We start from the raw sequence: 56641 nt of genomic DNA on the forward strand, positions 1-56641 counted from the left end.
TGGCGGCAAGGCCCATGCAGGCCGCTTCTGCCGCCGCGCCCATCGGCACGATGGCCACGTCGGCGGCGGGTTCCTTCACCTCACGAGCGTCGGCCACCAGCATCGCCAGCCGCTCGATCCCGGCTGCCCAGCCGACCGCCGGGGTGGCTGCGCCGCCAAGCGCTTCCATCAGTCCGTCATAGCGCCCGCCGCCGAGCACGGTGCCCTGCGCACCCAAGCGGTCGGTGACGAATTCGAACGCGGTGTGGCGATAGTAATCGAGGCCGCGCACCAGCGCCGGCGCGCGCGTCCATGCGACGCCCGCCGCATCGAGGCCGCCCGTCACCTTGGCAAAGAAGTCCTGCGCCTCGTCGGACAGGAACGCGTCGATCTTCGGCGCCTCGGCGGTGAACGGCTTGTCGCGCGGGTCCTTGGAATCGAGGATGCGCAGCGGGTTGCGCTCCAGCCGGTCCTGCGAATCTTCGGACAGCGCGGCCTTGTGGGTGCGGAAATAGTCGATCAGCGCGGCGCGCCAGGCTTCGCGGCTGGCGGCATCGCCCAGCGTGTTGAGCTGGAGTGTCACGCCGTCCGCGATGCCCAGTTCCTTGAGCAACTGGTCGGCCATCACCAGCAGCTCGACGTCGGCCTGCGGCTCGCCCGCGCCGATCACTTCGGCGTCGATCTGGTGGAACTGGCGATAGCGGCCCTTCTGCGGGCGTTCATAACGGAACAGCGGCCCGTGCGTCGCGATCTTCAGCGGGGCGTGCTGCTGCCAGCCGTTGGTCAGGAACGCGCGCGCGAGGCCCGCGGTGAACTCCGGGCGCAGCGTCAGCGATTCGCCGCCGCGGTCCTCGAACGAATACATTTCCTTGGAAACGACGTCGGTCGTCTCGCCCAGCGAGCGGCTGAACACGGCGGTCTTTTCGAACACCGGCATTTCCACCCGGCGAAAGCGGTAGAGCTTGCGCACGCGTTCGAAGGTTTCGACGACGAAGCCGAAAGCCTCGGCATCGGCGCCGAAGATGTCCTGCGTGCCACGGATGGCCTGGGGTGTTTCCTTGCTCATGACGCGCGCCGATAGCGCCAAAGCGGGTTCGGGGAAAGAGCGGGCCAAGGCACGGCTGCGGGCCATGAAACCTGCATGTCAGATTGTTTTTCGCGCGGGGGCCTGCAAATCGCATTGACGCCCCGCGATTTCAGAACGTATCACACGGACTACATTTCAGGGAGAGTCCGATGACGGCCATGGAAAACCCGGATATCGCCCGCGTGATGCGGCACAGCGTGCAGCACGCCCGCGACAACACCTATGAGCTGGTCGACGAGATCCTCAAGGTGCCTGCCTCCAACTACACCGACCCTGCGCGTTTCAAGCTGGAGGTCGACCGCATCTTCCGCCGTCTGCCGCTGATGCTCGCCCCTTCGTGCGAGATTCCCAATCCCGGCGATTTCAAGACGATGGACGTCTGCGGCGTGCCTGTGCTGCTGACGCGCGGGCAGGATGGCAAGGTCCGCTCGTTCATCAACAGCTGCACGCATCGCGGCACCAACGTCGCCACCGCGCCCACCGGCAATGCCCGTCGCTTCACCTGTCCCTACCACGGCTGGACCTTCGGGCAGGACGGCGCGCTGCTCGCGGTGGCCGCCGCCGCGGATTTCGGCGAAGTGGACAAGTCGTGCCTCAGCCTGAAGGCGCTGCCCGTGGCCGAGCGCGCCGGGCTGATCTTCGGCAGCATAGATCCCAAGTCTACGCTCGACATCGACGATTTCCTGTGCGGCTACGATGCGCTGCTCGAAGCCTTCAACTTCAAGGACTGGCACTTCTTTTCGAGCCGCACGCTGCGCGGGCCGAACTGGAAGATCGCCTATGACGGCTATCTCGATTTCTACCACCTGCCGGTGCTGCACAAGGACACGCTGAACGCGACCGGCATGCTGGGCAACCGAGCGCACTATCACGCCTGGGGGCCGCACCAGCGGCTGGTGGCACCCGATCGCGCTGCGCGCGAACTGGGAACCAGGCCCGAAAGCGAGTGGACCGACGACCTCGTGCTCAACGGGGTGTGGACGATCTTCCCTTCAATCTCGATCGCCAGCTTCAACGGCGGCGGGCGCGGGGTGATGATCTCGCAGCTGCTGCCGGGCGAGGCCGTGGGCGAATCCTGGACACGGCAGATCTACATCATGGAAAAGAAGCCGAGCGAGGACCAGGAAGCCGCCGCGCACGAACAGTTCGCGTTCCTCGAAGTGGTGGTCCGCGACGAGGACTACGACACGGGCCTGCGCCAGCAGCGCGCGCTCGATCACGGCACGCTCGATGTCGTGCTGTTCGGCCGCAACGAAGGGGGGGCGCAAGCCTTCCACAAGTGGACCGACAAGCTGATCGCCGCTGCGGACGAGGAGCTGCCCGCGCTGTTCCCGCCCTTGGCCGCCGAATAAGCGACAGCAGGAGAGAACGACCGTGGACCAGGCCGAAGTCGCGAAAATCCGCGCGTTGATGGAATACGAGGCGGCCCGCACCGCCCCGCCGCGCGCATTCCCCAAGCTGCCCGACCTTCCCGGCGGGCGCTACACCGACCCGCGCTTTGCCGAGCTGGAGCGCGATCACCTGTGGCGCAAGTCGTGGCTGCTGGCCGCGCACATGGACGAGATTCCGCGGGCCGGTTCGTTCAAGCTGTGGGAGATGGCGGGGCAACCCATCGTGCTGGTCCACGCCCGCTCCGGCGAGGTCAACGCCTTCTACAACACCTGCAGCCATCGCGGCGCGCCGGTCGTGACGAAGGAAAGCGGGCGCAGCGCACGGCTGACCTGCAAGTACCACGGCTGGGTCTATGACGACGAGGGCAAGCTCTGCTCGATCCGCGATGCGGAAGACTTCGACGATCTCGACTTCTCGTGCCGTTCGCTGCGCAAGGTGCGCTGCGAACGCTTCGGGCAGCTGGTCTTCGTCAATTTCTCGCAGGAAGGGCCGAGCCTTGCCGAATGGATCGGCGACATCGCGGAGGAATGGGCCGAGTTCCGCTTCGACGCGATCCGGCTGGTCGATCACCAGGTCTGGGATCTCGACTGCAACTGGAAGATCGCGATGGAGGCGAACATGGAAGTCTACCATGTTCCCAACATCCATCCGACCACGGTGGCGGTGGGGCTGGACCATCGCCGCAACGTCAATTCGTTCTACCCGCACGGCCACGGCCGGATGATCGCGCCGGGCTGGGACAAGAGCGAGGGATCGAGCTATCGCGCGGCGAAAGTCGATGGCGTCGACCGGCTGATGTTCGATGGCGTGGGCGAGATCGGGCGCACGTGTACGCAATCGTACAACCTGTTCCCCAACTGGGTCTCGCCGCTCGCGCCGCAGGGCTATTTCGTGCTGAACTTCTGGCCCAACGGCCTGAACAAATCGAAGATGGAGGTCTGGTGGTTCGGCCCGGACTGGGGCGAGGGGCCGCGACCGGCCTATTGGGACACGACCATCACGTATCTCGACAGCGTGCTGCGCGAAGATACCGAATTTGGCGTGTGGATCCAGAAGAGCCAGGAATCCTATGGCTTTGCCGGTGTTCCGCTGAGCTATCAGGAAGCGCGCATCTATCACTGGCACCAGGCGGCCGACGCCTTGATCGGCGCGGACCATATTCCGCCCGAATTGCGCGTCGCGCCGGTCATGGGGCCGGAATGGGTCGTACCCAACGATCCGCGTCTGGATGAAATGGCGCTGCAACAGGCGGCCGAATAGACCGCGATCCGAAAAGCGGACGCCGCAAGACTGGACCGGCGGGCGGGCTGCGCCCGGGGGAGAGAGACATGGCTGAATGGGATGAAACCGTCGATGTCGTGATCGTCGGACAAGGTGTCGCGGGCACTTGCGCCGCGCTGGAAGCGCACCGCGCGGGCGCCGACGTGCTCGTGATCGAGCGCGCTTCGGCCGGCGGCGGTGCCAGTGCATTGTCCGAAGGCATCTTCTACCTTGGCGGAGGCACCCCGGTGCAGCAGACCTGCGGTTACGAGGACAGCGCAGAGGATATGTTCCGCTTCCTGCGCGCCAGCACCTCGCATCCCGACGATGTCGTCGTGCGTACGTTCGCGGACGGCGCGCTGGAGCACTTTGCGTGGCTCGAGGCGCAGGGCGTGCCCTTCACCCGTACCGGCTTTTCCGGCAAGGCCGTCTCGCTCAAGACCGCCGATTGCCTGCTGACCACCGGCAACGAGAAGATCTGGCCGTACAAGGATCAGGCCCGCCCCGTCGCGCGCGGCCACCAGGCGCGCAGCGACGAGGTCAACGGCGGCCTCTCCGCCATGCGCGCGCTGCTGGCGCGCAGCGAACAGGAAGGTATCCGTGTGCGCTGCGACACGGCAGTGACCGAACTGGTCACCGACGCCGATGGCGCAGTCGTTGGCGTGGTCGCGCGGACCGCCGGAGAGCCCGAGCGTCGTATTGCCGCGCGGCGGGGCGTGATCATCGCAACGGGCAGCTTCACCAACAATGCCGATCTGGTGCGTCGCTGGCTGCCTCTGCTCAGCCCCACCAGCCAACCGCTGGGCATTCCATCGAACGACGGTGCGGGGCTGGCACTGGCGGAACAGGCCGGCGGTGTGCTTGCCGCGATGGACGGGGTGATCGCCACGGCGTCGCTCTACCCGCCCGAAGACCTGATCAAGGGCATCGTCGTGAACGCGCGCGGCGAACGTTTCGTGGCAGAGGATGTCTACCATGGACGCCTCGCCGGATTCATCATGGAGCAGCCGGGACAGAAGGCCTGGCTGATCGTCGACAGCGAGATCTTCGCTTATCCCGGAACGGGGCACGCGCTGGTCGACGGGTTCGAACGCGTCGACGAGATCGGCCCGGCACTGGGCCTGCCCGAAGGCGTGTTGGAAGCGACACTTGCGCGCTACAATACCGATGCCGCCAATGGCGAGGACACGGCGTTCCACAAGCAGCCACCGTGGATCAAGGCGCTCGACAAGCCGCCCTATGCCGCGTTCGACATCTCGTTCGATCGTTCGTCCTATCACTACATCACGCTGGGCGGGATCGACACCGATGCGCGCGCGCATCCTCGATGCGGCGGGCAAGGCAATCCCGGGCCTTTACGCCGCGGGGGCCTGCGCCGCGCATATTCCGCGTTCCGGCAAGGAATACGCCAGCGGACTCAGTCTCGGACCCGGCTCGTTCTTCGGCCGTGTCGCAGGACGCGAGGCCGCGGCGCATGAGGCAAGGAAGGCCGCCGATGCAACTGCGTAACCGACAGTGGAAGATTGCGGGACGCCCGGTCGGGCGCGACGTGACCGAGGCCGATTTCGCCAGCGACGAAGTGCCCGCCCGCGCGCCTGAAGAGGGCGAGGTGCTGGTGCGCGTCGATCTGCTCGCCTTCGAACCCGCCATGAAGGGCTGGATGGAGAACATCGGCGGCTATGTCGCGCGCACCGAGATCGGCGACGTGATGCGCGGCAGCGGCGTGGGTACGGTGATCGAAAGCCGTGCGCCGGGCTTCACGCCGGGGATGCAGGTGACCGGGCCGATGGGCTGGCAGGATTATGCCACGGTCGCGGCGGGCGAGTTGCGTGGCGTCGCCAATCCGGCGCGGCCATCGGATGATCTGGGCGTGCTCGGCATCGTCGGGCTGACCGCCTATTGCGGGTTCAAGGCGATCGGGCAGCCCTTTCCCGGCGACACGGTGATGATCACCGGCGCGGCGGGCGCGGTGGGCTCGATCGTCGGGCAGATCGCGCGGATCGGCGGGTGCCGGGTGATCGGCGTTGCGGGCGGGCCGGACAAGTGCCGGATGCTGGTCGAAGAGTACGGCCTCGACGCCGCGATCGACTATCGCGCGGACGATTTCGCGGCGCAAGTCGCGGCCCATGCGCCCACCGGCATCGACGTGGTGTGGGACAATGTCGGCGGCACGATCCTCAACACGCTGCTCGGCAACCTTGCCATGAACGCGCGCGTGGTGATCTGCGGCGGCATCTCGCGCTCCAAGACCGGCGGGATGCCGGTGGGGCCGGAGAACTACTTCAACCTGGTGTTCAAGCGCGCGACGATGCGCGGCTTCATCCTCAACGATCACGAAGCGCTGTTCGATGAAGCGCGTCGCCGCATGGGCCAGTGGCTGGCCGATGGCCGGCTGGTCGCGCGCGAGGACATCCAGCACGGCTTCGACAATGCCCCGCGCACGCTCATGCGGCTGTTTTCGGGCGCCAACACCGGCAAGCAACTGCTGCGCTTCGAGGAGGACCGCTGATGACCGTCTACATGCAATCGACGCTCGAACTGCGCGCGGGCGACATGACCGAGTTCGAGGCGGTGATGAAGGAGCTGGTCGCCGTGGTCGAAGCCGAAGGCTGGCGGCTGATCACCGCGATCTCGCAGATCAGCGGCCGCCTCCATACCGCCATCGACGTGTGGTCGATGCCGGACCTGTCCGCCTACGAGCGCGGCCTTGGTGCGTTGCGCGGCAACCCGCGCTTCCCCGCGATGGCGCAGGCACTAGCCGCCGCGATCGAGCGCGAGACGGTGGTGTTCGGCGTGCGCGCGCCCTGGGTGCCGGAAGGCCGCGAATGAGCGCGCCTGCGCCCAAGGACAGTCTCGCCGGGCTCGGCCCGGTGATGCAGCTGTCGTTCTGCCCGGCGGACTACGACGCGGCGCTGGAGCACTGGATTTCGCTGGGCGCGGGGCCGTTCTTCGAGATGCACCACGTCGCGCTCGAAAACGTGAAGTTCCGGGGCCAGCCCAGCGGAATCGATTTCTCGATGGCGCTGGGATATCTGGGCGACATCCAGATCGAGCTGATCCGCCAGCACAACGATGCCCCGTCGATGTACACCGAATGGCGCGCGCAAGGGCGCGAAGGGTTGCAGCACATGTGCGTGCTGGTCGACGACATTGCCGAGGCGCGGCGGCGCGTGGCGGCGCAGGGCGGCACGGTGCTGCAGGAAGGCGAGCTTCCCGGCGGTGCGGGGGCGGTGATCTATGTCGATACGGGGGGTGGCCCCGGCACGGTGATGGAATATCTCCAGATCGGCGAGGCGGGGCGGCAGGGCTTCGCCATGATGCGCGAGGCGCACCGCACGTGGGATGGCAGCGATCCCGTCAGGGGGCGCTGACACTCTCGGCCGCCGCTCGGCGCGGTTCGACGCGCGGCACCGACATGTCCGCGACCGAGGCGATGGTGCCGGTAGCGCCCAGTTCTCCCAGCAGGGCGGCGGCTTCCTCGGCCAGTGGGCCCTGCACCGCGCCGATCAGGATCATCAGCATGTTCTCGACCAGCGTCGGCAGGTAGCGCGCATCGGGCAGGCGGCCCAGGCACCAGTCGTTGATCGTGGCGTATTGCACGTCGGCCAGCGAGCGCGCGAAATGGCCGATGTCGATCCAGTCGCCGATATCCGACTTGCGCTGGTCGAGCCACAGCAGGTTGCCGCGCAGCGACATGTCGAGCAGCGTTTCCCACACGTCCTGCGGCGTGCCCGGCGCGAAGTACAGCGCGCAGACCGCCGCGGTGTAGTTGCGGACGTGGAAGTTGCGGCGGTTGATGGCGACCGTGCGCGACAGCCAGCCGGTCAACGCCACCGGGTCGCTGGTCTGGCGCACGAAGGTCGAATATTCGTCGAAGGCTTCGCGGATCGCCAGCGCGATCAGCCGGTCCTTGTTGTGGAAGGCGTTGTAGAGCGTGCGCTGCGCCACCTCGGCGCGCTGGCACAGCTTGCGGATGCTGAACCCGTCGATACCGTCCTCGGCCAGCATTCGCCGCGCTTCCTTCAGCATTCGCCGCCTGCGGGCAAGGATCTGCGGGCTGGCGTAGAGCAGCGGGCGATCGGGATGCGGCGCCAGCGGCGCGGGCGCCAGTTCGCGGGTCATGTCGATCGTCTTCCCTTTCCGTCCGTGCCTATCATTTTCGGCAGATGCGCGCGCAATGCAAGAGGCTTGCGATTCAAAAGTATCTCGCGCACTATCTTTTAGGCAGGCGCACAACGCGCGAATCCTCGGGAGAGACGGCAATGCGGACAGTCGCGGTGATCGGCGCCAGCGGGCGCCAGGGCGGAGCGCAAGTGCGCCAACTGGTGAAGGCCGGGTTCAACGTGCGGGCGATCTCGCGTTCGCCCGATCCCTTCTATGGCGAAGCGCAGCCCGAGACGGTCACGGTCGTTCCGGCCGACCTCTATGACGAGGGCTCGCTGGTCGCCGCGTTCGAAGGCGCGGACGCGGTGTTCCACACGCATCCCCTGCGTGCGCGCGCCGACCGCGCGACGATTGCGGGCTCCGTGGGCCGCGCGGCCAAGCAGGCGGGCGTCAGCCGAGTCGTCTGGAATACCTCGAGCTGGATCCCCGATCGTCCGGGCGATCCGCACACGTACGCGGGCAATACGGCGGGCATCAACGCGCTGTTCCGCAGCGGCGTGGGCGCCACGGTGTTCGGTTCGGTGCTGTTCATGGACAACCTGCTGACCAACTGGGCGCGCCCCTTCATCGTCAACGAAGGCCGCTTCGTCTATGCCCACAAGCCCGAGACCGAGGCCAACTGGATCAGCCTCGACGACGTCGCCCGGATCATGATCCATTCGCTCGACCGGCCCGACATGGAAGGCGCCTGGATGAACATCGGTGGCCCTGAACGCCTGCGTCCGCCGCAACTGGCCGAGGCGCTTTCCACCGCCGTCGGCCGCGAAGTGCGCTATGACGCGTGCAGCCCCCACGAATTCGCGCGCTACCTCGCCAACGCCTATGGCGATGCCATGAGCAAGGAGGAGCAGGACGCCACGATCGACCAGATCGGCAAGTTCTACGAATACAACATCAGCGCCCCGACGCGCCCGTTCGAGGTCGACAGCGAGGAAATGCAGCGTCGCATTCCGGTGGAGCTGGAAACCTTCGCCGACTGGGCGAAGCGGCAGGACTGGCGCAACACCAACGCGCCCCGTCCGCCCGCGGGCTGATCGATCAGGCCGCCGCGTCGTCCTCGCGCGGCGGCAGCCACGTCGGCAGGGGAAAGCTCGGCACGTCGCCGGTCCGCTTGATGTCGAGCAGATAGGCGCGCGCGTCCTCGCGCACGGGGCCGCACAGCGCGCCGATCAGCAGCAGCAGCATCCGCTCGATCAACTGCGGCAGGTATTCCTCGTCGCTGATCCGGCCCAGCGTCCAGTTGTTGATCGTGGCGTACTGGAGGTTCGCCATCGTCGTGGCGAGGTGCTCCGGGCTGACCCAGGGCTGCAGTTCCCCGCGCGCGGCAGCCGCCTCCAGCCACTCGGTCAGCCAGCCCACCGACATCGCCCGCAGCGTTTCCCACACGTCGCGCGGCGTGCTGGGGCCAAAGTAGATCGCCACCACCGCGCGCGTGTAGTTGCGGACCCTCAGGTTGCGGCGGTTGATGGCGATGGTGCGGTCGAGCATTCCGGCCAGCGTGTCGGCCTCGGTGCGATAGCGCACGTGGTCGTTGAAGGCGTCGTAGGCCTCGCGGATGGCCAGCGCGATCACCCGGTCCTTGGTGTGGAACGCGTTGTAGAGCGTGCGCTGCGCCACTTCGGCGCGGCGGCAGAGCTGGCGCACGCTGAAGTTTTCCAGCCCGCTTTCGGCAATCATGTGCCGGGCCTCGCGCAGCAGCCGCCGTCGCCGCTCCAGGATGAGCGGGCTGACATAGAGCAGCGGCTTCTCGGGATGGGCGTCGAGCAGGTCGCGTGACGCCGTTTCGCGAGCCGTTGCCAGGGGGCGTGCGGCTTTCGACATGGAACCTCCCGTTTCGTCCATCGGGACGGCGTTGTCCAGATCCTATCAAAATGCGCACGCTCTGCATAATGTGTTTGTGCAGGGCATGAAAATTGATACACGTATTCCACCGGCGGCACGCCGGAACCGGACTCGGATACTCAAACCGGGCCGCAAGGAAACAAAGGAGGGGAGGCCCATGCGGCACTCGGATCGTTTTCGACTCTCGTTTCTGACCACCACGGCCAGCGGCACCATCGCTGCTGCGGCCCTGGGCTTCGCGGCCCCGGCTTTCGCCGAAGATCAGCGCCCCGCCGATGCGGCGGCAGAAGCCTCGAACGTCGGCGTGGAAGACATCATCGTCACCGCCCGCCGCCGCAGCGAAAGCGTGCAGGACATTCCGGTCGCGGTGCAGGCGATCAGCGCGCAAACCGTGCAGGCGCGCGACCTGACGAGCCTTGAAAAGATCGCCGCCGCCACCCCGCAATTCACGGTCGCGCGCGCCTCGAACGGCGCGGGCGCACAGCTCACCATGCGCGGTATCGGCTCGTCGGCCACCTCGATCGGCATCGAACAGTCGGTCGCGATCGTGGTCGACAACGTCTATTACGGCCAGGGCCGCGTCATCAACGAAGGCTTCTTCGACCTCGCCCGCGTAGAAATCCTCAAGGGTCCGCAGGCGCTGTTCTTCGGCAAGAATGCCACCGCGGGCGTGATCAGCCTGACCACCGCCGATCCCGGCAAGGAGCGCGAGATCATCGCGCGCGCCGGATACGAACTGAACGCGCAGCAGCTTTACGGCGAACTCGTCTATTCCACCCCGCTCAGCGATTCGCTGGGCCTGCGCCTTGCCGTGCGCGGCTCGAAGATGTTCGGCGGTTACTATCGCAACGCGGCGGGCGTGCAGTCCTACCCCACGTTCGATGTCGCCACGCTGACCAGCAACCCGCACACGGCCGCGCCTTCCGCCAAGGACCAGCCGGCCGAGCGCGAGCTGATCGGGCGCATGACACTGAAGTACGATCCGGGCAACCGCCTGACCATGACGCTCAAGGCCTCGGGTTCGTACAACGAGACCGACGGCAACGGCTGGAACTATTCCGCCGTGCGCTGCCCCACGGGTGCCACCGCGCTCAACCCCGCCTACAAGTGCGAGGGCGGCTTCCGGCTTTACCAGAACAACATGCCGACCGACATCGCGCAGGCCACGCCCTATGCGCGCGACAACGGCGAGCTGTACAACCTCTACAAATCGTGGGCCGTCACCGGCACGGTCAACTACGACCTCGACAACGTGACGCTCAACTCGGTCACCAACTACAACTGGAACAACAACAAGTTCACCTGCGACTGCGACTTCCTCGGCGGCGGCGTTTGGGCGACCGAGAACGCCACCTACCACGCCTTCAGCCAGGAAATCCGCGCGCTGACCAAGTTCGATTCGCCGGTCAACGTGATGGTTGGCGGCCTCTACCAGAAGACCAAGCGCGAGTTCTTCCAGGCGGTGCTGTTCGCCAATATCGAAAACTCGGCTGCGCCCACCGGCATGCGCTATGTCGCCTATGCCAAGGATTCGCAGACCGATGGCGAGACCTGGTCAGCCTATGGTCAGGCGATCTGGAAGGTCCTGCCCGATGTCGAAGCGACCGCGGGCGTGCGCTACACCCACGAAACCAAGACGAGCTATTTCACCCAGCCTTACGTCAACCCGGCGCTGACCGGGATCTTCCGCCCGCAGAGCGCGGCGACGAACGGCACGCTCTATGGGGACCAGAAGTTCGACGACTGGTCGCCGGACGTTACCATCAGCTGGAAGCCGACAACCGGCGTAATGCTCTATGGCGCGTACAAGACCGCGTACAAGTCGGGCGGCTTCTCCAACAGCGCGATCAACTCCTCGCTGGTGACCAACAACCCGTCGGGCGACCTTGCGTTCAATCCCGAACGCGGGCGTGGCTTCGAAGCGGGGATCAAGACCACGCTGTTCGACCGCCAGCTGCGCGCCAACCTGACGCTGTACAACTTCAAGTACACCGACCTGCAGATCGATTACTTCAACGCGCAGGTCTTTTCCTATGTGACCTACAACGCCGGCGCTGCGCGGTCGAAGGGTGTGGAGCTTGAGCTGGAATATGCGCCGAGCCAGGCGCCCGGTCTCTCGCTCCATGGCACGCTCAACTACAACAAGGCGCGCTATGAAAACTTCATCGCGCCGTGCTGGTCGGGCCAGAGCATCGCCGCAGGCTGTTCGCTTACCACCACCGATGGCCAGCCGCGTCAGGACCTGAGCGGCAAGCCCACCGCCGCCGCGCCGGAGTGGACCGCCACGGCGGGCATTTCCTACGAAACCGAGGTTGGCAGCGGGCTGAAGATCGGCGGTAACGTCGATACCCGCACGACCAGCTCCTACCTCGGCTCCAGCTTCGGCGATCCCTATACCCGGCAGAAGGCCTATGCCGTGCTCGATGCCGGGTTCCACATCGGCGCGGCGGACGATCGCTGGCAACTGGCCGTGCTGGGCAAGAACCTGACGAACAAGTTCTACTTCATCGGTGGCGGCACCGCGCCGCTGACCGGGGCAGGCACCGGCACCGATCACGCCAAGCTGGGCGATATCATCGGCTACGGCTCGATGCCGCGCACGGTCAGGGTGCAGGCGACCTTCCGATACTGACGCAAACCGGGGAGGGGCAGACACGAGCGAAGGACCAGACGGCGATGAACCTCGAAACCAGCCTGCCTCTTCCCGGATCAGCTCGCTGCCCCGGACCCAGCACGCGCGACATCATCCTGGCCGATGGGCAGGAGGTGCCGCCCGCGCTGGTGGCCGAGGCCTATACCTTCGCGGGCGATGCCGACATTCCCTACGATCGCTACACCTCGCCGCAGTTCATGGCGCGCGAGTTCGAACGGATGTGGGCGCGCACCTGGCAATGGGCGTGCCGCGAGGAGCACATTCCCGACGCGGGCGACTATATCACCTACGACATCGGCCCCTTCTCGATCCTCATCGTGCGCGGCGATGACCGCGCGATCCGCGCCTATCGCAACGCCTGCCTCCATCGCGGCACGCAGCTCAAGCGGTCGGACACCAGCGGCCATGCCAGCGAATTGCGCTGCCCGTTCCACGGCTGGAGCTGGACACTGCACGGCCAGCTTTCGAACCTCCCGTGCCGCTGGGACTTCCCACACGTTTCCGACGACGAATTCCGCCTGCCACAGGTGAAAGTGGAGACCTGGGGCGGCTTCGTCTTCGTCAATCTCGATCCGCAAGCGCGTCCGCTCGCCGACCAGCTGGGGCCGCTGGCGGAGCATTTCACCGGGCGCTGGGATCTGGCCGACCGGCGCATCGCGCTGCACCTGCAAAAGGAACTGCCGACCAACTGGAAGGCGGCGCAGGAAGCGTTCCTCGAAGCCTACCACGTCTATGAAACCCACGCGCAGGGGCTGGCCACCGCGGGCGACGCCAATGCGCAGTACGACCTGTTCAGCGACCATGTGACGCGCTTCGTCCACACCATCGGCACGCCCAGCCCGCATTACACGCAAGTCCAGACCCAGCAGGAAATCTACGACAAGATGCGCGTCGAACCCGGTGTGCCCTTGCCGGAAGGCCGCACCGCGCGCTCGTTCGCGGCGGAAAAGCTGCGCGCGCGGATTTCCGCCCAGACCGGCGTGCCGCTCGATGCCTATTCCGACAGCGAGATGCTCGATTCGATCGAGTACCACCTGTTTCCCAACATGTGCCTGTTCCCCGGCGTGTCGTTGCCGATGATCTATCGCTTTCGCCCGATCGGCAGCGATCCTTCGCGCTGCCTGTTCGACCTCGTGTTCCTCAGGCTGGTGCCACAGGGCACCCCGCTCGATCATCCGCCCGAGCCGGTCCGCCTTGGCGTGGACCAGTCCTATACGCAAGCGCCGGGCATGGATCCGGGGCTTGGCGCGGTCTACGATCAGGACACCGACAACCTCGCCATGCAGTACCGCGGCTTTCAGGGCTCGGCCAAGCGCGGGCAGACGCTCGGCCACTATCAGGAAGCGCGCATCCGCCAGTTCCACCAGACGCTCGACCACTATCTGGCGCAGGATTGACGCGATGGACCCGCTCGACCGTCTCGTTTCGTGGCAGGCCATCTATGACCTGAGCTGCGACTACATGCGCGCGCAGGACCGGCTCGATCCGGTGCTGCACCGCTCGGTGTTCCATGACGACGCCACCACCGATTACGGCGCGGGCTGGCAGGGCGATGCGGCGGGCTTCGTCGCCTTCGCGCAAGGCGTGCTCGCGCCGCACAAGGCCAACCATCACATGATCGGGCAGGTGCGGATCGACTTCGAAAGTGAGACCCTCGCCTTCGGCGAAGTCTACTATCAGGCGCACCACCGCATCGTGGGCGAGGACGGCGCGGAGTACGACCTGTTCGTCGCCGGGCGCTATGTCGATCGCTACGAACGCCGCGCGGGCGTGTGGAAGATCGCCCACCGTACCGAACTCGCCGACTGGATGCGCAACGAACCGGCCGCCGATGTCGAAGGCGGAGCCACGATGCTGCCGTGGGGGGCGCGCAGTCCGCACGACCTGTCCTGCCGCCGCGAGGAGATGCGCGTCCGATGAGCAAGGTCCACCCCGAACAGGTCGCCGATCGCCTCGCGATCATGGATCTTCTCAATCGCTATGCGCGTGGCATCGACCGCTGCGATCCCGACGTGCTGCGCGCGGTCTGGTGGCCCGGTGCCAAGGCCGACTACGGCAGTGGCGAGGTCGATGCGCTCGCATGGTCGGACGGCGTGATCCCCGCGCTGTCCTCGATGCGCCGCACCCAGCACTTTCTCGGCAACATGCTGATCGACATCGGCAACGGCGTCGCCACGGCGGAAACCTACTGCCGTGCCTGGCACGAGGTCGATGGTCCCGATGGGCCGCAGGAGATGGAAGTGGGCGGACGCTACCTCGACCGGCTCCAGCGCCGCGGCGACGAATGGCGGCTGCTGCACCGCCGCTACGTGCTCGACTGGAGCCGCAACGGCCCCTCCACCGCACGCTGGGACGGCCCGCTCTACGACGGTTTGACCCGCCACGGAAAGCGCACCCCGCACGATCCCCTCTATACCGGAGAATGACGCGATGAGCACCGAAGCTCGTATCGCCCGCCTGCTGGACAAACAGGATTGCGTCGAACTCGTCCACAAGCTGGCCCGCGCTATCGACCGTTGCGATGCCGATCTGGTCCGCAGCGTGTTCCACCCCGACGCCACCGACGATCACGGCATGTACAAGGGCAGCGCCGCCGACTTCGTGCCGTGGGTGATGGAGGTGCTGGCCGGCATGCGCCGCACGCAGCACGTGATCGGCAACGTGCTGGTCGAGGTCGATGGCGACAGGGCGCACGGCGAGGCCTACTTCATCGCGCACCACTGCCTGCCGGGCGCGGACGGCGCGGGCGACACCTTCATGGTCGCCGCCGGGCGCTATCTCGACAGGTTCGAACGGCGCGACGGGGAATGGCGCATCGCCCATCGCGGCGCGGTCTACGACTGGAGCACCACTGCGCCGTCCACCGACATGTGGGACCGCGCCGCCATGCCCACCCATGCCTTCGGCGAACGGGGAACCGCCGATCCATCCTATCGCCACTTCGCGGGGGCCTGAGACAAGAGAACCGAGGAGAGATGCCATGACCGCTTCCACCGATCTTCCGCGCGCGCGCGCCAAGTCGCTCGCCGACATCTCCAAGCTGGCCGACCCGCCGCTCGGCAACGCCCCGATCACACCGGAACGCTATTTCTCGAAGGAATGGGCGGACCGCGAATGGGACAAGGTGTGGACCCGCACCTGGCAGATCGCGGGCACGCAGGCGCAGATCCCCAATTCGGGCGACTGGCTGACCGCCGACTTCGGCCCCGAAACCATCGTCTGCGTGCGCGGTGACGATGGGCAGGTGCGCGCGTTCTACAACGTCTGCCAGCATCGCGGGATGCCCGTGGTTTCGGGCGAGCAGGGCAATTCCAAGCGGCTCGTCTGCCCCTACCACGGTTGGGCCTACGACCTGGCGGGCAAGCTCAAGGTCGTGCCCGACGAATCCGACTTCGTGCAGGGCTCGCCCTGTGGCAAGCTCAACATGGTGGCCGTGCAGTGCGAGCTGTGGGCCGGCTTCGTGTGGATCAACGTGGATCTGGACGCGGCGCCCTTGCGCGATTTCATGGGGCCGATCGCCGACCAGATCGACACCTACCCGATGGATCGCATGGTCCGCACGCACTGGGTGACGATCGAAGGCAACTTCAACTGGAAGCTGGTGCAGGACAACTTCAACGAAAGCTACCACGTCCCCTTCGTCCATCCGCAGACCAAGTTCGTGATGGAGTATGCCTACAACCAGTGCCAGTTCGACCTTTACCCAGAAGGCCACGCGCGGATGCTGATGCCGGGCGCCGCGCCGACCAAGCAGTTGCGCGGGGGCGAGAACGAGACGCTGGAAATGATGGCCAACGAACTGGCGTTCTGGGGCCTCGATCCCGATCAGTTCCGTGGCGGCAAGACCGGCGAGATCCGCAAGGCGCTGCAGAAGGCCAAGCGCGAGAAGGGCGCGGAGAAGGGCTTCGATTTCTCCACCTACCACGACGACCAGCTGACCGATCACTGGCACTACACGATCTTCCCGAACCTCTCGTTCAGCCTCAAGCCCGATGGCAACATCTGGCTGCGGGCCCGTCCGCACGAGAGCGACCCGGAAAAGTGCTACTTCGACATGTGGTACATGACGTTGTTCCCGGCGGGGACCGAGCGCTACTATTCGCAGTCGATGTCCGAATGGGTCGATGTCTCGGTGCCGGGGCCGCACATCCAGGGCAAGGTTCACGAGGTTTCCGCAGGACCGGGCATCGACCAGGATGTCTCTGTGTGGGAGCACCAGCAGCGGGGCCTTCATTCGCGCGGCTACAAGCGCGATTACCTCGCGTTTCAGGAGCGCCGCGTGCGCTACTTCCACCAGAACCTCGAAAAGTGGATGGCCGACTGACCATGGTGATGACGGCCCGCGCCGACCAGCGGCGCATCGTGGCGCTGATGGCGCTGGTCAAGCTGGTGACGACGGCGGACTTCGCGATCGTGAGCATCGCGATTCCGTCGATCGGACGCAGCTTCGGCGCAGGCCCGGCCATGCTGTCGTGGATCGTCACCGCCAACACGCTGGTGCTGGCGGGCACGCTGATCCTTGGCGGCAAGCTGGTCGATCGCATCGGCCAGCGCCGTGCGTTGGTGGCGGGCATCCTGCTGTTCGCGGCGGGGTCCGCGGCGGCAGGCGCCGCGCCATCGCTGGCGCTGGTCCTGGCCGCACGCGTGGCGCAGGCCTTTGCCGTCGCGCTGCTCTCGCCCGCCGCGTTCTCGCTGATTACCGTGCTGCTGCCCGAAGGCGCACCGCGCCACCGCGCCATGGGGGTGTTCGGGGTGACGCAGGGGTTCTCGCTGATCCTCGGCCTGCTCGCAGGCGGGGCGCTGGTCACCGCGTTCGGCTGGCGTGCGGCGTTTTTCGTCAACCTGCCGCTGCTGGCCCTGGCGCTGGCGATGACCTTGCGCTGGATTCCGCAAGGCCTGGCCCCTGCTGCGGCCGAGGCGCTCGATCACATGGGCGCGGCGCTGCTGACCACGGCGCTGGTGCTGTTCGTCGGCGCGGTCGTGCTGTTCGGAAAAGGCGTGGCGGTCGGACTCACGCTCTCCATGGTCGCGGGCGCGGTGGCTGCCGCTGTCGCCTTCGCACTGGTCGAACGGCGCGTGCCAGCCCCGCTGGTGCCGCCTGTGCTGTTCGCCAGCCCGCTCTATGCGCTGTCGGTCTGGTTGCTGCTGCTCGTGCTGGCGGGCGTGGGCGGGCTGATGTTGCTGACCCAGCTCTATCTCCAGCGCGTGGCGGGGTTCTCGGCGGCCCAGGCCGGGCTGGGCGCGATGCCCTATGCCGTCGCGGTGATCGCGGCGGGACAGGCAGCCCCGGCGCTGCTTGCCCGTTTCCGCCCCATTGCGATCGCGCGCGGGGCAGCCTTGTTCAACCTTGCGGGCCTCGTCTGGCTCGCGCTGTCGATCGGCCAGCCTTACGCGCTGGGCATCGCGCCCGGCATGGCCGTGGCCGCCACGGGCAGCGTTACCTGCTTCATCGCGCTGATGCACGGCGCGCTCGCCACTTTGCCGCCCGAGCGGCAGGGGCTGGGCAGCGCGGTGCTGTTCACCGCGCAACAGGTCGGCACCGGCCTTGGCGCGACGCTGGTGATGATGCTGCTCGAAAGCGCCGGGCCTGCGCCCGATGCCGCCGCGTTCCGCGCGCCGTTCCTGCTGCTGGCGGGCGGCATGGCGCTGGCCCTGCTGACCCTGCTCGCTTTCGCGCGGTCCCCGCGCCTGTCCCCCGCCTGACCCGAAAGGCCCTTTGCCGATGCCTATCCTGATTGCCGGAACCATCGACTTCGATCCCGCCCGCGCCGAAGCCGCGATCCGCGAAGGCGAGCCCTATATCGAGGCCTCGCGTCGCGAGAAGGGCTGCGTCGCCTATAACTGGGCGCTCGATCCGCTCGTGCCGGGGCGCGTCCACGTCTACGAGGAATGGGACGACGAAGCCGCGCTTGCCGGGCATTTCCGCGACGAAAGCTATCTCTCGATGCGCAATCACCTCGGCCAGTACGGCCTGATCGGATCGAGCGTGCGCAAGTATCGCTGCGATGCCGTCGCCAGCGTCTATGACAGCCAGGGCGTGCCCCGTCTCGATTTCCAGGGCGAGGGCGAATGATGCGCGATTTCACCGGCGACCTTGCCGACCGCATCGCCATCCGCGAACGGATCGAGGCCTACAACGACGCGGTGTTCCGCAAGAACGCCGACGACTGGGCCGAATGCTGGGCGGAAGATGCGCAGTGGAAGGTGGGCGACAACGCCGCTTCGGGCCGCGCGGCGATCCGCGAGCTATGGGTACGCCTGATGGCCGGGTTCGATGCCGCCGCCATGTATGTCAACCACGGCGCGCTGGCGGTCGATGGCGATCGGGCCGACAGCCGCAGCTACATGCTCGAACTGCTCAAGGGGGCGGACGGCAGCGAGCGCATGATCTCGGGCCGTTATGACGACACGCTGCGCCGCGATGCCGATGGCGTCTGGCGCTTTACCAGCCGCAGCTACACCGTGTTGCAGGTTCGCTGACGCGGACGTGCAGCACGGCCGGTCGGGCCGGACCGCAGGCCTTCCTCCCGCCTTGCGGTCCGGCCCGGTTCGGTTCAAGGTTCCGGCGATGCGTTTGCCGCTTTGCGCCGTGCTGGCGTCCCTTGTCCTGACGGTGGCCGTGCCTGTTGCGCCTGCGTCTGCTGCGTCCGCGCAGGTCGGTCCGCTTGCCGCCCCGCCCCCTTCGCGCCCCGTGGCGACGCCATTGCCGCCTGCGCTGCCTGCGCCGCAGGACGTGCCCTATCCCGGCGCGATCGCGCTCGATGTCGATGCCAGCGCCACCGGCACCGGCGTCTATCGGGTGACCGAGACGATCCCCGTCGCCCCCGGGACAACCACGCTGACGCTGCTCTACCCGCGCTGGCTGCCCGGCAACCACGCGCCGCGCGGGCCGCTGGCCGAACTGGTGGGGCTGAGCTTCACCGCTGGCGATGCCATGCTCGAATGGACGCGCGATCCGGTCGAGCCCAACGCCTTTCACATCACCTTGCCGCCCGCCACGCGCGAGGTGGTGGCCCGCTTCGTCCATACCTCGCCCCTGCGCGACGTCGAAGGGCGGATCAGCATGACCCGCCAGTTGCTCGACCTGCAATGGGAAAAGATGAGCCTCTACCCGGCAGGATACTACGTGCGGCAGGTGCGCGTGCGCCCTTCGTTGACACTGCCGACCGGCTGGGCTGCGTTCACCGCGCTCGATGGTGCGCGGCAGGGTTCGGGGCAGGCTGGCGCGCGGCTGGCCTGGAGCGAAACCGACTACGAAACGCTGGTCGATTCCCCGGTCATGGCGGGCGCGTTCATCCGCCGCCATCCGCTGGGCGATGGCGTGTTCCTCGATCTCGTGGCCGATCGGCCCGAACTGCTGAACTTCCCCGCCGCGCGGCTGGAACCCTTCGCCGCGCTGGTGCGCGAAGGGCGCGCGCTGTTCGGCGGGCGGCACTTCGACCACTACGATTTCCTCGTCGCGCTGTCCGAACGGCTGGGCGACATCGGGCTCGAACATCACCGTTCCACCGAGATCCAGCTTGAACCCACGGCGCTGGCCGACTGGGCGGCGATGGACTGGGACCGCAACGTCCTGCCGCACGAATACGTGCACAGCTGGAACGGCAAGTTCCTGCGGCCCGAAGGCCTGTGGACGCCCGACTACCAGACACCGATGCAGGACCGCCTGCTGTGGGTCTATGAAGGGCAGACCAAGTTCTGGGGCTGGGTGCTGGCCGCGCGCACGGGCATCCAGACGCGCGAGACGGTGCTGGGCGCCATCGCCACCGACGCCGCTGCGCTGGTCGAACAGCCGGGCCGGGCGTGGCGCTCGCTGGAAGATACGACCTACGATCCCGTCATCGCCGCGCGCAAGCCCAAGCCCTTTCCCTCGCTGGCGCGGGGCGAGGATTACTATTCCGAAGGCGCACTGGTCTGGCTCGAAGTCGACCAGACCTTGCGCGAAGGCACCGGCGGCAAGCGCGGGCTGGATGATTTCGCGCGCGCCTTCTTCGGCCAGCGCGATGGTGATCTGGGCGTCGTCACGTATACCCGCGCCGATGTGATCGCGGGGTTGCAGGCGTTGCTGCCTTATGACTGGGCGGGCTTCTTCCACGATCGCATCGACCGTCCGGGCGCGCCTTCGCCGCTCGCCGGGATCGAGCGGGGCGGCTACCGGCTGGTGTGGAAGGACGAGCCCAACCCCTACGACCGCGCGCGCATGGCCTATTCCAAGGCCCTGTTGCTCACGCATTCGCTGGGCCTCTCGCTTGATCGCGAAGGGCGCGTCGCCGCCGCCGTGTGGGATGGCCCGGCGATGAAGGCGGGGATCGTGCCGGGGATGCAGGTGATGGCTGTCAATGGCACAGCCTACGCGCCGGACGTGCTGACCCGCGCCATCGCCGCGGCCAGGGGCGGGACCGCGCCGCTGCAACTGCAGGTGCGACGCGACGATACGTTTGCGACGATCGACGTCGCCTGGCAGGGCGGCTTGCGCTATCCGTGGCTCGAACCTGTCGTGGTGGCGGGCGACGGCAAGGCAGGCAGCGCGCCCGAACCCGGGCTGGACCGTCTGCTCGCCGCGCGGACCACAGGGGGAGCGAGAGGCAAATGACCACGCGCCTGCATCTCGGCCAGCGGATCGCCCCGCCGCGCTTCATCCTGTTTCTCGTGCTGCTGGTGGCAGGAACGCTCGGCTGGCGCAGCTTTGCCGGGACGCAGGGCTGGGCCGAGCCGCTGGCGATGGGGTTCGATTTCGGCGCGATTGCCTTCCTCGTCTCGCTCTGGCCGCTGCTGCGCGATTGCGACATCGCCACGATGCGCCGCCATTCGGAAGAGAACGACGCCAACCGCGTGGTCGTGCTGCTGATCACTTCGGTGCTGACGGTGGTGGTCATGGCCGCCATTGCGGGCGAACTGCCGCAGGCCAGCGCGGGCAACCACCTTGCCATGGCGCGGCTGATCGGCACGCTGGCGCTGACCTGGGCCTTTGCCAACACGGTCTATGCGCTGCACTATGCGCATCTCTACTACACCGCCGGGGGCGGGGCGGGGCAGGATCAGCCCAAGGACCGGGGCGGCCTCGACATTCCTGGCACGAAGACACCCGACTACCTCGACTTCGCCTATTTCGCCTTCACGCTGGGCATGACCTTCCAGACCAGCGACATCCAGATCACATCGTCGGCGGTCCGCCGCATCGCGACGCTGCATTCCTTCGCCGCGTTCGTCTTCAACATCGGGGTGATCGCGTTCACCATCAACGCTTTGGGCGGCAGTTGAGAAAAGCGCATCGGCCCTACGCAATAAGTATTGTTGCGGCGCACAAGGGCCTTCGCTAGAGGCCCGGCAAACCCAAGCGAACCCGGCCTTGGAACACAGGGCCAAGCAGCAAAGGCAGACCCATGCGCATCGACAAGATCCCGACCGGCGAGAACCCGCCCGAAAGCCTCAACGTGATCATCGAGGTTCCCGTCGGCGGCGAGCCGGTGAAGTACGAGTTCGACAAGGAATCGGGCGCGCTGTTCGTCGATCGCATCCTGCACACGCCGATGCGCTATCCCGCGAACTATGGCTTCGTGCCGCACACGCTTTCGCCCGATGGCGACCCGCTCGATGCGCTGGTCATCGCGCGATCGCCCTTCGTTCCCGGCTCGGTCGTGCGCGCGCGCCCGATCGCGGTGCTGAACCTCGAAGACGAACACGGCGGCGACGAAAAGCTGGTCTGCGTCCCCGACGACAAGACCTTCCCCTACTACAGCGACGTCGCCGAAAAGAGCGATCTGCCCGAGATCGTGCTCCAGCAGATCGAGCACTTCTTCACCCACTACAAGGACCTGGAAAAGGAAAAGTGGGTGCGCGTCGGCAAGTGGGGCGGGGCGGATGACGCCAAGCGCATCACGCTCGAAGCGATCGAACGCTACGAAGCGGACAAGGCGGCCAAGTAAGGCCAGCACGTTGGTTGATGGCCCGACAAAGGCCATCTGCCAGCATGCACTTCATCAACAAAACCCCCGCCGCCCGGCATCGGACGGCGGGGGTTTTGATTCAGTCGCCCGCGATGCAGTGCCTTCGCGTCAATCGCCCGCGATGCTCAGGCCGTCGATGCGGATCGTGGGCACGTCGATGCCGCGCTCGATCACCAGATCGTCGGCCACGATCATCGCGGCGAACATGTCGATCAGGTTGCCTGCCACGGTAAATTCGGCAATCGGCCCGGCGATCTGCCCATCGACGATGCGGAAGCCCGACGCGCCGCGGCTGTAATCGCCGGTCACGCCGTTGACGCCCTGCCCGATCAGCTCGGTGACATAGATCCCGTCCTTGATATCGGCCATCAGCGCCGCGGGCGTCACGCTGCCGGGCTGCAGCACGAGGTTGCTCGCGGTAACGTGCGGCGCGCCCGAGCCCGAGCGCGAGGCATGGCCGGTCGGCTGGCGGCCCAGCTGGCGCGCGGCGGCGGCGTCCATCAGCCAGCCGGTCAGCCTGCCCGCCTCGACCAGATTGCGCGGCGCAGTGGGCAGGCCTTCGCCATCGAACGGGCGCGAGCGCAGCCCGCGCAGGCGGTGCGGATCATCGGTCAGGGTGATGGAGCTGTCGAACAGTTGCGCGCCGTCCTTTTCCAGCAGGAAGCTGGCGCGCCGCGCGATCGACGCGCCCGAGATCGCGCCGAGCAGGTGGCCAACGAACGACCCGCCCACGCGCGGGTCGAACACCACCGGCATCGTCCCGCTTTTCACCTTGGCCGGATTGAGCCGCTTGACCGTACGCTCCCCAGCCAGCGCCCCGATTTCGGCGGCCGAGGGCAGGTCGGCGAAGTGACGCGCGCTGCGCCAGGCATGGTCGCGCTGCATCGCTCCGCCTTCGCCCGCCAGTACGCTGGCCGAAAGGCCGTGGTTGCTGGCGCGATAAGCTCCGGCAAAGCCATGGCTGGTGACGAGCGAGACCACGCCCGCGCCTGTGCTGGCACCACCGCCTTCGCTGTTGGTCACACCCGGCACTGCACGCGCGGCGTCCTCGGCCTCTTCGGCGAGACGGCGCAGTTCGGCGGGGCCGATCTCGCGCGGGTCGTCGAGGTCCAGCGCCAGCGGCGCGGCCTTCAGCAGCATGTCTTCGGGGGCAAGACCCGCGTACTGGTCGACCGGCGCGGCCTTCGCCATCGCCACCGCCCGCGCGGCCAGTTCATCGAGCGCGGCATCGCCAAGATCGGTCGATCCGATCGAGGCCGAAGCCCCGCCCACGAACACGCGCAGGCCGATGTGTTCGCTTTCCGAACGTTCGACGTCTTCCAGCTTGCCGAGGCGGACCTGCACCGATTCCGAGGCATTGGCGAGGTACACCGCATCGCCCGCATCCGCGCCCGCCTTGCGCGCCCTGGCGATCAGCGCGTGGCAGCGCTCCTGGGCCTGTTCGGTGGAAAGCATGGGAAAACCTCTCGTCGGGCATGGAGCAAAGGCGGGGGACTGGCTCTAACGGCTACCCCGCCCCGCTACAATCCGCGAGTGGCGTCAGAAGACTTCGCCCAGCGCCTTGAACAGGCCCGTAACCAGAAACGGCAGTCCCACCGCGCAGGCCCAGACCGCGATCTGATCGCGCCGACAGGCACTGCGCAAGTCCGGATCGTGCGCCGCCGCATCGTCGAGATGCTCCCACCGCCGCTCGAAACGCCGGAACAGCGGGATGATCCCCGCCACCAGCACCACCAGCGCGAGCATAGGCAGCATCGAGGCGGAATCGCCGCCTTCGATCGCCTGCATCGTCACGAAAATCTGAAGGGCCGTATAGACCAGCAGGCCGTAAGCGACCGTGTCGCTCATCCGCTTGCGCCAATCGACATTGCGCGCCGTAAAGGCCGATGTCCGCATCATCTGCCACCCCGCTTTCTGCACTCTCCCAAGCGGATTAGAACACCCTTCGCGGCATGTTTCAAGCGTGTCTTGTTCGCCCGGGACGACGCGCGTGGGGCGCATTCCATGCACAAATCCTGCCAGATCGATGCACGCAGGCTTTGCCGGAAACGCCCGGGCGGCTATGGCCGTAAACGTACACCATGATTCAACAGCCAACGGTCCCCCCGATCCGATGACTTCAGACCTTGCCACCGCCACTGCGGCCACCGCATCGCCGCCGATCCCGCAGGGTGGGCTCGAAGTCGTTTCGATCGCCAAGAGCTACGACAAGCGCGCGGTCCTCACCGACATCTCGCTGTCGGTGGGCAAGGGCGAAGTGCTCGGCCTACTCGGCCCCAACGGCGCGGGCAAGACCACCTGCTTCTATTCGATCATGGGGCTGGTGCGGCCAGATTCGGGGCGCATCCTGCTCGATGGCGTCGATATCACCAAGCTGCCGATGTACCGCCGTGCGATCCTGGGGCTGGGTTATCTGCCGCAGGAAACCTCGATCTTCCGCGGCATGACGGTCGAACAGAACATCGCCACCGTGCTCGAACTGATCGAGCCCGACAAGGCGACGCGCGCCGCCGAACTCGATCGCCTGCTCGATGAATTCGGCCTCACGCGCCTGCGCACCAGCCCGGCGATGGCGCTGTCCGGCGGTGAGCGCCGCCGTTGCGAAATCGCGCGCGCGCTGGCAGCGCGGCCTTCGATCATCCTGCTCGACGAACCCTTCGCGGGGATCGACCCGCTGTCGATCAGCGACATCCGCCACCTCGTCACCGATCTCAAGCGGCGGGGCATCGGGGTGCTGATCACCGATCACAACGTGCGCGAAACGCTCGACATCGTCGATCGCGCCTGCATCATCTATGGCGGGCAGGTGCTGTTCGCGGGAAGTCCCGAAGCGCTCGTCGCCGATCCCAACGTGCGCCGCCTTTATCTCGGCGAAGGCTTCACGCTGTAAGGCGGAAGGCCGGAGGGGGGATGTAATGGCGCTCGGACCAAGGCTGGATCTTCGCCAGAGCCAGTCGCTGGTGATGACGCCGCAGCTGCAGCAGGCGATCAAGCTGCTGGCGCTGTCGAACCTCGAGATCGAGACCTTCATCGGCGAGGCGCTCGATGCCAATCCCCTGCTCGAAATGGGCGAGGCCGCGCCAGTCGAGGCGCCCGAAGCGCCCGAGGAGCTGCGCCGCACCCACCTCGAAAGCTCGCCGGTCGACCAGCTTGTCGGCGAAGGTCGCGCCGCCGAGGACCGCCCGCTCGACATCGATCCCACCGCGCTCGACCGCGACCGCGATACGGGCGATGGCGGCACGTCGTTCGAGGGCGAACAGCGCATCGCCGCGGGCGGCGAAGGCCCGGACATCGAAGAACGCGGCCGCTCCGACGAGACGCTGGCTGAACACCTCCACGCCCAGGTCGGTGCCGCAGCGCACGATCCGCAGGTGCTGTTCGTCGCGCGCTGGCTGATCGACCAGCTGGACGAGACCGGCTATCTCTCGCTGCCGCTGTCCGAAGCCGCGACGGCGCTCGGTCTGCCGCTCGCCACGATCGAGGCCGCGCTGGCGCTGGTCCAGTCGCTCGATCCCACGGGCGTCGGCGCGCGCAACCTCGGCGAATGCCTCGCGCTGCAGGCGCAGGAAGCGGACCGCTACGATCCGTGCATGGCGCGCCTGCTCGACAATCTCGATCTGCTGGCGCGCGGCGAACTCGCACGGCTGAAGCGCATGTGCGGCGTCGATGACGAGGATTTCGCCGACATGATGGCGGAACTGCGCGGCTACGATCCCAAGCCCGGGCTGCGCTTCGGCGGCGGCGTGGCCGAAGCGGTCACGCCCGACATCCTCGTGCGCGCTGGCACGGATGGCGGCTGGGACATCGCGCTCAACCAGGCGACGCTGCCGCGCCTGATCGTCAATCGCCGCTACTATGTCGAGATGCGCGGCGCCTGCGTGGGCAAGGACGCCAAGGCGTGGCTGGGTGAAAAGCTGGCCGACGCCAACTGGCTGATGAAGGCGCTCGACCAGCGGCAGAAGACGATCCTGAAGGTCGCCGCGGAAATCGTGAAGCAGCAGGACGGCTTCTTCCGCCACGGCGTCGCGCAGCTGAAGCCGCTGACCCTGCGCGCCGTGGCCGAAGCGATCGAGATGCACGAATCGACCGTCAGCCGCGTCACCTCGAACAAGTACCTCAACTGCGAACGCGGCACGTTCGAGCTGAAGTACTTCTTCACCTCGGGCGTCGCCTCGGCGGACGGGGAAGGGGCGGTCTCGGCCGAGGCGGTCAAGGCCGCGATCCGCCAGCTGATCGATGCGGAGGACCCCAAGGCGGTGCTTTCCGACGACGCGCTGGTCGATCTGCTGAAAGGGCGCGGTTTCGACCTCGCCCGTCGCACCGTGGCCAAGTACCGCGAGGCGATCGGGCTCGGCAGTTCGGTGCAGCGTCGCCGCCAGAAGACGCTCGCCGGGGTCCGCTGACGGCACTTGCGACGAAGCGTTTCGTCGCATCGCTTCGTCCACCCCCGGAACCCATCGAAAGACGCTCCGTTTCCCAGCCGCGACCGGACAGGTCGGGGCCTTCCACCCGACCTGTCCGGCCAACACCACCGGGTCAGCTTGGCGGCCTTTCCGGCAGGGGGTTGGTTGAAGGAGTGCTATGATGAAAGGGACCTTCGTTATCCTCGTGAGCGCGGCTTCGCTCTCGCTCGGCGCCTGCGCCTCCACCCCTGGCAACAACACCATGGCCTATACCGCCGGCGGTGCCGCTGCGGGCGCTGCTGCAGGTGCGGGCCTCGGCGCGGTGGCGGGCTTCGATCCCATCGCTGGGGCCGTCGTCGGCGGCGCGATCGGCGGCGTGGCCGGGGCGGTCTGGGCAGATCGCAACGGCGATGGCCAGGCCGATGGCTATTACACCAACGGCCAGTACTACCCCGGCACGCCTGCCGGCTACAGCGCTGGCGCGCGGACCTGCCCTTCGGTTGGCAATTCGGCGCTGACCGGGGCTGCCGGCGGCGCGGCGCTGGGTGCGGGCGTGGGCGCTCTGGCCAGCGGCGTCAGCGTCCTGACCGGCGCGGTGGTCGGTGCGGCGGTCGGCGGTCTTGCCGGCGCGATCTGGGCCGACGCCAACAACGACGGCTGCGTGGATGGCTACCAGACCGAAGGCCGCTACTACCCCGGCGCGCCGATGACGCAGACTCCCACCTCGAACACCCGCGCGGGCGAGCGCGGCTAAGGGGACGCACGATGCGGCGGATCGAACAGTCCATGTCGGGCCGTCCGGTCCGCCGTCTCGCCCTCGCGCTGGGGCTTGTCGCCTCGGCGCTGGTGCTGACGCCGGGTGCGGCACTGGCGCAGCTCGCGCCTGCCGATCTGGCGCAGGAACTGGACGACACTGGCGGCGACCTGAGCGACCTTCGCGCCTTCTATGCCGCGCGCGGCTACCGCCCGCTGTGGATTGCCGACGATGCAGTGGGCCCTGCCGCGAAGACGCTGATGGCGCTGATCCACGATGCCAGGCTCGATGGCGTGAAGCCGAAGAAGGCGCGCGAAGGCGATCTGCGCAAGGCGCTCGACCGCGCCGAAGACCCCACGCCCGCCAACCTGCTGCGCGCCGAGATTGCGGCGAGCCGCGCGCTGGCAGCCTATGTCCAGCAGATGCGCAAGGCGCCGCGCGCGGAGATCATCGCCGAATCGCCTGCGCTGATGCCGGTCGTGCCGACCACTGGCGCGGTGCTGCAGATGGCTGCCGCCGCGCCGTCGCTCGATCGCTTCGTGGCGCAGATGGGCTGGATGAACCCATGGTACGCGCCCTTGCGACAGGCCTTGGCACGCGACGATCTGGATGCGCCCACCCGCACCGTGCTTGACGCCAACCTCCAGCGCGTACGCGCGCTCCCGGCTTTCGCCACGGGGCGCTACGTGGTCGTCGATGCCGCTGCCGCGCGGCTGACGATGATGCAGGACGGCAAGGCCGTGGGCACGATGCGCGTGGTCGTCGGCAAGCCCGACATGCCCACGCCGATGATGGCGGGCTTCCTGCGCTATGCCCAGCTCAACCCCTACTGGAACATCCCCCCCGATCTGGTGAAGGCACGGATCGCCCCCAACGTGCTGGGCAAGGGCCTCGGCTATCTCAAGGCCAAGGGCTATCAGGTGCTGTCGGGCTGGGATGACGGGGCCCGCGTGATCGATCCTGCAATGGTCGATTGGCAGGCGGTTGCCACCGGCCAGACCGAAGCCCGCGTGCGCCAGCTGCCCGGCGGCGACAACTTCATGGGCCGGGTCAAGTTCATGTTCCCCAACGCGCAAGGGATCTACCTTCACGATACTCCCGAAAAGGGGCTGATGAAGGAGGACGAGCGGCAGTTCAGCTCGGGCTGCGTGCGGCTCGAAGACGCGCCGCGCCTCGGCCGCTGGCTGATGGGCAAGCCACTGCCGCGCGGCGGCAAGGCGATCGAGCAGCGCGTCGATCTGCCGGTGCCGGTGCCGGTCTACATCACCTACCTGACTGCCGCGCCCGATGCGCAGGGCCAGATCGCCTTCCGCGCCGATCCGTACAACAGGGATGGCCTTGGGCGGGACGGATTGGGCGTTACCGGCACCCGCACCGCCAACGCGCGCTGACTATTCCGCCACTGCCCGGCTGGGGCGTTCGGCCATCATATCCTGCACCATGCCCTGCAAGCGCGCGTCGAAGCGCGCCAGCACGTCCTTGTCGCCCGCGCTGTCCCAGTGCGTGATCAGCTCGCGCCCGTTCCACCAGTGCAGCGCATAGCCCGGCGCATCGGCCACGATCAGCGCGCGCTCGTCGGGGCTGTCGGGATCGAGCGGGCGCAAGTCCAGCCCGACCTGCGGTGCGGTCGACGGGCAGGTGGCGACAAGGTGGCCTTCCCACCGCGCGGTGATGGCGCGGTGGATGTGCCCGCAGATCAGTCCGGTGACGTTGGCGCGTCCGCGCAGGACATGCGCCAGCCGTTCGACCCAGGCCTCGGCCGGGTCGGTGTTCATCCACGGGATGCCCACTTCCATCGGCGGGTGGTGCAGCACGACCAGCGTGCGCTGTTCGGGCGCTTCGTTGAGCCGCGCCGCGAGCCATTGTGCGCGCGTTTCGCAGAACGCGCCGCCGTGACGGCCTTCCTCCAGCGTATCGAGCACCAGCAGCCGCAGCGGGCCGCCTTCGATCGCATATTGCAGGAAGCCATCGGTGAAGGCGACATCGGGAAACACCGCGCGGAACGTCGCGCGCTCGTCGTGGTTGCCCAGCGCGAAGTGGACGGGGAAGGGCAGGCCCTGCAACGCCTCGTCCAGCCGCTCGTAGCTGGCGCGGTCGCCGCGATCGACAAGGTCGCCGGTCAGCAGCAGCAGGTCGGGGCGCGGCTCCAGCGCGGCAAGCTCGGCCAGCACGCGGTCGAGCCGCTGGCGGTTGAACTCGTCGGGCGTGTCCGGCTCGAACCCCAGGTGGATGTCGGTGATCTGCGCTATCAGCATGGGACGACCTCTAGCGCATCACAGCGGGCAGACGCGGGCGATCTGCCACCGCGGTGGTGACGATGGCGCGCTTCTTGCGCTCGTCGGCAGGCTTCCAGGGTTCGCCTCCATCCATGTGATAGGCATGGCACATCGCGCAGCCCGACTTGACCGGGTCCTTCACGTTCGCGCCCGCCAGCTTCGCGCCATCCTCGCCCACGTGGCAGGAACGGCATCCGCCCGGCCCATCGAGCCCCGGCACCAGCAGGTCCGATGCGTCGTTCGAGGTTTTCGCGCGGGTGTGGCACGTGGCGCAGTCGGTCTTGCGGTGGTCGGTGTGGTCGAACCAGCCGACGTGGTAATAGCGCGTGTTCTGCGCCACCTTCTGCACCGCAAAGCCATCGGTCGCCGCGCCGCCGGTGCGGGTCACGGTGTGGCAGTCGAAGCACATGCCGCCCTTGCCGAAGACTTGCGCCACCGCCTGGTCGCCGCGCGTCGGATAGAAATGCACCGCGCGGGCATAGTCCGCCGCGCTTGCCGTGCGTGCGGCATCGCCCGGAATGCGCCGCGCCATGCCCGACAGCATCGCGGGCCGCGTGGGCGCGCCGCCGCGATAGTAGGCGCGCAAGTCGGCCACCACCTGCTCCGGCTGACCATGGCGGAGCGTGCGGAAGGTGCCGCCGATCTGGTCGAAGGTCAGCGAATGGCAGCTCTCGCAGGCTTCCTCCATCACCACCGGCTTGAACCGTGCGCCACCGGCCTCGGCCTTGTGGCAATCCTGGCAGCCCAGTGCGTCGTTTGCGGCGAACTGGCCCGGGCGGCGGCGCACCATCTGCGCCACGCCGTTGCTGTGCGACAGGTGCTGTGCGTGCGTGAACTTCAGCCCGTTCGCTTCCTTCAGCCCCGGCGCCCAGCTTACTTGCGCGAACACGGGCTTGCCGTCCGCCGCCACCGTCCGGATCAGGCTGGGGCGGAACTGGGGATGGGCCGTTCCGAAATCGGCGGCGTCGGCAAGTTTGCTGTCGGGCAAGCGAGACCTCAATCCGTCGTGGCAATCGGTGCAGAATTGCTGCCGCGTGGCGGGCATAGCACCGGCACCTTCATGCTCGGTGTGACATCCGACACACCGGCCTTGCGGACGATTGAACGTGCTCGCCACCGCCTGCGTCAGCCGCGCCATGCCTTGCGGTTCGCCCCGCGCGCGCAGCAGCCGTGCGCCATCTGGAATGTGGCTGTGCGCGTCTTCCTTGTGGCAGGTGAGGCAGGCGTTGTCGGTCACCGCGACGAAGGCCTTGGTGTGGCAGGCCTGGCAGTCGTTCTCAAGGTTGTGGTGGGCAAGGCTCAGGTGCCCCGATTTCCACGCCGTATCGCCATGCACGCCCGCCGGACGCCGCGCGTCCTTGTCCATCGCCAGCGGCTGGTAGGTGGCATAAGTCCAGATCGGCACGGCGAGGAACGCCACCAGCATGGCCAGCGCGAACACCCATGCCGACGCGCGCTTGCCCGGCAGCAGGCCCTTCAGCGTGAACGCGCTGCCCAGGTCGATGTCCTCGGCGCTTTCCGAGACCGCTTCGATCCGGCGCACGGTGATCACCGGCGCGCCGCTGTCGGCATCGCGCGAGACGGTCAGGCGGTGCCCGCCAAAGCCCAGCTCCGCGCCCACGGCGGGATCGATCGTGCGGCTCTTGGTGCTGCGCCCGTCGGCCTCGAAGGGTTGTTCGCCCAGCGATTCGACCAGCAACACCCCGTCGCGCTCGATCCGCGCCCGCGCATGGCGGGGGTCGACCGCGAGGTCGGGCAGATGGACGGCGCAAGCCGAATCGCGGCCGATCAGCAGTTCGTCGCCCTCGATCGTGGATGGGCGGACGATCTCCTCGCCGTTGGACTTGAGCGCGATCTGGCGGACCAGGAACGTCATGGCTTGGCCCTCACCAGTAGAAGAACACGGCGACGACATGCGCCGACAGCGCCGCGATCAGGGCAAAGGTCACCGGCACGTGGACATAGAGCCACGCCTGCAACCAGGTCTTGAGCTTGAGGTGCCGCCGCATCCGCGACAGCATCGCTTCCTTGCGCGTCAGCAGAGCGTCGACCTTGTCGAGCGGATCGTCCGCCCGGCGCGGCAGGAACGCCCGGCGCTGGCGCAGCTCGCCCGCCGCTGCGCGCGTCGCATCCTTGGGATAGCGCCCGGTCAGCCGGTTCCAGAACGTGCCCGCGAAGGGATCTTCCTCAAGGCTGCGGTTAACCAGCACGGCGTTCTCCGCATCCAGCGGCTGCGCGGCATCGTGGATCTGCCGGTCGAGCGAGCGGATCGCCTCGACCATCTGCTTTTCGGTGATCGCGCCTTCGGCGTCATAGCGGTTTTCCGACAAGGCGCGCGGCAGCGTGGCATAGACCCAGATGCCGAACATGCCCGACACGATCACCAGCATCATCAGCGCCCAGGCCAGCGTGTGCACGTTCCAGCCGAAGGCAAAGCCCGAATGCAGCGTGCCCACCACGATCAGCAGCAGGCCAAGGTAGACGTGTGCGCTCGTCCACGCCTTCAGGCTCCAGCGCCCCGGCGTGATCGCCCGCTTCCTCACCCCCAGCATGGTCAGCCACAGGATCAGCAGCGCGCCGATCGTGCCCAGCGTATAGCCCAGCCAGCTCGATCCGAAGTGCGTGCCCGGCAGCGGCACGAACAGGTAGAGCCCGATCAGCAACGTCGCGAGCGCGGCGGACAGCTTGAGCCAGCGATAGTTCCGATGCGCGAGGAAGCCCTCGTGCGTGGCGGTGCGCTCGCGGCTGGCGCCGGTGCGGCGGCGCGGGGCAAGGCTCGCCATGGCTCAGGCTCCCTCGTTCTCGAGCCGTGCGACGGTCAGGAACTCGTCGGGCGAAACGCGGATCGCCGCCCCGGTCGGGCACGCGCGCACGCAGCTGGGGCCGCCCTCGATGCCGGCGCACATGTCGCACTTGATCGCCTTCTTGCGGTCGAGCGCCTCGTCCACCGCCGGATCGCCGGTGTACTTGGTGTTCTTCTTCGACCACTTGTACGGCGGCTCGCCGGGGCCCGGCCCCTTGCCGAGGAACAGCCAGCTCAAAAGGCCCGGCTTCTTCGGCGGCACCTTGTCCATGCGGATCACGCCATAGGGGCAGTTGCGCTGGCAATTGCCGCAGCCGATGCAGGTATCGTTGATGCGCACTTCGCCGTCCGGCCCGCGCTGGATCGCGTTGGGCGGGCAATCGGCCATGCAGTGCGGGTGTTCGCAGTGGCGGCAGCTGGTGGGCACGTGCAGGTGGGCGAAGCTCTTGCCCGCCTCGCGATCGAGCCGCGACAGGCCGTCATGGCTGTCGGCGCAGGCCTTTTCGCAATTGTCGCAACCCACGCACAGCCGCTCATCGATCAGCAGCACGTCGGTCGCTTCGCCCAGCCCTTGCGAAACGAGGAACTTGGCCTGTTCCGAATAGAGATCGACGACGCCCGAAAAGCCGTCCTTCTTCGATTCGACGAAGGCATTGGTGCGGCGGCGCACCTCCATGTCCTTGCGCGCGCGTTCGAGCAGCGCGGGCTTGGCCGACAGCACGCGCGAAAACGCCTCGCCGTCGATCCTTATCACTTCGCTCTTGATCGCGGCGCGTACCGTGGCGGTGCGCTGGCCGCCGTCGATCAGCGCCATTTCGCCGACATAGGAGCCTGCGGGCAGGTATGACAGGAACACCGGCTTGCCGCCGACTTCCTTCTCCACGATCATTGAGCCGACGCGGATGACGTAGATGTCCTTGTCGTCGTCGCCTTCCTTGATGATCGCATCGCCCGCGCGCACCGAGACGATCTTCGCCTTGTCGACCACTTCGGCCACGTCTTCCTTGACCAGCCCCGATCCGAACATCTGCAGCAGCTGGCGCTCGATCGAGATGCGCTCGATCGCGCGCTTGGCGCTCGGCACCTGGCTCTGCAGCTTGAGCGCGGCGTTGCGGCTGATCTCGACGCAGATGCAGTCTTCCGCCGCCACGATCGTTGCGCCGCGCCGCCGGCCCGAGATCAGGCCGACTTCGCCGAAGATCGTGCCCGTCGGAATCGGCACCACCTTGCTCGCATCGTTGGGATCGAGCCGCACGTGGACCGATCCGTCGGCAATCGCGAACAGCGACGATCCGGGGTCGTTCTTCTCGAAGACCGTCGCGCCCTTGCGGTAGAAGCGCGCGTCCGAATCGAGCATGAACTCGCGCAGCTGCAGCGTGGTCATGCCTTCGAGGATGGTCACGCGGCCGCGCAGGAACTCCAGCCAGTCGTTGACGCTGCGATTACCGGGAAGCCCTGCGAACTTGGCCTCCAGCAGCGGCTCGTCGGCGGGCTTCAACGTCCGGTTGCCCGCGATGAACTCGACCACGTCATAGCCCTGGTTCATGCAGTGCTTGATCAGCGGATAGCCGGCCAGCGCGCCGATCACGAAGATGCCCGGTGCGCTCGATTCGAACTGCGGCGACAGCGTGGGGAAGGCGAGGCGGTCGGTGCTGGCGAACTCGATCCCGCAAGCCTCGACAAAGCCGCGCGGCGGGGCCGAACCGATGCGGGCGATGATCCGGTCGCAGCGGATGCGCTCCTCGCCATCGCGGGTGTTGAGCGTGATCCAGCCCGGCTCGATCGCCTTGGTCTCGGTTTCGTAGCGGATGGTCAGCTTGCCCGCGGCGTCGTCCTCGGCCAGCGCCTTGGCATTGGGTTCCTTGGCCGTGGCGAAACTTTCGCGCACGTTGGCCGACTTGGGATTGCGGTTGAGGATGGTGACGACGTTGCCCTGCGCCGGGTCTTCGGCAAGGCCGCGCGCGTTCTCGATTCCGGCATCGCCCGTGCCGACCACCACGATGTGTTCGTCGAGGATCGCGGTGGGATCGTCGAGCTGGTAGGTCACGTGCGGCAGGTCGAAGCCGGGGCAGCGCATCAGGTTGGGGTTGCCCTGCGTGCCGATCGCCAGCACGACCGTTTCGGCCATGACCGTCTCGCCATTGGTCAGCTCGATCGCATAAGGCGGGGCGTGGCGCTGGATTTCCTTTGTGGTGGTCGATCCGTCGCGCGCGCGGGTCACGATCTTCTGGATCGAGCCGGGAATCGCCTCGCCGGTGCCGCGGATCGCCTTGACGTCGGCATCGTACTTCACGTTCACGCCCAGTTCGGCGGTGCGCGCATTCCACTTTTCGAGGATGTCCTCGCGCTTGCCCGCGTCGAATTCCTGGTCGGAGCGCAGGATCAGCTGTGATGGCGTGGCCATCACGTGCTTGCCCTTCTGGTATTTGAAGATCGTGTCCGACAGGTGGTCGGTCTTTTCGAGCAGGACATGGTCGAGCCCGAGCTGCGCCGCCCGGCTCGCCGCGCTCATTCCTGCGGGGCCTGACCCCACGATCGCAACCTTGTAGACCACACTCACCGGCGCGCGTCCCCCGCCATGCAGGGCGACCGGCGCCTCGTCCGTGCGCCATCTCCCCCCGTCTTTTCTGTCGTTGTTGATCGGCGCGAACCCGTCTGGTTTGCAAGCTTAGCCCAAGCATGGCGCTTTGCCACCTGCAAATCGTCCCGGTATCGGCGCTATGTTCGACCTGCTTTTCCAAGGGCCTGCGGTGCGGCTTGCGTACCCGCCCGCCGCCGCGATATGCGCGCAAGGCATGGCACGGCGCGTCACTTCCCGACGCGGTGCAGGAGCGTGGAATGACCGAGGCCGAGATCCCGTCCAGCAGCGCCGATGCGGGCGATGATGCAGGCACCCGGCCTGCCGGGCGCGCGGGCAAGCTGCTGCTTGGCCTGGCCGCCGTGGTCGCGCTTGCGGCGGGCGGGGTCGCCGCCTTCCGGCAGCCGCACGAAAACGTCGCGCAGATCCAGCCGCAACCGCCGGTCCCGATGGAAAGCCAGACGCCTTCGGTCGATGACGTCATCGCCAAGCTGGAAAAGCGGCTGGCCGACAATCCCGACGATGCCGAAGGCTGGCGCATGCTCGGCTGGTCCTATTTCCAGACCGAACGCTATGCCGAAGCCGCGACCGCGTTGAAGAAGGCGACGAAGCTCGATCCCGAACACGCCGAGACCTTCTCGTTCCTGGGCGAGGCGCTGGTGCTCGCCAGCAACAAGGAAGGCCGCATCCCGCCCGATGCGCGCGCCGCCTTCGACAAGGCCCTGAAGCTCGACCCCAAGGACGCGCGCGCGCGCTATTTCAAGGCGGTCGCCATGGACCTCTCCGGTAACCACCGCCGCGCGATCAAGGCCTGGTTCGCGCTGCTGGCCGATACCCCCGCCGATGCGCCCTATGCCGAGGACATCCGCAAGGTGATTCGCGAGGTGGGTGCCAAACACAAGATCGAGGTCGAGGAGCGCCTCGCCGAAGCGCAGTTCGCCGCGCCCGCTGGCGGCATGACGACCGACGGCGCGAAAGTCGCCGCGGCGGGAATTCCCGGTCCGACCAGCGCCGACATGAAAGCCGCCGCCGGACTGCCCAAAGGCCAGCAGGAGGCGATGATTCGCTCCATGGTGGACGGGCTCGAAACGAAGCTGAAGAATCGCCCAGACAATGCCGATGGCTGGATCATGCTGATGCGCAGCCGGATGCAGCTGGGCGAACCTTCGCGCGCGGCGCAGGCGCTCAAGGACGGGCTGGCCGCCTTTCGTAACGATCAGCAGAACGCGCGCCGCCTGCGCGAAGCGGCTTCCAGCATCGGCGTGGCCGGGGCGTGAGCCTCGGTGCCGGCCCGTTTCTGGCCGCGCCAGCGGTATTGTATAAGGGCAATCCCTTAAATTCGGTATCGAAGTGGCAAACGATTTTCGTCGCACCGCGCCACTTACGATAAATTAACCTTTATCGTTCATTCCTCCTATGGTTAATGGGGCGCACGTCCGGTCCGAGAAGGTTTCGGGATTGCGCTGGGGACTGGCATTTATTTGGGGGCGCTTCATGCGTGTGCTGCTGATCGAGGACGAGCCGACGACCGCCAAGGCGATCGAGCTCATGTTGAGTGCCGAGGGTTTCAACGTCTATTCCACCGACCTCGGGGAAGAAGGCCTCGATCTGGGCAAGCTCTACGACTACGATATCATCCTGCTCGACCTGAACCTGCCCGACATGCACGGGTATGACGTGCTCAAGAAGCTGCGCGTCGCCAAGGTGCAGACGCCGGTGCTGATCCTGTCGGGCATCTCGGAAATGGACAGCAAGGTCCGCTCGTTCGGCTTCGGCGCCGACGATTACGTGACCAAGCCCTTCCATCGCGAAGAACTCATCGCCCGCATCCACGCCGTGGTGCGCCGTTCGAAGGGCCACTCGCAGTCGGTCATCCGCACCGGCAAGCTTTCGGTCAACCTCGACGCCAAGACCGTCGAGGTCGACAGCGCCCGCGTCCACCTGACGGGCAAGGAATACGCGATGCTCGAGTTGCTCTCGCTGCGCAAGGGCACCACGCTGACCAAGGAAATGTTCCTCAATCACCTCTACGGTGGCATGGACGAGCCCGAACTCAAGATCATCGACGTGTTCATCTGCAAGCTGCGCAAGAAGTTGGCGCATGCCTGTGGTGGTGAAAACTACATCGAAACCGTCTGGGGCCGCGGCTACGTGCTGCGCGATCCCGACGACATGAGCGCGATCGAAGCGGCCTGATCCGCTTTTCACGCCATCCCCACGAAGTACCCCCGACGGCCCGCGCTCCCTGGCGCGGGCCGTTCTTTATGCCCGCCAGGTCTGCCGGATCAGCACTTGTAGCGTTCGCCAAGAATGATCGCGCATCCCTCTTCGACGTTCATCGTCCAGTCCATCGCATCATACCCGCCTTGCGGATAGTTGCCGCCACCACCTGCGCCGTACTGGACGACAAGCGTCAGGCGGTAGTTCGGGTTGCCCTGGCCGTTCACCCGGGCAGGCTTGCCGTTTTCATCGGCGAGTAACCAGTATTTTATAGGGATCGGTGCGACCATGTGCGGCTGGAAACTGCCGGTTCCATCGGCTCGAAGCTCGACCAGCGGCTCGCCCTTCTTCTCGTAACGGTACGTTCCGAAAAGCTCCTCGGGAAGCACGGTCGTCACGGGCGTGGATGCACCGTTGAGCGGAACGTGCTGGATTTTCTGCGCATATACTTGCGGTGCACCCACCAGAATTACGGCAAGTGCTGAACAAAATGTGGCTTTGCGGTGCTGCATATCTTCTCCCGTCTCTGAGAAATCTGCCCGATTTGCAGTATGGTCCAAGTTAGATGCTGCACGGTCAATTTTGCAAGGCATCGGTTGCGCATCTACCGCTCGCGCCGTCTCCCATTGACCCCTGCCCCGGACCCTGCCAACGGCCCCGCCATGACCGCCCACAAGCCCGGTGACCCGACCACCATCAACCGCCTCTATGGCCGCGCCAAGGGCAAGCCGCTGCGGCAGGGCCAGCAGGCGCTGGTCGACAATCTCCTGCCGCAGATCGCGGTGCCCGCCGAAGGGCCTGTGACCGCGCAAGGCCTGTTCGGGCGCGATTGCCCGCTCCATTTCGAGATCGGCTTCGGCGGGGGCGAGCACATGGCCTTCCGCGCCGACATGCTGCCCGACCACGGCTTCATCGGCGCTGAGCCATTCCTCAACGGCGTGGCGCAGGCGCTGACCCACGTCGATGGCGATGGCGGCGCGCACCCGCCGATCCGCAACGTGCGCATCCACCACGGCGATGCGCTCGAAGTGCTGCGCCGCATTCCCGACGGCTCGCTCTCGTTCCTCTACCTGCTGCACCCCGATCCCTGGCCCAAGGCGCGCCATGCCAAGCGCCGGATGATGAACGATGGCCCGGTCGATCTGTTCGCGGCCAAGCTGCGGCCCGGTGGCGAATTCCGCTTCGGCACCGATCACGCCATCTATCTGCGCCACGCGCTGATGGTGATGCAGCGCCACACCCACCAGTTCGAATGGCTGGCGCAGGAGGCGCGCGATTTCCAGGTGCGCCCCGGCGGCTGGCCCGAAACGCGCTACGAACACAAGGCCCGCACCGTCTACGGGCACGAAGTCTGGTACTTCCGCTACCGTCGCCGCTGATGCGGCTTGCTCCTGCCCGCTTTTCATGCAGTCATGCCTGACCAGAAAAGACAGGCCAAAGGGCAAGGAGAGCAGGATGCAGGACAAGGACCCCGCGCGCAGCGTCGCCGGATTGACCGCGATCGTCACCGGCGCGGGCAGCGGCATGGGGCGTGCCACTGCCGAAGTCTTCGCGCGCGATGGCGCCAACGTGGCGCTGTGCGACATCAACGGCGAAGCGGTGGAAAAGGTGGCGGCCGCGATTCGCGCCGCGGGTGGTTCGGCGCAGGCCTGGCCGCTCGACATTACCGATCGTGGTGCGCTCGAAGCCTTCGTGGCCGACGTTGCCGCGCGCTTTGGCGGGATCGACGTGGTGGTGAACAATGCCGGCATCGCCAGCGCCACGCCGCTGGAGGATCCGAACTACGACGCGGTGTGGGACCGCACCATCGCCGTCCTGCTCACCTCGCACCAGCGCATGATCCGCGCCGCGCTGCCCTGGCTGCGCAAGTCGAAGAGCCCGCGCATCGTCAACATCGCTTCGACCGAGGCGCTGGGCGCGACGCTGCACCAGAGCGCATACAGCGCGGCCAAGGCGGGCGTCACCGGCCTCACCCGCAGCCTTGCCGTGGAGTTCGGCAAGGAAGGCATCACCGTCAACTGCATCTGCCCCGGGCCGATCCTTACCGGCATGACGGCCGCGATCTCGGATGAGCACAAGGAGCTTTACGCCAAGCGCCGCACCGCGCTGCGCCGCTATGGCGCACCCGAGGAAGTCGCGCACATGACGCTCAGCCTGTGCCTGCCCGCCGCCTCGTTCCTGACCGGCGCGACCATCCCGGTCGATGGCGGGCTGATGGCGCGGAATGCCTGAAGCCGGAAAACACGGTTACCGCTTCCGGCTGAAGGTCTCGGGCAGCCTTCGGATCGCTTGCTTAAGCCGGTTCTAACCACGCAGGGCCCATCGTTCCCGTGCCGCGCCGAACCATTCCCCCCGGTTCTGGCGCGGCACGGAGCCGAGCCAGCGATGACCTACCACGATCCCCATGGCCCCGCTGGCAGCAGCGGCGGGGCGGGGCAGATCCTGTCCGAAATGCGCGAATTCGCGGGCTTTGCCGCGGGCACGCAGCGCTACATCCGCCGCAGCCTCGATGTCGGCCTCGCCCGCCGCGATGCCTTCCGGTTGTGGGCGCGCGATGGCGTGGAGGCCGCCTCGATCCGCACGCAGACCATCCTGTACCAGGATCTTGCCGTCCTGCGCCGGATGCTGCCCGAAGGGCCGGGCCCGTCAGGCCTCGAACCCTTCGTGGGCAAGCTCGTGCGCCTGTCCGCCTTCGATCTCGGGCAGGACCACCTCGAAAGCTTTTCAGCCTACCGCTTCCTCTATGAACGCTTGGCGGGCGCCGCGGTCCGTCCGTGGCTGCCGGCCGCGTTCTGCGCCGCGGCCGCGCTGCCGCAGATCGAACCGGCACGGCGCAAGGCCCTGCTCCAGTCGATCAGCGAAGCCGCCGCGACCGCGCCCGGCTGGTCGACCCGCCCGCCGCGCTTCTTTCCCGAATTCGTCGAGATGGAAGCTGCCTGAACCGCTTGCTCCCCGCGCCCTCCTGCGCCACGATCGGTGGCAAACAGCAACCTGCCGGGAGAGGCACCTTGATCAAGATGGTCTACTGCATCCGCCGCCGCGCCGATCTCTCGGTGGAGGAATTCCAGAAATACTGGCTCGAACAGCACGGGCCCAAGGTGCGCTCGGTCGCGGCCGAGATCGGCGCGCGGCGCTATGTGCAGAGCCACACGCGCCTGCCCGACTACAACGAATCGTTCCGTCCCACGCGCGGTCTCAAGGAAGGCTATGACGGCATCACCGAACTGTGGTGGGACAGCATGGAGGACTTCGCCAAGGGCAATTCGCCGGCAGGGCAAGATGCCGCGCTGATGCTGCTGAACGACGAGCGCAACTTCATCGATTTCGCCAATTCCTGCGTGTTCATGACCGAGGAATTCGAGATCTTCGCGTTGGGCTGAGGGCGAATCAGGCGGGGTGGCTGGCCGTGGAGGTGCAGGCCGGGCACTCCGCGTCGCTGGCACCCACGGGCCGACCGCAATCGCGGCAACTGCGGAAATCGCCCACCTTCAAGCCGTGGCCGATGCTCACGCGTTCGTCGAATACGAAGCATTGCCCACGCCACAGGCTTTCGTCCTCGGGCACGGTTTCGAGGTAGTTGAGGATGCCGCCTTTCAGGTGGAACACCTCCTCGACGCGCTCGGCCTTGAGGAAGGCGGTCGATTTTTCGCAGCGGATGCCGCCGGTGCAGAACATCGCGACCTTGGGCTGCCGTCCTTCGCCCAGCAGCCGGTCGCGCTCGCGCCGGAACCACTCGGGAAATTCGCGGAAGCTGGCGGTCCTGGGGTTGATCGCGCGCTCGAACGTGCCGATCGCCACTTCGTAGTCGTTGCGCGTGTCGATCACCACGGTGTCCGGGTCGGCGATCAGCGCGTTCCAGTCCTGGGGCGAGACATACGTGCCGACGCTCGCCAGCGGGTCGATGTCGGGCACACCCAGGGTCACGATTTCGCGCTTCAGCCGCACCTTCAACTTGCCGAAGGGCCGTTCCGCCGCTGTCGAATGCTTGACGTCGAGATCGGCGCAGCCGGACAGTGCGCGGATGTGGTCGAGCACGGCGGCAAGCCCCGCCTCGCTTCCCGCGATCGTGCCATTGATTCCCTCGCGCGCCACCAGTAGCGATCCGATCACGCCCTGCGCCTCGGCCAGCGCGCGCAAGGGTGCGATCAGTGCCGCCGGATCGTCGAAGCGCGCGAAGCGGTAGAGCGCGGCGACGCGCCAGGGCGCGGGAAACGGGGCGGCAGGTGAATCCATGCCGCCAGCCCTTAATCGTCCGTCAGGCCTTGTACAGCCCATCGATTCGCGCGCCGTAGCGTTCGCGGATCTTGTGGCGGCGGATCTTCATCGACGGGGTCATTTCCTCGTTGTCGATGCTGAACGCCTCGTCGGCGAAGGCGAACTGGCGCACCTTCTCGATCACCGACAGGTCCTTGTTCACCCGGTCCACCGCACCACGCACCGCGTTGCGGAAGGCGGGCAGGTCCTGCAATTCCCTGAAATCGAAGTGCTCGCCCTGTTTGCGCGCCCAGTCGAGCGCCCATTCGGGATCGGGCACGATCAGCCCGACGACATAGGGGCGCTTGTCGCCCGAAACCATCGCCTGCGCGATCTCGGGCTGCAGCGTCAGCATCCCCTCGATCTTCTGGGGAGAGACATTGTCGCCCTTGTCGTTGACGATCATGTCCTTCTTGCGGTCGGTGATCTTGATCCGTCCGCGGTCGTCGATGTGGCCGATGTCGCCGGTGTGGAGCCAGCCGTCGACCAGCGTGCGCGCCGTCTCGGCCGGGTTCTGCCAGTAGCCGTGCATGACCAGTTCGCCCCGCACGAGGATTTCCCCGTCGTCCGCGATCTTCACCTCCACGCCCTTCATCGGCGGGCCGACCGTGTCCATCTTCAGGCCTGCGCGCGGGCGGTTGCACGAAATCACCGGCCCCGCCTCGGTCTGGCCATAGCCTTGCAGCATGGTCAGCCCCATCGCGTCGAAGAACACGCCGACTTCGGGATTGAGCGGCGCTCCGCCGGAAACCATCGCCTTCATCCGCCCGCCGAAGCGCGCGCGGATCTTGGGCCGCAACGCCGCGTCCAGCAGCAGGTTCATCGGCGCGTCGGCCAGTCGCTTGCGCCCTTCGGCCTTGCGTGCGCCGATCGCCAGCGCCCGGCCCATCAGATAGTTGGCAAGGCGTCCCTGCTTTTCCACCTGCTTCATGATCCGCGTGCGCAGCACTTCGAACAGGCGCGGCACTACCACCATGATCGTGGGCCGCGTCTCCTCGATGTTGCTGGCAAGCTTCTCCAGCCCCTCGGCGTAATAGATCTGCGCGCCGATGCCGATCGGCAGGTACTGCCCGCCGGTATGTTCATAGGCGTGGCTCAACGGCAGGAACGAGAGGAACACCTCGTCTTCCACCCCGAAGTCCTCGACCAGGATCGTCGCCGCGCCCTCCACGTTCGCCAGGATCGCGCCGTGGTGCTGCATCACCCCGCGCGGCGCGCCGCCGGTGCCGCTGGTGTAGATCAGGCACGCGGTGTCGCCGCGCTTGATCCGGGCAATTCGTGCATCCACGCCTGCGCGCGCTGCCGCTGCATCGCCTTTGGTGAGCGCCTCCCATTCGTGGAATGCCAGCACGCCCGCCTGCATCCGCTTGAGCGGCTCGATCCCGATCACGTGCTCGACACAAGGCGAGCGCAGCGCGGCGGCCAGCAGCGGGGCCGCCAGCTTGGGGCTGGAGACGATCACCGCCCGCGCGCCCGAGTTCTCGAGGATGTGCTGGTGGTCGCGCTCGGTATTGGTGGTGTAGGTGGGCACCGTCACCAGCCCCGCCGCCATGATTGCAAGGTCGGCGATGCACCATTCGGGGCGGTTCTCCGAGACGATCACCACCCGGTCGCCGTCGTTCAGGCCGAGATCGCGCAGAGCCTGCGCCAGCAGGCATACCTTGTCCGCCACCTGCCGCCAGCTCTGGCTGCGCCACGCGCCCTCGCGCTTGGCCGAAAGGAACGGCGCATCCCCGCGCGCGTCGGCGCGGTCCAGAAACATCGCGACAAGGCTCGAATAGCCGGCAAAATCCGAAAGCTGTACCAAGTGCGCGATCCTCGTCCCCGTTTTATCGGGCAAGCCTAGAGTCCCACCGCTGTAACGGCAAGCCGCGTCAGGTGCGTGACCGTGCCGCCACCGCGTCGAGAATCCCGCGCTTTTCCGCCGCACTCGCGCCCAGCCATGCGCCGATCTCTGCCAGCGTGCGCGCGCACCCCCTGCACACCTGCGTCGCCGGATCGATCGAACATACCCCGGTGCAGGGGCTGGCCGGATGTGCCTGCCTGCTCACCGCCTTTCCGCCGCCAGCCGGCTCATCAGCAGCGCCGCGCGCTTGGCCTGCAGCCAGATCGAGGGCACGTCCACCGTCTCGGCGGGCGTATGGTCCCCGCTTGATGCCGGGCCGAGGCCCGCCAGCCCCGCCACGTCCGCCGCCACGAAGCTGATGTCGCCCGCGCCGCGCTTGGCCGGATCGAGCGCAGGCATCGCGGGCAGCCCCAGCGTGGCGTTCACGCCGTTGAGCTTGTCCAGCAGCGCCTTGTTGGCCTCGGTCGGCGCCATTGGTGGATAGCCGTCCTCGAAGGTCAGCGTCGCCGTCGCCCCCGGATAGGCGCGCGCGACGATGGCCTGCATCTTCGCCACCGCCGCGGCGTGCTGTTGCGGTGACAGGGTGCGCAAGTCGCCCCGTGCCAGCGCCTGCGCGGCGATGATGTTGGTCTTGCCGCTCGCCGCGATGCGCGCCTGATCGGCATCGAGCGCGGCCTGCGCTCCGCCGCCGATCAGCCCCACGTTCAGCGTCAGGTTCGGCTCGGGCACTTCGGCGCGGAACGCGGCGAGCATCCGGGCGAGGGCATAGATCGCGCCATCGCCGTCGGCGCCGAATACCCCGCTCGAATGGCCGGACTTGGCCGTCACGTTCAGCGTCCACGAAAAGGCCGAACGCCGTGCGATCGAACCCATGTCGGTCGGGATGCCATCGGGGCCGCCCAACCGCACCAGCCCCTCGAAATCGAGCGCCGCGTCCGCGCGCTTGCCCGCCGCCACCAGATCGGCACGCGCCACCGCCTGCGGGTCGCCCGCGTCTTCCTCGTCGCCGGTCAGGAACACTTCGATATTGGCCTTCTTCAACGTGCCCGCCGCCTGCATCGCGCGCAACGCAGCCACGATCGTCACCACGCCGCCCTTGTCGTCGGCGACGCCCGGCCCGGTGGCCTTGTCGCCTTCGCGATGGAAGGTCTGGAACGGCGAATCCGGTTCGAACACCGTGTCGGTGTGCCCGATCAGCAGCAACCGCTTCGCCCCCTTCGCGCCGGGATGCGTCGCCAGCAGATGCCCCGCGCGCCCGGTCTGCTCCATCGGCAGGAAGCGCACCTTGAAGCCCAGCGCCTCGAATTCGGGCGTCAGCATGGCGATCACCGCCTTGTTGCCGGCCACGTTCCGGCTGCCCGAATTCTGGTTCACCAGCCGTTCGAGCAGGGCGAGGGTGCGCGCTTGCTCCTTGTCGACCGTGGCGGTCATGGTCCGCTCCGTACCGGTGGGGGCGGCGGCACTGGCGGGCAGTGCGGTGGCGGAGATGATGGCGGCGAGCAGCAATCGGGTCGTGTTCATGGGCCGAGCATAGTACTGGCGCTGGCCATTGCCAGCACCCGCGCGCGCAATATCCTTGCTTTTGCGGGCAAAGCGTTTATATGCACCGCAGCAAGACCGGCGACGGAGCCTTTCGTCGCACGCTCGGGCAGCGTGAGATCCGCCATTTCGATATGGTGAGATCCGCCCCAGCCGCACGGTCTTTGCCTCACCTGCTTCCCCTTTCACGCACGGGTCGCGCGAACGACGACCTGTCGCGCGCCCATTCGTTGGCGCGCCAACGAAAGACTTGTTTTCATGTCCTATTTCTCTGAACTCGGCCTGGCCGAGCCCATCCTGCGCGCGCTCGAAACCAAGGGTTACAACGACCCGACGCCGATCCAGCGCCAGGCGATTCCCGCGCTGCTCGAAGGCCGTGACCTGCTCGGCATCGCGCAGACCGGCACCGGCAAGACCGCCGCGTTCTCGCTGCCTTCGCTTCACCGCCTCGCCGCGAATCCCCAGCCGCGCAAGCCTGCCTCGTGCCGGATGCTGGTGCTTTCGCCGACCCGCGAACTGGCTGCGCAGATCGCCGACAACATCAAGGGCTACGCCAAGAACCTCAAGCTGATGGTCGATTGCGTCGTCGGCGGCGTGCCCATCGGCAAGCAGGCCCGTCGCCTCGTCGGGGGCACCGACATCCTCGTCGCCACCCCCGGTCGCCTGCTCGACCTGATCGACAACCGCGCCCTCACGCTCGGCCGCGTCGAGATCTTCGTGCTCGATGAAGCCGACCAGATGATGGACCTCGGCTTCATCCATGCGCTCAAGCGCGTGGCCAACCTGCTGCCCAAGACGCGCCAGTCGCTGTTCTTCTCGGCCACCATGCCCAAGTCGATCGAAGACCTCGGCAAGCAGTTCATCCAGAACCCGGTCCGCGTCGAAGTCGCCCCGCAGGCCACCACGGCCGAGCGCGTCGACCAGTTCGTCACCTTCCTCAACCAGGCCGAAAAGCAGGCCCTGCTCAGCTTGCGCATCCGCGCCCTGCTGGCCGACAAGACGCTCGACCGCGCGCTGGTGTTCACCCGCACCAAGCACGGTGCCGACCGCGTGGTGCGCAATCTCAACGCTGCCGGGATCGATGCGCGCGCCATCCACGGCAACAAGACCCAGGCCCAGCGCACCGCCGCGCTCGAAGCCTTCCGTCAGGGTTCGTCGCCCGTCCTCGTCGCCACCGACATCGCTGCGCGCGGCATCGACGTTTCGGGCGTGTCCCACGTCTTCAACTTCGAACTGCCCAACGTGCCCGAACAGTACGTCCACCGCATCGGCCGCACCGCGCGTGCCGGCGCCGATGGCGTGGCGATCAGCTTCTGCGGGCCCGATGAAAAGGTCTATCTGCGCGACATCGAAAAGCTGACCCGGGTGAAGCTCGATCAGGTCCCCCTGCCCGAGAACTTCCTCGCCGAAGCAGCCAAGCTGCCCTCGGCCAAGCGCACCCCCGAACAGATCCAGCAGGACGCCCGCCGCGAAGAACGCGATCAACGCGGCCGCTTCGGCGATCGTCGCGATGGCCGCGGCGGCGGTGCTGGCCGGGATGGGGGACGCGACGGCGGTCGCGGGCGTCCGCAGGGCCAGAAGCCGCAGGGCCAGCGCCCCGCTGGTGACGCTCCGCGTGGTGCCGAAGGCGAACGCGCCGAGGGCGCCAAGCCCCGCCGCTACCATTCGAGCGGCGCCCCCGGCGTTGGCGCGCACCGCAACAAGGTGCGTCGCGCGAGCTGAGGGGAAAGGGGAATAAAGGCAGGGATTTACCATCCCTGCACCCTGTTCACGTCTCCCGGCGACGGGGCAGCGCAAACCGCACCCTCATTCGGATCCTCCCCGTTTTTGTGAAGCACAAATGGGGAGGGGAATGAAACGCAGCGCCTGACCTCCCATCCCGCAAGCGGGAGGGGCCGGGGGTGGGCAAAGCGCCACACCAGCGCCGGAAGACGTAATGGGAGCGCGAGGGGGTAACCCCCTCGCATCTGCCCTTCTTCCCCCAATCTTGACAAAACAAACCATATGGGTTAAATACCCTCCCCACGGACCGGGAGCAGGCATGGCCGGCTTCGCTTTCGCTCCTTCGGGGTCAGCCATATGGCCAAACCCCGACGCGACCGGTGCGGGTTCGGCTTCGCGGGGGCGCTGGATCTTCCAGTCGCATGGGCGTTAAGCCCCAAGTCCCCGGGCAAACCCAGGCCAGAGCAACGGATGTGCGGATGTGGTGCGGTGGTTCAGCCGCGTGCATGCGCTTCGCGAAGGCCCCGACCGGGCAACGCAGGGGCCGCAATCGCCCATGCCATCCCCGGTCTCTCCCTTCACGAACATATCGCTACGGACCGGGCCGCAAGCGAGCCGCCGCCCGGGATCGAGCCGCCATCCGAACCAAGGCTGTGCCGGAACGGAGACAACGCCCCGTCCGGCCACTCGCCCAACGCGTTACCGCCCTTCCCTCGCGGCGCCCAGCAATGGCGCCCGCGCCGGTCGCGCAGGTCCGTCTCGCTTCCTAAGGCAAAACGTCCGGGTTCGCCGCCGGACGATCGGCCGTGCGCCAACGGCGCGCCGCGCGCCCCTCCATCCAGAACACCAGCGCGCTCGCTGCCGCCATGAACAGGAATGGCATGGCGGGGAAGTGGAAGCGTGACTGCCCTGAAAAGACCACGCAGATCGCGCTCGGGTATGCGGCCATGGCGTAGGGGAGCAGCCACCAGTCGATGGCGCGCAGGGCCGCCCGCCGCCGCGCGCGCAAGGTCAGTGGCACCGCGAGCGTCGCCAGCGCCAGCACGGCCCAGTAGAGCGCCTGGTTGGCGGCGCGAATCAGCAGGAACGGCTCGGGACGATAGTGTCGCGCGCCGATTTCGTAGGCCCAGACGCCTTCGCCATCGGGCCCCCACAGCTTGAACAGCTTGCGCGGCATCAGCGCGGCGAATCGCATCGGGTGGGCCTTGATCCACGCCACGCCCAGCCGTCTGGCTTCGGCGTCATAGGCTAGTTCGGAAAGGCCGCGCCGCGCATCGAGCGCCTTCACCACCGGGTCCTCTGGCGTGAAGCCGCCTTGTGCGCTGTCGTTGTTGCCGGTCAGCAGGGTGATCCCGCCATTGGTGGAAACGGCCACGAAATGCCCCAGCGCGCGCTCGTTGCGCAGCGACCAGGGCAGCACCACCAGCCCCGCCAGTGCCAGCACCGTGGCGCCGCGCAAGGCGAGGGCGGGAAGGCGTCGCAGCGCATCGCCCTCGCGCAGCAGCGCTATCCCTAGGAGGAGCGGTACGACCACCAGCGTCTGCGCCTTGACCAGCGTGGCAAGCCCCAGCACCAGCCCGGCCAGCAGCGTCCAGCCCCATCCGCTTCGCACCAGCAGCCAGCAACTCGCCAGCAGCAGTAGCGTGTAGAACACCTCGGTCAGGGCCAGCGGCACATACAGCGCGGCATTGGGATAGAGCGCATAGCCCAGCAGCGCCAGCCGGGCGGCGCTCTCCGATCCGGTGACTTTCCGCGCGAGGTCGAGCAGCAGCCAGCCCGACAGGAGCGCCGAGGCAAGGTTCAGCAGGCCGACGGTCCAGATCGAAGCGCCCGCCAGACGGAACGCCACGGCCAGCGCCATCGGCCAGCCCGGCGGCCAATAGGCGGTGGCGTGGCCATCGTTCGCGAGATAGCCCAGCCCCGCGGCAAGGCTTACGGCGCGGGAGTAGTAGAAATTGGCGTCCGAGGTCGGCGTAACCACGAAGCTCATCGCCGCCAGCCGCAGACCTATCAGCAGCGCGAACGAAATGGCCATGAACCGGGGGTGCAGCAACAGCCTTTGGAGCGGGGGCAGGTTGGCTTGGTCCATGGTACGCCAGTCTCGCAGCTTGGCGTAAACATAGCGTTGTTGCGCCAAACCCGATAGGCAAGCGACCATGACCGTCGACCAGATCGTGCCCGTCCAGTACGTCGCAGGCCCGCACGGCCTGCGCCTCGCCCACCGTTTCCTGGCTGGCACCGAACCTGCGCTGGTGTTCCTGCCGGGGTACATGTCCGATATGGCGGGCGGCAAGGCCGAGGCGGTGCTGGCCCATGCCGCAGCGACGAATCGCGCCTGCCTGCTGCTCGACTATTCGGGCTGCGGCCTGTCCGAAGGCGCTTTTGCCGAGGGCACGCTTTCGCGCTGGCGGGACGAGGTCGTGGCGCTGATCGCTGCCTTGGGCATCGACCGCGCGGTGCTGTGCGGTTCGTCGATGGGGGGCTGGCTGATGCTGCTGGTCGCGCGCGCCCTGCCGCAGACGGTGCGGGCGCTCGTCGGGATCGCCGCCGCGCCCGATTTCACCGACTGGGGTTTCGACGCTGCGCAAAAGGCGGCGCTGGCTGCGGGGCAGACGCTGTTCGAGGACAACCCCTACGGTCCCGAACCGACCCCCACCTACGCCGCGTTCTGGCGCGATGGCCAAGCCCAGCTTCAGCTCGACGGCGCAATCCCCTTCGACGGGCCGGTCCGCCTGATCCACGGGCAGGCCGACGCGGACGTGTCGTGGGAGACCTCGCTGCGCCACGCCGCCGCCCTGCGTTCAGCGGACGTGCAGGTCCATCTGATCAAGGACGGCGACCACCGCCTCTCGCGGCCGCAGGATATCGCCCTGCTGCTGCACACGCTCGACGAGCTTGTCGGGGCGCTTGCAGGCGGGGCATGAAGGACGCTGACACGCCGATGATCTTCCCGCTTCCCCTCTTCGCCGCGCTGGCCATGCCGCTTCCCCAGGCCTCGGCGGCCATGATGCAGATCGGCCCCAATCCCTCGCCGCAGCAGGCCTCGCCGCTGCCGATCTCGCGCCGCCGCCGCATCGTCGAGACCGCGCCCGCCGCAGAGCCTGCCGCAGCGAAGCAGCAGATGCCCGACCGGCTGGCCGCCTGCCTTGCCACCGGCGCCAAGGATCTGACCGCGGGACTCGCGTCGGCGCGGCTGTGGCGCGACGATGCGAAAACCGATTTCGAGCGCACCCGCGCCAACCAGTGCCTGGGCCTGCTGCTCAACGAAAGCGGCGACTATGCCGGGGCGGAGACCGCCTTTGGCGCCGCCATCGCCGCGATTCCGCCCGAACAGGCGACATCCTCGCTTCAGCTCCTTGCCATGGCGGGCAATGCCGCGCTGGCAGGCGGGGAAGCGGACAAGGCGGTCGGCTGGTTCGACAAGGCCGTCGCGCTCAAGGCCGGGGCCGACAACGCGACGCTGGGGGGCATCCAGGCCGATCGCGCCCGCGCGCTGGTCGCCGCCGGGCGCATGGCCGAAGCGGGTGGTGCACTCGATGAAGCGCACCGCCTCGCCCCCGACGATCCCGAAGGCTGGCTGCTGTCGGCCACGCTCGCCCGCCGCAACGGCGACCTGCCGCGCGCGCAACGCGACATCGAGATCGCCGCCAACCTCGATCCGCGCGATCCGGCGATCGGGCTGGAGGCGGGCGTCATCGCCGTGCTCGACGGGCGCGATGCCGCTGCGATGAAATCGTGGGACTCGGTGATCCGCACCGCGCCCGACGGCCCCGAGGCCAAGACCGCGCGCGGCTACCTTGAACAACTGGGGCCTGCTCCCACATCGGGCGCACCCGCAGCGGAAAAGAAAGCGACTCCATGAAGCTCTCCGTCCTCGATCTGGTCCCCGTGGTCGAGGGCGGCACCGTCGCCCAGGCCCTCGCCGATGCCGCCGCGCTGGCGCAAGTGGCCGAGGCCTGCGGATACAACCGCTACTGGGTGGCAGAGCACCACGGCATGGAAGGGATCGCCAGCGCGGCGGTCGCGGTCACGCTGGCGCATATCGGCCATGCCACCCGCACCATCCGCATCGGCGCGGGCGGCATCATGCTGCCCAACCACAACCCGCTGGTGATCGCCGAGCAGTTCGGCACATTGGATGCGCTGTTTCCGGGGCGCATCGACCTCGGCCTGGGCCGCGCGCCGGGGGCCGACCAGCGTATCGTCCAGGCCTTGCGCAAGGACGTGAACCGCGCTGCCGAGCACTTCGGCGACGACGTGTTTGAGCTTCAGCTGCAGTTTGCAGGCGACAAGCGCCTGCCGTTGCAGGCCACCCCCGGCCTTGGCGCGGCGCCCCGGTTGTGGATTCTCGGCTCCAGCCTTTTCGGCGCGCAGCTCGCGGCGATGCTGGGCCTGCCCTATGCCTTCGCCTCGCACTTCGCGCCCGACCATCTCGATGCGGCACTGAAGATGTACCGCGAGCGCTTCACCCCTTCGGCCGCATTGGACAAGCCATACGTCATGGCCGCGATTAACGTGATCGCTGCGCCGACCGACGAGGAAGCCGTGCTGCTCGCATCATCGATGGACCAGAGCTTCGTGCGTCTGCGCACCGGCAGCCCCGGCAAGCTGCCGCCGCCGGTGCCCGGCTATCGCGACACCTTGCCGCCGCAGGCCGAGGCGATGCTGGCGCACATGCGGCAGGTGTCCGCGATCGGGAGCCCTGCCACCGTGCGCGAGCGGCTGGAAGCGTTCCAGGCCCGCACCGGTGCGGACGAGCTGATCGTTTCGGGCTCGACCTTCGATCCCGCGTTGCGCCGCCGCTCGCTGGAACTGACCATGGAAGCCGTTCAAGGCCTTGTCGCGGCCTAGGCATTGGCCCGGAGCGGTGCGCGGCATGGGCTGTTAAGGCGTGCGGTACGAGTTTCTTCGTCTTGCGGTCGCGCAACGACAGTTCTAGGATAAGAACTAATAGTGCGAACTATTGTCATAAAATTATAACGGCGCGACCACGCGACTGCGCCTTTCAGCGGGATAGAACGCCATGGCCACCCAGTCCGCCCCTTCGTCCTCCGCCGAGCCGGCGCTGTTGGCCCACACGCTGGCCAGCCGCTTCGCCGCCGCGCTGTTGCCTGCCGAACAGGCCGATTTCGATGCCGAGCGGCTGGCGCAGGCGGCGACCTTCACGATGATCGCGGCGCATCGGCGGCGGGGCAGCGAACCGTCGATGGCGATCGAAAGCGTCGGCGGTAGCGAGACCAGCAGCCGTTACCTGCGCATCGCCGTGGTCAACGACGACATGCCCTTCCTCGTCGATTCGATCACCGCCACGATTGCCGCGCAGGGTCTGTCGATCGACCGGCTGGTGCACCCCGTGGTTGCGGTGCGCCGCGATGGCGAGGGCCATCTGATCGCGTTCCCGGATGGCGAGGCGCCGGGAGAGATCCGCGAATCGGTGGTATATCTTGAAACCGAACGTGCGGATGCCAAGGCGCGCCGCGACCTGACCAACGCGCTGGCGGCCACGCTTGCGGATGTCCATGCCGCCGTCGCCGACTGGTCGCGCATGCAGGCCGCGATGCAGGAGGACGCGCGGCGCCTTGCCGATCCCGAAGGCGCGGCGCTGCTGCGCTGGCTGGCGGACGGGATGCTGACCCAGCTGGGCCATGTCTCCCGCCGTCGCGATGGCAGCGAGGACGACCGGCTGGGCATCTGCCGCGCCAGCGACCAACCGCTGCTCGCGCCTTCGTCCTACGAGCGCGCCTTTGCCTGGTTCGAAAGCGGTGGCGAACGCGGCGCGGGTCGCGCCCCGCTGATCGTCAAGGCCAACCGTATCGCGCGCGTCCATCGCCGCGTGCCGCTCGACCTGTTCATCGCGCCCGTGATCGAGGGCGGGCAGGTGGTCGCGCTGTCCGTCCATGCGGGTGTGTGGACCAGCGCCGCGCTCGCCGCCGCGCCCGACCGCATCCCGCGCATGCGCACCCAGCTCGCCGACCTGATGGCGCAGTTCGGCTTCGCCGCCTCCGGCCATGCGGGCAAGGCGCTGGTCCATGCGCTGACCGCGCTGCCGCACGACCTGCTGATCGGGTTCGACGACGCCGACCTCGCGCGCATCGCCACCACGATGATGAGCCTGGTCGACCGCCCGCGCCCGCGCCTCGCGCTGGTGCGCGCGCCGCTCGCGCGGCATCTGTTCGCCTTCGTCTGGCTGCCGCGCGACGTGCAGTCGACCGAAGTGCGGTTGCAGGTCAAGGCCATGCTCGAAGCCGCGAGCGGCGCGCAGGTGCTCGACTGGAGCCTGCAGGTCGAAGGCGGCACGCTGGCCATGATGCGCTTCGTGCTCGACATCCGCGACGGGCAGGACGTGCCCGACGAAGCCACTTTGGATGCGGCGCTGCAGGCCATGGTGCGCGGCTGGGCGGGCGCGGTCGAGGCCGAGCTGGCCCGAACCGAGGATCCGGCCCGCGCCGCTGCGCTCGCCGCGCGCTATGCCGAAGGATTCCCGGTGGGCTACCGCTCCGCGCAGGGCCCGGCGGAAGCGGCGGGCGACATCCGCGTGCTGCGCGGCCTCAACGGCGCCAATGCCCCACGCCGCGCGGTGCGCCTGCACCGGCTGGCGGGCGAGGAAGGCCTGCGGCTCAAGCTCTACCAGCGCGAAGGCGCGATCGTGCTGTCGGACGCCGTGCCGGTGCTCGAAAACTTCGGCTTCCGCGTGCTGGAGGAAGTGCCGACCGCGCTCGACAAGGGGCGGCTGGGCTTCATTCACGATTTCCTTGTCGGCACGCCGCCTGACAGCCAGGTCGACGATCTTCTGACGCGCGCGCCCGCGATCGAGGCGTCGCTGGCCGCCGTGCTCAACGTCGCGGCCGAGGACGATGCCTTCAACCGGCTGATCGTGGCGGTGGGGCTCTCCGCGCGCGAGGCGAACTGGCTGCGCGCGTGGTTCCGCTACCTGCGCCAGACCGGGCTGTCGTTCACCATCCAGACCGTGGTCGATGCACTGCGTCATGCGCCGCAGGTCACCCGCGGCCTCGTCGCGCTGTTTACCGCGCGGCACGACCCGGCGTTCAAGGGCGAGCGCGGGGCCGCCGAAGCCGATGCCGCAGACGCGATCCGCAGCGGCCTCGCCAATGTCGCGGCGATCAACGACGATCGCCTGTTGCGCGCCTTCCGTGCCGTGGTCGAAGCGGTGCTGCGCACCAATGCCTTTGCCCCGGCGGGTGAGGAAGCGCTGGCCTTCAAGATCGATTCTGCGCTCGTGCCCGGCCTGCCCAAGCCGGTGCCCTGGCGCGAGATCTTCGTCTATTCGCCCCGCGTCGAAGGTATCCACCTGCGCGCAGGGCCGGTGGCGCGCGGGGGCCTGCGCTGGTCCGACCGGCGCGACGACTTCCGCACCGAGATCCTCGGGCTGATGAAGGCGCAGCGCGTGAAGAACGCGGTGATCGTGCCGACCGGGGCCAAGGGCGGCTTCTATCCCAAGCAGTTGCCCGATCCGGTGCGAGACCGCGAAGGCTGGCTGGCAGAGGGCAAGGGCAGCTACCAGGCCTTCATCCGCACGCTGCTGTCGATCACCGACAACATTGTCGAAGGCGCGGTGGTCCACCCGGCGGGCGTCGTCATCCGCGATGGCGATGATCCCTACTTCGTGGTTGCGGCGGACAAGGGCACGGCCACGTTCTCCGACGTCGCCAACGCGATTGCGGCCGAACGCGGCTTCTGGCTCGACGATGCCTTCGCCAGCGGCGGGTCGAAGGGCTATGACCACAAGGCCATGGGCATCACCGCCAAGGGCGCCTGGCTCTCGGTACGCCGCCATTTCCTTGAAATGGGCGTGGACGTGCAGGCAGAGCCCGTGCGCGTGGCGGGTTGCGGCGACATGTCTGGCGACGTGTTCGGCAACGGCATGCTGCTCAGCCAGTCGATCAGGCTGGTCGCCGCGTTCGATCATCGCCACGTGTTCCTCGATCCCGATCCCGATCCGGCGGCAAGCTGGGCCGAACGCGCGCGGATGTTCGCGCTGCCGCGTTCGAGCTGGGACGATTACGACAAGGGCCTGATCTCCCAAGGTGGCGGCGTCTTCCCGCGCACGATGAAGGCGATCCCGCTCTCCCCGCAGGTGCAGGCGATGCTGGGTGTGTCGGTGGCCGAGAGCGACCCCGATTCGCTGATTTCGCTGATCCTGCAAAGCCCGGTCGATCTGCTGTGGTTCGGCGGCATCGGCACCTATGTCCGCGCCAGCCACCAGAACAACGTCGAGGTCGGCGATCCTGCCAACGATGCGGTCCGCGTCACCGCGAATGAAGTTCGCGCCAAGGTGATCGGCGAGGGCGCGAACCTGGGCACGACGCAGGCCGCACGCATCGAATTCGCGCTCCACGGGGGCCGCATCAACACCGACTTCATCGACAATTCGGCTGGCGTCGATTGCTCGGACCACGAGGTCAATATCAAGATCGCGCTGGCCGCGGCCAAGCGCGCCGGGCGGCTCGACGAGGACGGCCGCGTCAAGCTGCTGGTCGAGATGACCGATGCGGTCGCGCATCTTGTGCTGGAGGACAACCGGCTGCAGGCGCTGGGCCTGTCGATCGCCGAGCGCGGCGGCGCAGCGGCGGTGCCTGCCTTCGCGCGGGTGATCGACGTGCTGGAAGAAGGCGGTGACCTCGACCGCAGGACCGAGGGGCTGGCACTGCCTGAGGACTATGCCCGGCGTGCAGGGGCCGGGCTGGGCCTCACCCGGCCCGAACTGGCGGTGCTGGTGTCGAGCGCCAAGCTGGTGCTGCAGCGTGCGCTGGAGGACAGCGCGGTGGTCGACGATCCGGTGATGGAAGTCGAGTTGCTCGCCGCCTTCCCGTCGCAGATGCAGGAGCGGTTCGAGACCGATATCGTCCACCATCGCCTGCGCCGCGAAATCATCGCCACCAAGCTGGCCAACCGCATCGTCAACCGCATGGGGCCGGTCCATCCGTTCGAGCTGATGGAGGAGGAAGGCTGCACGCTGGCGCAGGTCGCTGCCGCCTTCGTCGCGGCGGAACGGCTGCTCGACCTGCCCGAAACCTGGCGCCTGCTCGACGAGACGGCGATGGCCGAAGATCAGCGCATCGCGATGTTCGAGCGTGTCGCGCGCGCGCTGCGCGGTCATGTCGCCGACGTGTTGCGCGCCGGGCGTGGCACGATGTCGCCCGATGCGCTGATCGAGGATCTGGCGGGCGGCGTGGGCCTGCTCTCGCACACGGCGGCAGAGCTTCTGCGCGGAGAGGCGCAGGCGCAGGCGCGCCGGATGCGGCAGGATCTTGCTGCGCAGGGCGTGCCGCAGGACATCGTCGCGCGGGTCGCGCACCTGTTCGATCTCGATGGCGCGATCGGCCTCGCCCATCTTGCGGGCGAGCTGAACGTCGATGCCGCGCGGCTGACCGGCGCTTTCGCCGATCTCGGCGCGGGGCTGGGACTGGACTGGGCGCAGCAGGCGGCGGCCCGCGCGAATCCATCGGACACGTGGGAGCGCCTGCTCGTGTCGGGGCTGGCGCGCGATTTCCAGCAGATGCGGCTCGATTTCCTCGCGCGAAAGGGCGGGGGAGACCCCGATGGCGCGGTTGCCAGCTGGTTTGCCGCGCACGAAGTGCCGGTGCGCCAGTTCCGTGCGCTGATCGCGCGGGCGCAAGCCAATCCGGTGCCAGCCCCCGCCATGCTCGCCCAGATCGCCAGCCAGGCGCGCACGCTTCTGGCGCGGTGATCTTTGCAGGAATGGACTTTTTGACAACGCTCAGTTGACGCGCCCGCCTTTTTTGCCAAATCCCGCGCAACACGTGGAGGATTTCGGATGGAAAAGGCGGACGTAGTCATTGTCGGAGCGGGTCACGGTGGCGCGCAGGCGGCCATCGCGCTGCGGCAGAACGGTTTCGAGGGCTCGATCCTCGTGCTGGGGCGCGAGCCGGAACTGCCGTAC

At 67.5% G+C, this 56641-nt stretch carries 50 protein-coding genes (1 of these 50 cut by a window edge); 35 read left to right on the plus strand and 15 right to left on the minus strand.

Annotated elements, in window-relative coordinates:
* A protein-coding gene (gene hisS, locus K3A84_RS14815) for a histidine--tRNA ligase (protein WP_225010121.1) crosses the window boundary here: on the minus strand, positions 1-1045 show its 5' portion. It extends 209 nt beyond the left edge of the window; the window shows 1045 of its 1254 coding nt (coding positions 1-1045); the start codon lies at positions 1043-1045; its stop codon lies off the left edge, out of view.
* A 170-nt stretch (positions 1046-1215) separates the two neighbouring features.
* Between hisS and K3A84_RS14820 the strand changes: the two genes are divergently transcribed.
* From K3A84_RS14820 to K3A84_RS14845, 6 genes are all read left to right on the plus strand, one after another.
* A complete protein-coding gene (locus K3A84_RS14820; RefSeq protein WP_225010122.1) occupies positions 1216-2418 on the plus strand; it encodes an aromatic ring-hydroxylating oxygenase subunit alpha in 1203 nt (400 codons plus the stop codon).
* Between the two features lie 22 nt (positions 2419-2440).
* The gene (locus K3A84_RS14825; RefSeq protein ID WP_225010123.1) at positions 2441-3718 is read left to right on the plus strand and encodes an aromatic ring-hydroxylating oxygenase subunit alpha; all 1278 of its coding nucleotides are present in this window, start codon (positions 2441-2443) and stop codon (positions 3716-3718) included.
* 68 nt (positions 3719-3786) lie between these two features.
* On the plus strand, positions 3787-5196 hold the full coding sequence (locus tag K3A84_RS14830; RefSeq protein ID WP_225010124.1) for an FAD-dependent oxidoreductase: 1410 nt from the start codon (positions 3787-3789) through the stop codon (positions 5194-5196).
* A gap of 17 nt (positions 5197-5213) precedes the next feature.
* Positions 5214-6227, plus strand: a complete 1014-nt coding sequence (locus tag K3A84_RS14835; RefSeq protein WP_225010125.1) for an NADP-dependent oxidoreductase — start codon at positions 5214-5216, stop codon at positions 6225-6227.
* Positions 6227-6547 (plus strand): NIPSNAP family protein, encoded by a 321-nt coding sequence (locus K3A84_RS14840; RefSeq protein ID WP_225010126.1) that lies wholly within the window; start codon positions 6227-6229, stop codon positions 6545-6547. Before K3A84_RS14835 ends, K3A84_RS14840 begins: the two co-directional genes overlap by 1 nt.
* Positions 6544-7089, plus strand: a complete 546-nt coding sequence (locus K3A84_RS14845) for a VOC family protein (protein ID WP_225010127.1) — start codon at positions 6544-6546, stop codon at positions 7087-7089. Before K3A84_RS14840 ends, K3A84_RS14845 begins: the two co-directional genes overlap by 4 nt.
* Here K3A84_RS14845 and K3A84_RS14850 read toward each other — a convergent pair.
* A complete protein-coding gene (locus K3A84_RS14850; protein ID WP_225010128.1) occupies positions 7076-7840 on the minus strand; it encodes a TetR/AcrR family transcriptional regulator in 765 nt (254 codons plus the stop codon). The genes K3A84_RS14845 and K3A84_RS14850 overlap by 14 nt on opposite strands.
* 140 nt (positions 7841-7980) lie before the next feature.
* On the opposite strand from K3A84_RS14850, the gene K3A84_RS14855 reads away from it, so the two are divergent.
* Entirely contained in the window at positions 7981-8916 is a 936-nt protein-coding gene (locus tag K3A84_RS14855; protein WP_225010129.1) for an SDR family oxidoreductase, read from the plus strand.
* A 4-nt stretch (positions 8917-8920) separates the two neighbouring features.
* On the opposite strand, the gene K3A84_RS14860 is transcribed toward K3A84_RS14855, so the two are convergent.
* Positions 8921-9703: a TetR/AcrR family transcriptional regulator gene (locus K3A84_RS14860; RefSeq protein WP_225010130.1), complete on the minus strand. Its 783-nt coding sequence runs from the start codon at positions 9701-9703 to the stop codon at positions 8921-8923.
* A 178-nt stretch (positions 9704-9881) separates the two neighbouring features.
* Here K3A84_RS14860 and K3A84_RS14865 point away from each other — a divergent pair, with 178 nt between their 5' ends.
* From K3A84_RS14865 to ppa, 12 genes are all read left to right on the plus strand, one after another.
* Entirely contained in the window at positions 9882-12356 is a 2475-nt protein-coding gene (locus K3A84_RS14865) for a TonB-dependent receptor (RefSeq protein WP_225010131.1), read from the plus strand.
* Between the two features lie 44 nt (positions 12357-12400).
* The gene (locus K3A84_RS14870; protein WP_225010132.1) at positions 12401-13774 is read left to right on the plus strand and encodes an aromatic ring-hydroxylating dioxygenase subunit alpha; all 1374 of its coding nucleotides are present in this window, start codon (positions 12401-12403) and stop codon (positions 13772-13774) included.
* 4 nt (positions 13775-13778) lie between these two features.
* Positions 13779-14297, plus strand: a complete 519-nt coding sequence (locus K3A84_RS14875) for a nuclear transport factor 2 family protein (protein WP_225010133.1) — start codon at positions 13779-13781, stop codon at positions 14295-14297.
* Positions 14294-14803, plus strand: a complete 510-nt coding sequence (locus tag K3A84_RS14880) for a nuclear transport factor 2 family protein (protein WP_225010134.1) — start codon at positions 14294-14296, stop codon at positions 14801-14803. Before K3A84_RS14875 ends, K3A84_RS14880 begins: the two co-directional genes overlap by 4 nt.
* A gap of 4 nt (positions 14804-14807) precedes the next feature.
* Positions 14808-15332 (plus strand): nuclear transport factor 2 family protein, encoded by a 525-nt coding sequence (locus K3A84_RS14885; protein ID WP_225010135.1) that lies wholly within the window; start codon positions 14808-14810, stop codon positions 15330-15332.
* Between the two features lie 25 nt (positions 15333-15357).
* The gene (locus K3A84_RS14890; protein ID WP_225010136.1) at positions 15358-16701 is read left to right on the plus strand and encodes an aromatic ring-hydroxylating oxygenase subunit alpha; all 1344 of its coding nucleotides are present in this window, start codon (positions 15358-15360) and stop codon (positions 16699-16701) included.
* A 2-nt stretch (positions 16702-16703) separates the two neighbouring features.
* The gene (locus tag K3A84_RS14895) at positions 16704-18080 is read left to right on the plus strand and encodes an MFS transporter (RefSeq protein ID WP_225010137.1); all 1377 of its coding nucleotides are present in this window, start codon (positions 16704-16706) and stop codon (positions 18078-18080) included.
* 19 nt (positions 18081-18099) lie between these two features.
* Positions 18100-18450 (plus strand): putative quinol monooxygenase, encoded by a 351-nt coding sequence (locus K3A84_RS14900; protein ID WP_225010138.1) that lies wholly within the window; start codon positions 18100-18102, stop codon positions 18448-18450.
* Positions 18447-18857: a nuclear transport factor 2 family protein gene (locus tag K3A84_RS14905; RefSeq protein WP_225010139.1), complete on the plus strand. Its 411-nt coding sequence runs from the start codon at positions 18447-18449 to the stop codon at positions 18855-18857. The genes K3A84_RS14900 and K3A84_RS14905 overlap by 4 nt, the downstream gene beginning before the upstream one ends.
* Before the next feature lie 88 nt (positions 18858-18945).
* The gene (locus tag K3A84_RS14910) at positions 18946-20970 is read left to right on the plus strand and encodes a M61 family metallopeptidase (RefSeq protein WP_225010140.1); all 2025 of its coding nucleotides are present in this window, start codon (positions 18946-18948) and stop codon (positions 20968-20970) included.
* Positions 20967-21638: a DUF1345 domain-containing protein gene (locus tag K3A84_RS14915; RefSeq protein ID WP_225010141.1), complete on the plus strand. Its 672-nt coding sequence runs from the start codon at positions 20967-20969 to the stop codon at positions 21636-21638. Before K3A84_RS14910 ends, K3A84_RS14915 begins: the two co-directional genes overlap by 4 nt.
* A gap of 122 nt (positions 21639-21760) precedes the next feature.
* Entirely contained in the window at positions 21761-22303 is a 543-nt protein-coding gene (ppa, locus tag K3A84_RS14920) for an inorganic diphosphatase (protein ID WP_225010142.1), read from the plus strand.
* A 129-nt stretch (positions 22304-22432) separates the two neighbouring features.
* Here the strand turns inward: ppa and K3A84_RS14925 are convergent, their stop codons facing one another.
* Both K3A84_RS14925 and K3A84_RS14930 read right to left on the minus strand, forming a co-directional pair.
* Positions 22433-23779: a TldD/PmbA family protein gene (locus K3A84_RS14925; RefSeq protein ID WP_225010143.1), complete on the minus strand. Its 1347-nt coding sequence runs from the start codon at positions 23777-23779 to the stop codon at positions 22433-22435.
* Between the two features lie 84 nt (positions 23780-23863).
* Positions 23864-24223: a hypothetical protein gene (locus K3A84_RS14930; protein WP_225010144.1), complete on the minus strand. Its 360-nt coding sequence runs from the start codon at positions 24221-24223 to the stop codon at positions 23864-23866.
* 214 nt (positions 24224-24437) lie between these two features.
* On the opposite strand from K3A84_RS14930, the gene lptB reads away from it, so the two are divergent.
* The 4 genes from lptB (at position 24438) to K3A84_RS14950 (ending at position 28872) form a co-directional block, all read left to right on the plus strand.
* Entirely contained in the window at positions 24438-25214 is a 777-nt protein-coding gene (lptB, locus tag K3A84_RS14935; protein WP_225010145.1) for an LPS export ABC transporter ATP-binding protein, read from the plus strand.
* A gap of 25 nt (positions 25215-25239) precedes the next feature.
* Positions 25240-26727, plus strand: coding sequence for an RNA polymerase factor sigma-54 (gene rpoN / locus K3A84_RS14940; RefSeq protein ID WP_225010146.1), 1488 nt, complete (start codon positions 25240-25242; stop codon positions 26725-26727).
* Between the two features lie 178 nt (positions 26728-26905).
* Entirely contained in the window at positions 26906-27481 is a 576-nt protein-coding gene (locus tag K3A84_RS20415; RefSeq protein WP_263626323.1) for a hypothetical protein, read from the plus strand.
* Positions 27482-27492: 11 nt separating this feature from the next.
* Positions 27493-28872: a L,D-transpeptidase scaffold domain-containing protein gene (locus K3A84_RS14950; RefSeq protein WP_225010147.1), complete on the plus strand. Its 1380-nt coding sequence runs from the start codon at positions 27493-27495 to the stop codon at positions 28870-28872.
* Here the strand turns inward: K3A84_RS14950 and K3A84_RS14955 are convergent, their stop codons facing one another.
* The 4 genes from K3A84_RS14955 to K3A84_RS14970 are packed head-to-tail and all read right to left on the minus strand — an operon-like array spanning position 28873 to position 35120.
* Positions 28873-29736: a phosphodiesterase gene (locus K3A84_RS14955; RefSeq protein ID WP_225010148.1), complete on the minus strand. Its 864-nt coding sequence runs from the start codon at positions 29734-29736 to the stop codon at positions 28873-28875.
* A 10-nt stretch (positions 29737-29746) separates the two neighbouring features.
* A complete protein-coding gene (locus tag K3A84_RS14960; RefSeq protein WP_225010149.1) occupies positions 29747-31633 on the minus strand; it encodes a cytochrome c3 family protein in 1887 nt (628 codons plus the stop codon).
* A gap of 10 nt (positions 31634-31643) precedes the next feature.
* Positions 31644-32540: an SLC5/6 family protein gene (locus K3A84_RS14965; protein WP_225010150.1), complete on the minus strand. Its 897-nt coding sequence runs from the start codon at positions 32538-32540 to the stop codon at positions 31644-31646.
* A 3-nt stretch (positions 32541-32543) separates the two neighbouring features.
* Positions 32544-35120, minus strand: coding sequence for a cyclic nucleotide-binding domain-containing protein (locus tag K3A84_RS14970; RefSeq protein ID WP_225010151.1), 2577 nt, complete (start codon positions 35118-35120; stop codon positions 32544-32546).
* Between the two features lie 278 nt (positions 35121-35398).
* On the opposite strand from K3A84_RS14970, the gene K3A84_RS14975 reads away from it, so the two are divergent.
* Both K3A84_RS14975 and ctrA read left to right on the plus strand, forming a co-directional pair.
* A complete protein-coding gene (locus K3A84_RS14975; protein WP_225010152.1) occupies positions 35399-36415 on the plus strand; it encodes a tetratricopeptide repeat protein in 1017 nt (338 codons plus the stop codon).
* Positions 36416-36632: 217 nt separating this feature from the next.
* Entirely contained in the window at positions 36633-37334 is a 702-nt protein-coding gene (gene ctrA / locus K3A84_RS14980; RefSeq protein WP_169493779.1) for a response regulator transcription factor CtrA, read from the plus strand.
* A gap of 89 nt (positions 37335-37423) precedes the next feature.
* On the opposite strand, the gene K3A84_RS14985 is transcribed toward ctrA, so the two are convergent.
* Entirely contained in the window at positions 37424-37870 is a 447-nt protein-coding gene (locus tag K3A84_RS14985; protein WP_225010153.1) for a hypothetical protein, read from the minus strand.
* Positions 37871-38020: 150 nt separating this feature from the next.
* Here K3A84_RS14985 and trmB point away from each other — a divergent pair, with 150 nt between their 5' ends.
* From trmB to K3A84_RS15005, 4 genes are all read left to right on the plus strand, one after another.
* A complete protein-coding gene (gene trmB, locus K3A84_RS14990) occupies positions 38021-38737 on the plus strand; it encodes a tRNA (guanine(46)-N(7))-methyltransferase TrmB (RefSeq protein ID WP_225010154.1) in 717 nt (238 codons plus the stop codon).
* 76 nt (positions 38738-38813) lie between these two features.
* The gene (locus K3A84_RS14995) at positions 38814-39590 is read left to right on the plus strand and encodes an SDR family NAD(P)-dependent oxidoreductase (RefSeq protein ID WP_225010155.1); all 777 of its coding nucleotides are present in this window, start codon (positions 38814-38816) and stop codon (positions 39588-39590) included.
* Between the two features lie 153 nt (positions 39591-39743).
* The gene (locus K3A84_RS15000; protein WP_225010156.1) at positions 39744-40298 is read left to right on the plus strand and encodes a hypothetical protein; all 555 of its coding nucleotides are present in this window, start codon (positions 39744-39746) and stop codon (positions 40296-40298) included.
* A gap of 77 nt (positions 40299-40375) precedes the next feature.
* The gene (locus K3A84_RS15005) at positions 40376-40738 is read left to right on the plus strand and encodes an EthD domain-containing protein (protein WP_225010183.1); all 363 of its coding nucleotides are present in this window, start codon (positions 40376-40378) and stop codon (positions 40736-40738) included.
* A 7-nt stretch (positions 40739-40745) separates the two neighbouring features.
* Here the strand turns inward: K3A84_RS15005 and trhO are convergent, their stop codons facing one another.
* From trhO to K3A84_RS15025, 4 genes are all read right to left on the minus strand, one after another.
* A complete protein-coding gene (gene trhO, locus K3A84_RS15010) occupies positions 40746-41591 on the minus strand; it encodes an oxygen-dependent tRNA uridine(34) hydroxylase TrhO (protein WP_225010157.1) in 846 nt (281 codons plus the stop codon).
* A gap of 22 nt (positions 41592-41613) precedes the next feature.
* On the minus strand, positions 41614-43374 hold the full coding sequence (locus K3A84_RS15015; RefSeq protein ID WP_225010184.1) for an AMP-dependent synthetase/ligase: 1761 nt from the start codon (positions 43372-43374) through the stop codon (positions 41614-41616).
* A gap of 112 nt (positions 43375-43486) precedes the next feature.
* Entirely contained in the window at positions 43487-43663 is a 177-nt protein-coding gene (locus K3A84_RS15020) for a DUF1289 domain-containing protein (RefSeq protein ID WP_225010158.1), read from the minus strand.
* Positions 43660-44979 carry a M20/M25/M40 family metallo-hydrolase gene (locus K3A84_RS15025; RefSeq protein ID WP_225010159.1) on the minus strand — a complete coding sequence of 440 codons (1320 nt, stop codon included), beginning with the start codon at positions 44977-44979 and terminating at the stop codon, positions 43660-43662. Before K3A84_RS15025 ends, K3A84_RS15020 begins: the two co-directional genes overlap by 4 nt.
* 276 nt (positions 44980-45255) lie before the next feature.
* Between K3A84_RS15025 and K3A84_RS15030 the strand changes: the two genes are divergently transcribed.
* On the plus strand, positions 45256-46719 hold the full coding sequence (locus tag K3A84_RS15030) for a DEAD/DEAH box helicase (RefSeq protein WP_225010160.1): 1464 nt from the start codon (positions 45256-45258) through the stop codon (positions 46717-46719).
* 766 nt (positions 46720-47485) lie between these two features.
* On the opposite strand, the gene K3A84_RS15035 is transcribed toward K3A84_RS15030, so the two are convergent.
* Complete coding sequence (locus K3A84_RS15035; protein WP_225010161.1) at positions 47486-48754, minus strand: glycosyltransferase family 39 protein; 1269 nt, start codon at positions 48752-48754, stop codon at positions 47486-47488.
* 121 nt (positions 48755-48875) lie between these two features.
* Between K3A84_RS15035 and K3A84_RS15040 the strand changes: the two genes are divergently transcribed.
* The 5 genes from K3A84_RS15040 to K3A84_RS15060 all read left to right on the plus strand — a co-directional run.
* Positions 48876-49643: an alpha/beta fold hydrolase gene (locus tag K3A84_RS15040; protein WP_225010162.1), complete on the plus strand. Its 768-nt coding sequence runs from the start codon at positions 48876-48878 to the stop codon at positions 49641-49643.
* Positions 49640-50581 carry a tetratricopeptide repeat protein gene (locus K3A84_RS15045; RefSeq protein WP_225010163.1) on the plus strand — a complete coding sequence of 314 codons (942 nt, stop codon included), beginning with the start codon at positions 49640-49642 and terminating at the stop codon, positions 50579-50581. Before K3A84_RS15040 ends, K3A84_RS15045 begins: the two co-directional genes overlap by 4 nt.
* Positions 50578-51570: an LLM class flavin-dependent oxidoreductase gene (locus K3A84_RS15050; protein ID WP_225010164.1), complete on the plus strand. Its 993-nt coding sequence runs from the start codon at positions 50578-50580 to the stop codon at positions 51568-51570. Before K3A84_RS15045 ends, K3A84_RS15050 begins: the two co-directional genes overlap by 4 nt.
* A 172-nt stretch (positions 51571-51742) precedes the next feature.
* Entirely contained in the window at positions 51743-56428 is a 4686-nt protein-coding gene (locus tag K3A84_RS15055) for an NAD-glutamate dehydrogenase (RefSeq protein WP_225010165.1), read from the plus strand.
* 87 nt (positions 56429-56515) lie between these two features.
* Positions 56516-56641: FAD-dependent oxidoreductase (locus tag K3A84_RS15060; RefSeq protein ID WP_225010185.1), on the plus strand; the 126-nt coding region annotated here is incomplete at its 3' end.

The sequence above is a fragment of the Novosphingobium percolationis genome (assembly GCF_020179425.1).
In the GTDB taxonomy this organism is placed as follows: domain Bacteria; phylum Pseudomonadota; class Alphaproteobacteria; order Sphingomonadales; family Sphingomonadaceae; genus Novosphingobium; species Novosphingobium percolationis.

Excerpts from the sequence above, each read along its gene's own strand:
- K3A84_RS14820 (WP_225010122.1), top strand. The coding sequence starts at position 1,216 with ATGACGGCCATGGAAAACCCGGATATCGCCCGCGTGATGCGGCACAGC.
- K3A84_RS14830 (WP_225010124.1), top strand. The coding sequence starts at position 3,787 with ATGGCTGAATGGGATGAAACCGTCGATGTCGTGATCGTCGGACAAGGT.
- K3A84_RS14835 (WP_225010125.1), top strand. The coding sequence starts at position 5,214 with ATGCAACTGCGTAACCGACAGTGGAAGATTGCGGGACGCCCGGTCGGG.
- K3A84_RS14840 (WP_225010126.1), top strand. The coding sequence starts at position 6,227 with ATGACCGTCTACATGCAATCGACGCTCGAACTGCGCGCGGGCGACATG.
- K3A84_RS14845 (WP_225010127.1), top strand. The coding sequence starts at position 6,544 with ATGAGCGCGCCTGCGCCCAAGGACAGTCTCGCCGGGCTCGGCCCGGTG.
- K3A84_RS14850 (WP_225010128.1), bottom strand. The coding sequence starts at position 7,840 with ATGACCCGCGAACTGGCGCCCGCGCCGCTGGCGCCGCATCCCGATCGC.
- K3A84_RS14855 (WP_225010129.1), top strand. The coding sequence starts at position 7,981 with ATGCGGACAGTCGCGGTGATCGGCGCCAGCGGGCGCCAGGGCGGAGCG.
- K3A84_RS14860 (WP_225010130.1), bottom strand. The coding sequence starts at position 9,703 with ATGTCGAAAGCCGCACGCCCCCTGGCAACGGCTCGCGAAACGGCGTCA.
- K3A84_RS14865 (WP_225010131.1), top strand. The coding sequence starts at position 9,882 with ATGCGGCACTCGGATCGTTTTCGACTCTCGTTTCTGACCACCACGGCC.
- K3A84_RS14870 (WP_225010132.1), top strand. The coding sequence starts at position 12,401 with ATGAACCTCGAAACCAGCCTGCCTCTTCCCGGATCAGCTCGCTGCCCC.
- K3A84_RS14875 (WP_225010133.1), top strand. The coding sequence starts at position 13,779 with ATGGACCCGCTCGACCGTCTCGTTTCGTGGCAGGCCATCTATGACCTG.
- K3A84_RS14880 (WP_225010134.1), top strand. The coding sequence starts at position 14,294 with ATGAGCAAGGTCCACCCCGAACAGGTCGCCGATCGCCTCGCGATCATG.
- K3A84_RS14885 (WP_225010135.1), top strand. The coding sequence starts at position 14,808 with ATGAGCACCGAAGCTCGTATCGCCCGCCTGCTGGACAAACAGGATTGC.
- K3A84_RS14890 (WP_225010136.1), top strand. The coding sequence starts at position 15,358 with ATGACCGCTTCCACCGATCTTCCGCGCGCGCGCGCCAAGTCGCTCGCC.
- K3A84_RS14895 (WP_225010137.1), top strand. The coding sequence starts at position 16,704 with ATGGTGATGACGGCCCGCGCCGACCAGCGGCGCATCGTGGCGCTGATG.
- K3A84_RS14900 (WP_225010138.1), top strand. The coding sequence starts at position 18,100 with ATGCCTATCCTGATTGCCGGAACCATCGACTTCGATCCCGCCCGCGCC.
- K3A84_RS14905 (WP_225010139.1), top strand. The coding sequence starts at position 18,447 with ATGATGCGCGATTTCACCGGCGACCTTGCCGACCGCATCGCCATCCGC.
- K3A84_RS14910 (WP_225010140.1), top strand. The coding sequence starts at position 18,946 with ATGCGTTTGCCGCTTTGCGCCGTGCTGGCGTCCCTTGTCCTGACGGTG.
- K3A84_RS14915 (WP_225010141.1), top strand. The coding sequence starts at position 20,967 with ATGACCACGCGCCTGCATCTCGGCCAGCGGATCGCCCCGCCGCGCTTC.
- ppa (WP_225010142.1), top strand. The coding sequence starts at position 21,761 with ATGCGCATCGACAAGATCCCGACCGGCGAGAACCCGCCCGAAAGCCTC.
- K3A84_RS14925 (WP_225010143.1), bottom strand. The coding sequence starts at position 23,779 with ATGCTTTCCACCGAACAGGCCCAGGAGCGCTGCCACGCGCTGATCGCC.
- K3A84_RS14930 (WP_225010144.1), bottom strand. The coding sequence starts at position 24,223 with ATGATGCGGACATCGGCCTTTACGGCGCGCAATGTCGATTGGCGCAAG.
- lptB (WP_225010145.1), top strand. The coding sequence starts at position 24,438 with ATGACTTCAGACCTTGCCACCGCCACTGCGGCCACCGCATCGCCGCCG.
- rpoN (WP_225010146.1), top strand. The coding sequence starts at position 25,240 with ATGGCGCTCGGACCAAGGCTGGATCTTCGCCAGAGCCAGTCGCTGGTG.
- K3A84_RS20415 (WP_263626323.1), top strand. The coding sequence starts at position 26,906 with ATGATGAAAGGGACCTTCGTTATCCTCGTGAGCGCGGCTTCGCTCTCG.
- K3A84_RS14950 (WP_225010147.1), top strand. The coding sequence starts at position 27,493 with ATGCGGCGGATCGAACAGTCCATGTCGGGCCGTCCGGTCCGCCGTCTC.
- K3A84_RS14955 (WP_225010148.1), bottom strand. The coding sequence starts at position 29,736 with ATGCTGATAGCGCAGATCACCGACATCCACCTGGGGTTCGAGCCGGAC.
- K3A84_RS14960 (WP_225010149.1), bottom strand. The coding sequence starts at position 31,633 with ATGACGTTCCTGGTCCGCCAGATCGCGCTCAAGTCCAACGGCGAGGAG.
- K3A84_RS14965 (WP_225010150.1), bottom strand. The coding sequence starts at position 32,540 with ATGGCGAGCCTTGCCCCGCGCCGCCGCACCGGCGCCAGCCGCGAGCGC.
- K3A84_RS14975 (WP_225010152.1), top strand. The coding sequence starts at position 35,399 with ATGACCGAGGCCGAGATCCCGTCCAGCAGCGCCGATGCGGGCGATGAT.
- ctrA (WP_169493779.1), top strand. The coding sequence starts at position 36,633 with ATGCGTGTGCTGCTGATCGAGGACGAGCCGACGACCGCCAAGGCGATC.
- K3A84_RS14985 (WP_225010153.1), bottom strand. The coding sequence starts at position 37,870 with ATGCAGCACCGCAAAGCCACATTTTGTTCAGCACTTGCCGTAATTCTG.
- trmB (WP_225010154.1), top strand. The coding sequence starts at position 38,021 with ATGACCGCCCACAAGCCCGGTGACCCGACCACCATCAACCGCCTCTAT.
- K3A84_RS14995 (WP_225010155.1), top strand. The coding sequence starts at position 38,814 with ATGCAGGACAAGGACCCCGCGCGCAGCGTCGCCGGATTGACCGCGATC.
- K3A84_RS15000 (WP_225010156.1), top strand. The coding sequence starts at position 39,744 with ATGACCTACCACGATCCCCATGGCCCCGCTGGCAGCAGCGGCGGGGCG.
- K3A84_RS15005 (WP_225010183.1), top strand. The coding sequence starts at position 40,376 with ATGGTCTACTGCATCCGCCGCCGCGCCGATCTCTCGGTGGAGGAATTC.
- trhO (WP_225010157.1), bottom strand. The coding sequence starts at position 41,591 with ATGGATTCACCTGCCGCCCCGTTTCCCGCGCCCTGGCGCGTCGCCGCG.
- K3A84_RS15015 (WP_225010184.1), bottom strand. The coding sequence starts at position 43,374 with ATGTTTCTGGACCGCGCCGACGCGCGCGGGGATGCGCCGTTCCTTTCG.
- K3A84_RS15025 (WP_225010159.1), bottom strand. The coding sequence starts at position 44,979 with ATGAACACGACCCGATTGCTGCTCGCCGCCATCATCTCCGCCACCGCA.
- K3A84_RS15030 (WP_225010160.1), top strand. The coding sequence starts at position 45,256 with ATGTCCTATTTCTCTGAACTCGGCCTGGCCGAGCCCATCCTGCGCGCG.
- K3A84_RS15035 (WP_225010161.1), bottom strand. The coding sequence starts at position 48,754 with ATGGCCATTTCGTTCGCGCTGCTGATAGGTCTGCGGCTGGCGGCGATG.
- K3A84_RS15040 (WP_225010162.1), top strand. The coding sequence starts at position 48,876 with ATGACCGTCGACCAGATCGTGCCCGTCCAGTACGTCGCAGGCCCGCAC.
- K3A84_RS15045 (WP_225010163.1), top strand. The coding sequence starts at position 49,640 with ATGAAGGACGCTGACACGCCGATGATCTTCCCGCTTCCCCTCTTCGCC.
- K3A84_RS15050 (WP_225010164.1), top strand. The coding sequence starts at position 50,578 with ATGAAGCTCTCCGTCCTCGATCTGGTCCCCGTGGTCGAGGGCGGCACC.
- K3A84_RS15055 (WP_225010165.1), top strand. The coding sequence starts at position 51,743 with ATGGCCACCCAGTCCGCCCCTTCGTCCTCCGCCGAGCCGGCGCTGTTG.